This is a genomic window from Alistipes sp. An66 (genome assembly GCF_002161445.1).
Classification (GTDB): Bacteria; Bacteroidota; Bacteroidia; order Bacteroidales; family Rikenellaceae; genus Alistipes; species Alistipes cottocaccae.
This window is the reverse complement of the sequence record NZ_NFHT01000001.1, coordinates 1-57,671: the sequence shown is the minus strand read 5'-3', so window position 1 is coordinate 57,671 and position 57,671 is coordinate 1. Positions and strand designations below refer to the sequence as shown.

48 protein-coding genes and 1 tRNA gene (1 of these 49 running past the window's edge) are annotated in these 57,671 nt (G+C 60.1%); 27 read left to right on the top strand and 22 right to left on the bottom strand.

The features are described from left to right. From B5G16_RS00240 to B5G16_RS00230, 3 genes are all read right to left on the bottom strand, one after another. Window positions 1-2,136: the 5' portion of a SusC/RagA family TonB-linked outer membrane protein gene (locus tag B5G16_RS00240; protein ID WP_087259919.1), read on the bottom strand. It extends 1,158 nt beyond the left edge of the window; 2,136 of the gene's 3,294 nt are visible here — the first part of the coding sequence; its start codon is at window positions 2,134-2,136; its stop codon lies off the left edge, out of view. 98 nt (window positions 2,137-2,234) lie between these two features. Next, complete coding sequence (locus B5G16_RS00235) at window positions 2,235-3,101, bottom strand: endonuclease/exonuclease/phosphatase family protein (protein ID WP_087259915.1); 867 nt, start codon at window positions 3,099-3,101, stop codon at window positions 2,235-2,237. Continuing rightward, a complete protein-coding gene (locus B5G16_RS00230; protein WP_204227966.1) occupies window positions 3,098-4,288 on the bottom strand; it encodes a glycoside hydrolase family 130 protein in 1,191 nt (396 codons plus the stop codon). The genes B5G16_RS00235 and B5G16_RS00230 overlap by 4 nt, the downstream gene beginning before the upstream one ends. 179 nt (window positions 4,289-4,467) lie before the next feature. Here B5G16_RS00230 and B5G16_RS00225 point away from each other — a divergent pair, with 179 nt between their 5' ends. Together B5G16_RS00225 and B5G16_RS00220 are read left to right on the top strand one after the other, a co-directional pair. Further along, window positions 4,468-8,442 (top strand): hybrid sensor histidine kinase/response regulator transcription factor, encoded by a 3,975-nt coding sequence (locus B5G16_RS00225; RefSeq protein ID WP_087259913.1) that lies wholly within the window; start codon window positions 4,468-4,470, stop codon window positions 8,440-8,442. A gap of 287 nt (window positions 8,443-8,729) precedes the next feature. After that, complete coding sequence (locus tag B5G16_RS00220; protein WP_087260490.1) at window positions 8,730-9,059, top strand: DUF5131 family protein; 330 nt, start codon at window positions 8,730-8,732, stop codon at window positions 9,057-9,059. Between the two features lie 146 nt (window positions 9,060-9,205). On the opposite strand, the gene B5G16_RS00215 is transcribed toward B5G16_RS00220, so the two are convergent. The 8 genes from B5G16_RS00215 to B5G16_RS00180 form a co-directional block, all read right to left on the bottom strand. Beyond that, window positions 9,206-9,291, bottom strand: a tRNA-Leu gene (locus tag B5G16_RS00215). A gap of 282 nt (window positions 9,292-9,573) precedes the next feature. Then, the gene (locus B5G16_RS00210; protein ID WP_087259912.1) at window positions 9,574-11,547 is read right to left on the bottom strand and encodes a S46 family peptidase; all 1,974 of its coding nucleotides are present in this window, start codon (window positions 11,545-11,547) and stop codon (window positions 9,574-9,576) included. Beyond that, window positions 11,544-12,140, bottom strand: coding sequence for a Maf family nucleotide pyrophosphatase (locus tag B5G16_RS00205; protein ID WP_087259909.1), 597 nt, complete (start codon window positions 12,138-12,140; stop codon window positions 11,544-11,546). Before B5G16_RS00205 ends, B5G16_RS00210 begins: the two co-directional genes overlap by 4 nt. Window positions 12,141-12,152: 12 nt before the next feature. Further along, a complete protein-coding gene (locus tag B5G16_RS00200) occupies window positions 12,153-12,785 on the bottom strand; it encodes a fumarylacetoacetate hydrolase family protein (protein WP_087259907.1) in 633 nt (210 codons plus the stop codon). Then, on the bottom strand, window positions 12,782-13,918 hold the full coding sequence (lpxB, locus tag B5G16_RS00195; protein WP_087259905.1) for a lipid-A-disaccharide synthase: 1,137 nt from the start codon (window positions 13,916-13,918) through the stop codon (window positions 12,782-12,784). Before lpxB ends, B5G16_RS00200 begins: the two co-directional genes overlap by 4 nt. An 11-nt stretch (window positions 13,919-13,929) precedes the next feature. Next, window positions 13,930-14,607 carry a tRNA (guanosine(37)-N1)-methyltransferase TrmD gene (gene trmD / locus B5G16_RS00190; protein ID WP_087259903.1) on the bottom strand — a complete coding sequence of 226 codons (678 nt, stop codon included), beginning with the start codon at window positions 14,605-14,607 and terminating at the stop codon, window positions 13,930-13,932. After that, on the bottom strand, window positions 14,597-15,328 hold the full coding sequence (locus B5G16_RS00185) for an FkbM family methyltransferase (RefSeq protein ID WP_087259901.1): 732 nt from the start codon (window positions 15,326-15,328) through the stop codon (window positions 14,597-14,599). Before B5G16_RS00185 ends, trmD begins: the two co-directional genes overlap by 11 nt. Then, entirely contained in the window at window positions 15,325-15,996 is a 672-nt protein-coding gene (locus B5G16_RS00180; protein ID WP_087259899.1) for an MBL fold metallo-hydrolase, read from the bottom strand. The genes B5G16_RS00185 and B5G16_RS00180 overlap by 4 nt, the downstream gene beginning before the upstream one ends. Window positions 15,997-16,237: 241 nt before the next feature. On the opposite strand from B5G16_RS00180, the gene B5G16_RS00175 reads away from it, so the two are divergent. The 23 genes from B5G16_RS00175 to B5G16_RS00070 all read left to right on the top strand — a co-directional run bounded on the left by B5G16_RS00175 (window position 16,238) and on the right by B5G16_RS00070 (window position 41,742). After that, window positions 16,238-17,371: a hypothetical protein gene (locus B5G16_RS00175; RefSeq protein ID WP_087259897.1), complete on the top strand. Its 1,134-nt coding sequence runs from the start codon at window positions 16,238-16,240 to the stop codon at window positions 17,369-17,371. A 37-nt stretch (window positions 17,372-17,408) separates the two neighbouring features. Then, the gene (gene rlmD, locus B5G16_RS00170) at window positions 17,409-18,818 is read left to right on the top strand and encodes a 23S rRNA (uracil(1939)-C(5))-methyltransferase RlmD (RefSeq protein WP_087260488.1); all 1,410 of its coding nucleotides are present in this window, start codon (window positions 17,409-17,411) and stop codon (window positions 18,816-18,818) included. 194 nt (window positions 18,819-19,012) lie between these two features. Next, window positions 19,013-19,702: an SIMPL domain-containing protein gene (locus tag B5G16_RS00165; protein ID WP_087260486.1), complete on the top strand. Its 690-nt coding sequence runs from the start codon at window positions 19,013-19,015 to the stop codon at window positions 19,700-19,702. 237 nt (window positions 19,703-19,939) lie between these two features. After that, complete coding sequence (locus B5G16_RS00160) at window positions 19,940-20,395, top strand: cytidine deaminase (RefSeq protein ID WP_087259895.1); 456 nt, start codon at window positions 19,940-19,942, stop codon at window positions 20,393-20,395. Window positions 20,396-20,412: 17 nt separating this feature from the next. Continuing rightward, on the top strand, window positions 20,413-21,099 hold the full coding sequence (locus tag B5G16_RS00155) for an RluA family pseudouridine synthase (RefSeq protein WP_087259893.1): 687 nt from the start codon (window positions 20,413-20,415) through the stop codon (window positions 21,097-21,099). Window positions 21,100-21,206: 107 nt separating this feature from the next. After that, window positions 21,207-21,659: a D-aminoacyl-tRNA deacylase gene (gene dtd / locus B5G16_RS00150; RefSeq protein ID WP_087259891.1), complete on the top strand. Its 453-nt coding sequence runs from the start codon at window positions 21,207-21,209 to the stop codon at window positions 21,657-21,659. A gap of 8 nt (window positions 21,660-21,667) precedes the next feature. Beyond that, window positions 21,668-22,564 (top strand): DNA/RNA non-specific endonuclease, encoded by an 897-nt coding sequence (locus B5G16_RS00145; protein WP_087259889.1) that lies wholly within the window; start codon window positions 21,668-21,670, stop codon window positions 22,562-22,564. 71 nt (window positions 22,565-22,635) lie between these two features. Then, window positions 22,636-24,195 carry a DNA/RNA non-specific endonuclease gene (locus B5G16_RS00140; protein ID WP_087259887.1) on the top strand — a complete coding sequence of 520 codons (1,560 nt, stop codon included), beginning with the start codon at window positions 22,636-22,638 and terminating at the stop codon, window positions 24,193-24,195. 10 nt (window positions 24,196-24,205) lie between these two features. Further along, window positions 24,206-25,162, top strand: a complete 957-nt coding sequence (locus B5G16_RS00135; RefSeq protein ID WP_087259885.1) for a TIGR01212 family radical SAM protein — start codon at window positions 24,206-24,208, stop codon at window positions 25,160-25,162. 109 nt (window positions 25,163-25,271) lie between these two features. Next, entirely contained in the window at window positions 25,272-26,168 is an 897-nt protein-coding gene (locus tag B5G16_RS00130) for a YitT family protein (protein WP_087259883.1), read from the top strand. Further along, window positions 26,168-28,426: a replication restart helicase PriA gene (gene priA, locus B5G16_RS00125; protein WP_087259881.1), complete on the top strand. Its 2,259-nt coding sequence runs from the start codon at window positions 26,168-26,170 to the stop codon at window positions 28,424-28,426. Before B5G16_RS00130 ends, priA begins: the two co-directional genes overlap by 1 nt. After that, window positions 28,410-29,132: a ComF family protein gene (locus tag B5G16_RS00120; RefSeq protein ID WP_087259878.1), complete on the top strand. Its 723-nt coding sequence runs from the start codon at window positions 28,410-28,412 to the stop codon at window positions 29,130-29,132. The genes priA and B5G16_RS00120 overlap by 17 nt, the downstream gene beginning before the upstream one ends. Before the next feature lie 130 nt (window positions 29,133-29,262). Next, window positions 29,263-30,843, top strand: a complete 1,581-nt coding sequence (gene dnaB, locus B5G16_RS00115; protein WP_087259876.1) for a replicative DNA helicase — start codon at window positions 29,263-29,265, stop codon at window positions 30,841-30,843. A 43-nt stretch (window positions 30,844-30,886) separates the two neighbouring features. Continuing rightward, window positions 30,887-32,428, top strand: coding sequence for a YifB family Mg chelatase-like AAA ATPase (locus B5G16_RS00110; protein ID WP_087259874.1), 1,542 nt, complete (start codon window positions 30,887-30,889; stop codon window positions 32,426-32,428). 72 nt (window positions 32,429-32,500) lie between these two features. Beyond that, a complete protein-coding gene (gene murG, locus B5G16_RS00105) occupies window positions 32,501-33,601 on the top strand; it encodes an undecaprenyldiphospho-muramoylpentapeptide beta-N-acetylglucosaminyltransferase (RefSeq protein WP_087259871.1) in 1,101 nt (366 codons plus the stop codon). Then, window positions 33,601-34,983 (top strand): UDP-N-acetylmuramate--L-alanine ligase, encoded by a 1,383-nt coding sequence (murC, locus tag B5G16_RS00100; RefSeq protein WP_087259869.1) that lies wholly within the window; start codon window positions 33,601-33,603, stop codon window positions 34,981-34,983. Before murG ends, murC begins: the two co-directional genes overlap by 1 nt. A gap of 24 nt (window positions 34,984-35,007) precedes the next feature. Continuing rightward, entirely contained in the window at window positions 35,008-36,105 is a 1,098-nt protein-coding gene (locus tag B5G16_RS00095; protein WP_087259867.1) for a cell division protein FtsQ/DivIB, read from the top strand. Between the two features lie 11 nt (window positions 36,106-36,116). Continuing rightward, the gene (gene ftsA / locus B5G16_RS00090; protein WP_087259865.1) at window positions 36,117-37,619 is read left to right on the top strand and encodes a cell division protein FtsA; all 1,503 of its coding nucleotides are present in this window, start codon (window positions 36,117-36,119) and stop codon (window positions 37,617-37,619) included. Between the two features lie 11 nt (window positions 37,620-37,630). Then, window positions 37,631-37,846: a hypothetical protein gene (locus tag B5G16_RS12460; RefSeq protein ID WP_143260793.1), complete on the top strand. Its 216-nt coding sequence runs from the start codon at window positions 37,631-37,633 to the stop codon at window positions 37,844-37,846. Then, the gene (gene ftsZ / locus B5G16_RS00085) at window positions 37,843-39,168 is read left to right on the top strand and encodes a cell division protein FtsZ (protein WP_087259863.1); all 1,326 of its coding nucleotides are present in this window, start codon (window positions 37,843-37,845) and stop codon (window positions 39,166-39,168) included. The genes B5G16_RS12460 and ftsZ overlap by 4 nt, the downstream gene beginning before the upstream one ends. A gap of 15 nt (window positions 39,169-39,183) precedes the next feature. Then, complete coding sequence (gene gldE, locus B5G16_RS00080) at window positions 39,184-40,464, top strand: gliding motility-associated protein GldE (protein ID WP_087259861.1); 1,281 nt, start codon at window positions 39,184-39,186, stop codon at window positions 40,462-40,464. Continuing rightward, entirely contained in the window at window positions 40,461-41,048 is a 588-nt protein-coding gene (locus B5G16_RS00075; RefSeq protein ID WP_087259859.1) for a 4'-phosphopantetheinyl transferase family protein, read from the top strand. Before gldE ends, B5G16_RS00075 begins: the two co-directional genes overlap by 4 nt. Window positions 41,049-41,100: 52 nt before the next feature. After that, the gene (locus B5G16_RS00070) at window positions 41,101-41,742 is read left to right on the top strand and encodes a pentapeptide repeat-containing protein (protein ID WP_087260483.1); all 642 of its coding nucleotides are present in this window, start codon (window positions 41,101-41,103) and stop codon (window positions 41,740-41,742) included. 302 nt (window positions 41,743-42,044) lie between these two features. Here the strand turns inward: B5G16_RS00070 and B5G16_RS00065 are convergent, their stop codons facing one another. From B5G16_RS00065 to B5G16_RS00020, 10 genes are all read right to left on the bottom strand, one after another. Beyond that, a complete protein-coding gene (locus tag B5G16_RS00065; RefSeq protein WP_087259857.1) occupies window positions 42,045-43,241 on the bottom strand; it encodes an aminopeptidase C in 1,197 nt (398 codons plus the stop codon). A gap of 38 nt (window positions 43,242-43,279) precedes the next feature. Then, window positions 43,280-45,577 (bottom strand): type I DNA topoisomerase, encoded by a 2,298-nt coding sequence (topA, locus tag B5G16_RS00060; protein ID WP_087259855.1) that lies wholly within the window; start codon window positions 45,575-45,577, stop codon window positions 43,280-43,282. A 74-nt stretch (window positions 45,578-45,651) separates the two neighbouring features. Continuing rightward, on the bottom strand, window positions 45,652-47,352 hold the full coding sequence (locus B5G16_RS00055; protein WP_087259853.1) for a DUF4270 family protein: 1,701 nt from the start codon (window positions 47,350-47,352) through the stop codon (window positions 45,652-45,654). Then, entirely contained in the window at window positions 47,336-48,142 is an 807-nt protein-coding gene (locus B5G16_RS00050) for a glycogen/starch synthase (RefSeq protein WP_087259851.1), read from the bottom strand. The genes B5G16_RS00055 and B5G16_RS00050 overlap by 17 nt, the downstream gene beginning before the upstream one ends. A gap of 39 nt (window positions 48,143-48,181) precedes the next feature. Further along, on the bottom strand, window positions 48,182-49,231 hold the full coding sequence (queA, locus tag B5G16_RS00045; protein WP_087259849.1) for a tRNA preQ1(34) S-adenosylmethionine ribosyltransferase-isomerase QueA: 1,050 nt from the start codon (window positions 49,229-49,231) through the stop codon (window positions 48,182-48,184). A gap of 59 nt (window positions 49,232-49,290) precedes the next feature. Next, window positions 49,291-49,980: a tRNA pseudouridine(55) synthase TruB gene (gene truB / locus B5G16_RS00040; RefSeq protein WP_204227975.1), complete on the bottom strand. Its 690-nt coding sequence runs from the start codon at window positions 49,978-49,980 to the stop codon at window positions 49,291-49,293. 26 nt (window positions 49,981-50,006) lie between these two features. Beyond that, window positions 50,007-50,798 (bottom strand): undecaprenyl-diphosphate phosphatase, encoded by a 792-nt coding sequence (locus tag B5G16_RS00035; protein WP_087259844.1) that lies wholly within the window; start codon window positions 50,796-50,798, stop codon window positions 50,007-50,009. Window positions 50,799-50,816: 18 nt separating this feature from the next. Next, entirely contained in the window at window positions 50,817-51,077 is a 261-nt protein-coding gene (locus tag B5G16_RS00030) for a DUF3098 domain-containing protein (RefSeq protein ID WP_087259841.1), read from the bottom strand. Window positions 51,078-51,081: 4 nt separating this feature from the next. Continuing rightward, the gene (locus B5G16_RS00025) at window positions 51,082-51,963 is read right to left on the bottom strand and encodes a cell division protein FtsX (RefSeq protein WP_087259839.1); all 882 of its coding nucleotides are present in this window, start codon (window positions 51,961-51,963) and stop codon (window positions 51,082-51,084) included. Beyond that, entirely contained in the window at window positions 51,953-54,472 is a 2,520-nt protein-coding gene (locus B5G16_RS00020) for a YfhO family protein (RefSeq protein WP_087259837.1), read from the bottom strand. The genes B5G16_RS00025 and B5G16_RS00020 overlap by 11 nt, the downstream gene beginning before the upstream one ends. A gap of 87 nt (window positions 54,473-54,559) precedes the next feature. On the opposite strand from B5G16_RS00020, the gene B5G16_RS00015 reads away from it, so the two are divergent. Beyond that, window positions 54,560-55,549, top strand: a complete 990-nt coding sequence (locus B5G16_RS00015) for a polyprenyl synthetase family protein (protein WP_087260481.1) — start codon at window positions 54,560-54,562, stop codon at window positions 55,547-55,549. Between the two features lie 51 nt (window positions 55,550-55,600). Then, the gene (locus B5G16_RS00010; RefSeq protein WP_087259835.1) at window positions 55,601-56,905 is read left to right on the top strand and encodes an MFS transporter; all 1,305 of its coding nucleotides are present in this window, start codon (window positions 55,601-55,603) and stop codon (window positions 56,903-56,905) included. Window positions 56,906-57,090: 185 nt separating this feature from the next. Here B5G16_RS00010 and rplS read toward each other — a convergent pair whose 3' ends face one another. Then, entirely contained in the window at window positions 57,091-57,471 is a 381-nt protein-coding gene (gene rplS / locus B5G16_RS00005; protein ID WP_087259833.1) for a 50S ribosomal protein L19, read from the bottom strand. Window positions 57,472-57,671: the final 200 nt, after the last annotated feature.

Below are 57,671 nucleotides of genomic sequence, written 5' to 3'. Positions count from 1 at the left end.
GTCGAACGTGTAGTTGCCCATTACTTTTTGCGTGTTAATGCTCTGTATGTAATCGTACGATCCTACATCCTGATTCCCCAGCGTACCGTAAGAGGCCCGAATTTTAAGGTTGTCGATTACGCTGCGGACAGGCTCGAAAAATTTCTCTTCGCTGATCCTGTACCCCAGCGAAAACGAAGGAAAGAATCCGAAGCGATCCCCGCGAGGGAACTTCGACGATCCGTCATAACGACCGTCTATCTCGAATAAATAGCGTCCTTTATAGTTGTAGGCTGCTCGATAGAAGATGCCTACGGTTGCACGTTCGTCGCGGCCTCCGGTAAGTTCGGGAATTTCACCCACAGCGAGATTAAAATCCGAGAGTTCCTTAGTCAGCAGATCTTCACGTGTAACTTTCAGATCTCGATGGCGGCGTGTCTCGTAGTTGAAACCTCCGATCACCTCCAAGTTGTGTCCGTTCCAATCGTTTTTGTAGGTGGCGAAAGCATTCGCCGTATAGAAATTCTGATCGTAGACTACCTCCCGATAGGAGTCGGAGTAATTGGTTGTCATCGTCTCCACCTCACCCGGGTATTTCGAATACTGTACATCCATCTCCCGGTAGTCATTGCGCAGGTACCCTTTCTTATAACCGAAATCGGCCTGTGCCGTCAGATTTTTATGAATTTTGAAGATGAAATCGAATTTGGTGGCCATTTCCTGAGTCAGATTGTGGCCTCCGGTACCTCCCTGTTGCATCATAGCGACCCATCCGTCCGACGGGAAGTGCGTCGAAGAGTAAGTCAGAGAAGTATAAGCCACAGACGTTCCGTCGGGATTCATCGGGACGAAACTGGCCAGACAGTGCATTCCCGGACGGCGCCAGTTGGTCGATTCGCTCTCCACTCCCGAATAAGTATAGCGACCGCTAAACATACGTGTGGAATTCTTAATTTCAAGCCACGGGCGAACCTCGAATGAAAGGTTCGAACGGATATTGTACGATTTATAGCCGTCGTCTCCGAGTTTCTGTACTCCTTCCTGCGAATAATATCGTCCGCTGACGAGATAAGACATCTTGTCACTGCCTCCCGAAATGCTGATATTGTGATCGGTCGTGGGACGGCTCATGTCGTAGAGGTAGTTGTACCAGTCGAAGTTGGCTAAGTAGACGTAGTTTTCGCGTCCAAAGCGGTTGTCGATGATGACCCACGGACGATCGGGATGTTCTGTCTTGTCGTTACGCCGTTCCCACATGGCCTGATAGTCGGCCGGGGTGTAATTGGTATAACGTACGCCGCGACCCGATTCCATGAAAAAATCGGCGATGCCGGCCGAATAATAGCCGCGAGTCTCGTAATCGGTAGAGGTCGTCGGCGCCGAGAAAGCGAAATAGCCATCGTAGGATACCGTTGCTTTCTGATTCCGGCTGCCGCTCTTCGTGGTGATCAGAATCACGCCGAAAGCGGCTTTTGCACCGTAGATGGCAGCCGAGGCCGCATCTTTCAGCACAGAGATCGTTTCGATGTCGTTGGCGTTGATGCGGTCGGGATAACTCTCCACGCCATCGACAAGAATCAGCGGACTGCCGCCGTTGGGCGAACCCGTGCCGCGAATCTGGAAACTGGCTCCTGCACCGGGTTTGCCCGAAGAAACCGTCACGTTGAGATTGGGAACCATACCCTGCAAAGCCTGTCCGAGATTGGCGACCGGGCGATTTTCCAACTCTTTCGACGTCACCTGTGCTACTGCGCCGGTCAGATTCGCTTTTTTCTGGGTGCCGTAACCTACGACGACCACATCGTCGATTAGGGTATCATCCTCGGCTAATACGACATCGTAAACGTCTTTCGAGGCAAGTACGCTGAACTCTTGGTCGGCATAACCTATGAACGAAACAACGACCGTGGCCCCTGTCGCAACATTGTGCAGGGAAAACGAACCGTTGTCCGTTGTAGTAACGCCGATGGTCGTGCCTTTCACAATGACACTGGCACCGGGGATCGGCTGTCCCGAAGTGTCGGTTACTCGACCGGAGACCGATACAACAGACTGTGAGGTCTGTGCGGCGACCGGACTAACCGAAAAGAACGATATCAAGAGCAGTATCGCTCCGACGAGCGGCCGGAACAGCCGATAGTTTTGAAAATGTTTCATAATTTATTCAGTTAGTAGATTTACGAATTGATCCGAAATGGCGTACCGAGCAAAAGATAAGTCCCGCCACGACATTTCGAGGCCATTTCTGCCAATACTCAATAGTCCAGTTCCACGACGACAGGAAAATGATCCGAAGGCGTGTGTGCCCGGTATTTTCCCGCCGTGTCAGTAGGAACTCGATAAGTATCGGTCAGAATGCCGTAGCGCAACGGCCGGAAACCGGGTGTTATGAAAACGTGATCGATACGCCGGAAAGTCTTCACATCGGGATCGAACCAATTTTCCGTGCCAGTGGTTGCCAGCCTGATCGGCGCCGCATCGTAAGCGTCGCCAAGTATTCCGGATTCACACAGCAGAGCATGGCAGTCACTCGTTTCGCCCACGTTGAAATCTCCCGTGAGAACGACACGTTCACCGCGGCACATCTCCCGGATCTTGTCCAATACCAACCGACAGCTTTCTATCTGTGAACGCTGACCTTTGTGATCGGTGTGCAACGTGAAAAACCAGAACCGTTTGCGGCTTTTCCTGTCGAGAAACCGGCCCCAAGTGCAAATGCGTACGTAAGCAGCGTCCCAGCCTTTGACAGGCCGGGTGGAATCTTCAGCCAGCCAAAAGTGTCCCGAGTCAAGGAGCCGGAACCGGTCGCGCTTGTAGAGGATCGGAGCGTATTCGCCTTTTTCAACGCCGTCGTCACGTCCCACACCGATATAATCATAATCGGGCAAAACCGCAAGCAGGTCCAGCAGTTGGCCATGAAGCACCTCCTGCGCACCGAAAATGTCGAAATCGTGGAAACGGACGAGATCGGCGATTACGGGGCAGCGTTGCGCCCATCCGTTTCCCTGAGCCGCATCTTTCGGGTTGGCGTTTCGGAGGTTGTAACTGGCTACGGTGAGAGTTTGTGCTCCGGCGAACATTCCCGATGCCAATAACAGAAATAGTCCAAGTATCCGTTTCATACCTCGGTCGTTTCTGGGACGGAATCTCCGGGCGTCTCGACCTCCGGATCGTAGACGGCAACCCCGACGTATGAGTCGGCACAGCCGTAGTAAAGATACCATTTGGATTTGTAATAAACCAATCCTTCAATGAAGACCGTACCGTCTTTATACTGCCCGCTCTTCTCGAAATCATCCACCGGACGGAAGAACGGCACGTCAAGACGCCCGAGTACCTTTCCCGGATCCTCCGAGTCGAACAAAAGCTGTCCTGCGGAATAAGTCCCTGCCGGATAACGCATGTCGCGGTGGGCGTCAACCCGGTTCTTACCGTTATAAAGCAAAAGGATGCCTTTATCGGTCAGCACAGCCGGAGGACCGCATTCGGTCAGCGCACTATCGAAATAGCCATTCCGCGGATAGACCACGCCTTTCAGTTCTCCGTTTTCATCCAATTCCGGAGTCCAGTTGATCAAGTCATCCGACGTGGCAATATTGATCATCCGTTCACCCCAATACATCAGATATTTACCGTTTACGCGCGAGATGACGAGTTTATCGCCGTCGAGTTTGGTTACGATCGATCCCGATTTGCTCTTCAAGTCGCGGAAACGCCCTGAGTAAGCTTTCTGAAAAGCGTAGCCGTGTTTCGTCCAATTCACCAAATCTCGCGACGTAGCCACACAGAGCCGCGGAATCCGGCGGTTCCACGATGTGTAAAGCATTACATAGGTGCCATCTTCGGTTACGGCAATGCGCGGATCTTCACATCCGCCCGGCCAATCGTACGACTTCAAGGCATCCTCTGTCGGGAAAAGTACCGGATCATGCCGGAGTTCCATCGTCACGCCGTCCTCGCTTTGCGCCAAACCTATGCGCGAAGTGCGTTTGCCGATACCCGTCGCCGAATTATCCTCGGCACGGAAAAGTACGCAGATCTTTCCGTCCTTGACGGTCGCCGCCGGATTGAAAGTATCGCTTTCCATCCATCCGACAGAATCCCTGCGCATCGGACAGAAAAATTTGACTCGCGGATCAGGCTGGATAACGGGATTAACCTCTGCGGGACGTACGAATCCGCCCAAGGCCCATTCCGGCAACCTATTTCCGCCTGCGGCGCTTTCCGTTCCGGAACGCCCCGCACCTCCGCAGCCGGAAACCATGATCCCGGCCATTAGGAGCAAAATGACATTGAATGATTTCCTCATAATGGTTAATTTAGGTTTTGCAAAAATAGACAACCGTCGGGACAACATAGTTCTCTATTCTTCAGGAAACGTATTCTACGCTTTTGAAAAAGGTCCTCTCTGTTCCGAAAAAAGTTCTGTCTCGATTTTCCCGGGAGGCAAAATTTTGTTTTCCCGGTCCGGCTTGTTATTTTAGCAATATGAAACAGCTGAAATATCCGTTACTCATTCTGACATTCTGCCTGACGGGCTTGGCCTCTCATGCGGGGGAACAATATATGCTCGAACGATTGTCCAATGAGAACGGATTGTCGAACAATTCCGTAAACTGTTTCTGCGAAGATTCACGCCACCGGCTTTGGGTAGGAACCTGGGATGGGCTGAATGTCTACGACGGACGGACGTTCCGGATCTACCGACATAAGCGGAATTCCCCAGGAAGCATCGGCAACAATGTTGTCCGGCAAATTATTGAACAGGATTCGCTTACGATATGGGTAGTGACGAACGATTGTGTGAGCCGCTGGGATGAACGAACGCAACTTTTCACCAACTATCGCCCCGGGTACGAAAACATTTCGCCGAAAGGGACATTATCATGCCTGATGGGAAGAACCTCCCGGCAGGAGATGCTGGTCTGTGTGAAACAGCAGGGATTCTATCTTTATCGGGCAGAAGAAAAAGAATCACAGTTCGTTCCGGTCCGCGGAGGCGATTCTGCGGTGCTATCCATGCTGCTCGACGATACCGATCGCATCTATCTGCTAACCGAATCGCGGGAGATCCGGTGCTACCGATTGCTGTTCGACGAGAGCGGTAAGATTCCCATTCTCACAGAGGAGTCCCCCTTGGAAACGGAACGTCCGGTGTCGGACATGGCCTTGGCCGGGAATATGCTGGTAATAAATTACGGAAAGACATTGGAAGCGGTAGATCTTCGTACGCGAGAGCGGCTGTCGATCGAAACCGGATTGCCGCAGGTCGGGCGAATCGCTTATCGAAACGGATCGCTTTTTCTCACGGATCGAAACGGAGACCGACTCGTCCGTTACAATCTGCATACGAGGCGTACCGAGTCCATCGATGCGTTTCCTTCCCGAACGGCAGTGTTTTCGCTCTATGCCGGATCTCAGGAGATCGTTTGGGTAGGAACCGACGGGCGGGGGCTGTTGAAGATTTTCGAATATACCTCACCTTTCCGAACGGTTCATACCGCCTATCCGGTCCGTTGTTTTGCCCGACGGGACGATGGTACGATACTGGTAGGAACGAAAGGCGAAGGGATCAAATTGTTCGACAAACGCACACGAATGATTACAGGAGAGATTACCACGGCACAGGGACTGATCTCCAATACCGTTTACAGTATGCGCAAGAACAGCCGCGGAGATATCTTCATCGGGACAGAAGGCAAGGGCATCAACTATTTGCTGCGCGGGAAAGATATTCCGAGCCGATTGTACCTTCCGGCGGACGATTTTTCTGTCAAGTCGATATACAGCCTCGCTTTCAGTCATGGCGACTCGCTCCTGTGGGCCGGGACCTCGGGTTCGGGCTTAATCCGCATTCGCGTGGAATACCACCCAGGGAAAGGATACGTCGCCCGCGACATCCGGCAGTACAAAGCTTCGGGAGCCCATGCAGCTCTGGGCAGCAACATTATTTATTCCATCGTCCGCGGCACCGATCCCAATATACTTTGGCTCGGGACCCGCGGTGGCGGTGTCGTGCGGTTTGACACCCGTTGGGAGCGATTCGGAAATACCGATGACCCGGCAGAGAGCGCAGGAGAAAAAAATAGAGACATTCTTTCGCTGATCCAAGGAGCAGACGACGGGTTGTGGGCCGGAACCAGTTACGGATTGAATCGGTTGACGGAAAAAGATGGACAGATGCGGATCACGGGATTCCCGGGTGAAAATGAACTGGGAGATCCGGCGGTTCACGGTATCGTGGAAGATTTGGCCGGTAATTTATGGATTAGTACAGGCAACGGCATAATTTGCATTGACCGGCTTTCCGGGAAGGCAATTCAGTACACATCTCGCAATGGTTTGCAAAACGATGAGTTTTCGGATGGAGCCTATTTCCGAGATAATGAAATGGATGTCTTTTTCGGGGGTGTGGCAGGTTTCAGCTACTTCAATCCGGAAGAGATGCGCCTGCGTAATTTTGAGCCTGAAATCAGGCTTGCCGGCTTGCGGATCAACAACAAGGAGTTGAATGTTTATGATCGGGTGAAAACGAACGTGCTGAACTTAACCTACAACGAAGCCCATGTATCGTTAACATTTTGTGTCGGTGATTTGATCAACAATGAAAACTGCGTATTCGCATATCGAATCGCCGATTTTTCAGATGCATGGATCTACAATGGAAGCAACCCCACCGTTTCCATCACCCGACTGCCGCCGGGGCGTTACCAGCTCGAGGTGCGCTATACAAACGGAGACCGTGTGTGGAGTAAGTCAACGTCCATGTTCGAACTGCATGTGGGGCATCCATGGTGGTTCAGTGGGTGGGCTATTTTCGCTTATTTCGTTTTGTCGGCACTTATCACAGCTATCGTCTATTCAGTCATTCGCAACAGAATCCGGCTGAACCGGCAACTTTTGTTGGAGCATATCGAAAAACGGCAGCAACAAAAGATGCACGAATCACAACTCAACTTCTTCGAGAACATTGCTCACGAGTTCTTCACGCCGTTGACCCTGATTTACGGTCCCGCACAGCAGTTACTCGAACGAGTGGAACTGGATAACTATGCAAAACGGTACGTGCACCTCATCAAAAATAATGCTGATCGAATGCAGCAGTTGCTCAATGAATTGATGGAGTTCCGTAAGGCAGATTCAGGACATACGATTCTCCGTGCAGAATCTATCAATTTGAGTTCCATGCTCAATTCTATCGTAGACAATTATACGGAGATAGCAGGTGAAAGCAGAATCGAACTATCGGTGCATATCGGTCGGATAGAGCCTTTTACAACGGACCGGAATGCACTGGAAAAGATCATTTTCAATCTTCTTTCCAATGCATTCAAATATACGCCGGAAAAAGGATATATCCGAATCTGGCTCAATATGCAACCGGACGGCTCCATTCGGTTCCGTGTACGTAATTCCGGACGGGGCCTTACAGAAAAGCAGTGTGCCGAGGTATTCAACAGGTTCCGGATTTTCGAACATACCCAACAACGCTATGCCATAAGTACGGGAATCGGGCTAAATCTTACCAAGGGGCTTACCGAACTGCTCGGCGGACGGATTTCAGTGGAGAGCCGGTTAAATGAATATGTTGAGTTCCAAGTCATCGTTCCTCCCATGCCGCTTTCCGATGTAACGTCTGTACAACCGACACAGGAAGCAGTCGTCCTCCATGTGCCGAAAATGCAGATCGAACAAACGCGGTTTACGGTATTGGTCGTAGAGGACGATTATAATGTTCGTGAACTATTCCGCGATATTCTGGCTCCACATTACACCGTGCTGACGGCCAATGACGGTAACAACGGACTCGAAATGCTACGGCAAAACCTGCCCGACTTAGTCTTGTGCGACATTGTCATGCCCAGACTCGACGGAATTGGGTTGATTGACCGCATCCGTTCTGATGAACGTACGGCTCATATCCCGATCGTAAGCGTTTCAGCAAAACTGTCCATTGAAGATCGCATAGTAGCAGTAGAACACGGCGCCGACGCTTACATCACCAAACCGTTCCATCCCCGTCATATTTTAGCGACAGTCGAACAATTATTACACAAACGCACAGTATTGAAAGAGTATTTCAATTCGGCACGTTCGGACGTGACCGTGCGCGAAGGAATTACGCTTCACCATGAAGATGAACGGATGTTGCACGAAATCGTCGTTTTCATCGAGAATAACATCGATGACGAATCACTCAATCCGACGGCCATTTCCGATTTCATCGGCATCGGAAAAACTTCGCTTTATGAAAAATTGAAAGAACTCACGGGGAAAACGCCTGGAGAATATATCCGGATGGTCCGTTTGGATCGCGCTTCTAAACTTCTCCGTACAACACAGTTGACCGTACAGGAAATCATGTACAAATCGGGGTTCAGCAGCAAATCTTATTTTTATAAGGAGTTTGCAGCTCGATTCGGGTTATCCCCCAAAGAATATAGGAAAGCTAATTGCAAATAAATCTATAGTTTTTTGTTTTTCAATAACTCGATAGGAACTTTTAGAATCAAAAGGTCGCTTAATTTGTTATCATTAACAAAATTAAGCGATTTACCTTGTATCCGAAACCGAATTGCAAAAAACAGTAAAATTTATACAGAATAGTAACGTGACAAAGTCTACAATAAAAATATCCCTTGCTTTTTTGACAATTTATTACTTTTTGCTCCAGTTGTTTGAGGTTAGAGGTTCTTTGCAATCTGCCGAAAATAGCACAGTTGCTTTTCGTTCCTTCATCCCATCTAAAAATGAAACCGCCTAATCTTTTGGATTATATACGACATTTGAAAGCTCCAATTCGATTCATTTCATGTGAGCCGTTTCTCGAAGATTTGGGTGAATTGGATCTTAAGGGAATAAATTGGGTTATTGTCGGAGGTGAAAGTGGGGTTCAGGCCCGTCCTATGAAAGAAGAATGGGTCTTAAACATTAAGCGACAGACCGAAACTAATCATATTCCATTTTTCTTTAAGCAATGGGGAACATGGAGTGCAGATGGGGTTAAAAGCAATAAAAAGGTTAATGGAAAATTATTGCAAGGAGTCGTTATTCAGAATATGCCGACAATAAAAAAATAAATATTAGACGAATTCCCCATCGAGGGAACTCGTCTATTTTCTCATACGATTTTATGTGTGAGCCGGATGTTGTTAGAAAATGCGGACACAGTGCGGACGCGAAAAAATTAAAACCGCGTTAGAAATGACTCTAACGCGGTTTCCAGTGCCCAGGACAAGACTCGAACTTGCACGAACGCAATTGTTCACTACCCCCTCAAAGTAGCGTGTCTACCAATTTCACCACCTGGGCATCACACACCCCGAATATCTTCCGGGCGTGCAAATATAGACACTATTTTACGATTTGCAAAATTTTTCCCCGAAAAACTCCGATTTTTCCCGGATTCGGAGCTCCCGGGCCGGGAGAGACCCCGAAGAGATCCGGGGCGGAATCGGAAGAACCGCCCTTTTCGTGAAATTCGCGGACCCCCCCCCGACCCTCGGCGTTTCCGGGCCTTTTGCCGAAACGGGGCGCATCTCCGCCGTCGGAAATACGCCCCGTTCTTCCGCTCCGGTCGGCGGCTGCGGAGCCCTATTTGATCCGCATCTCTTTGAGCAGATACCCGGCCCCGCCGATACGATCCACCACGAAGAGCACGTAGCGGATATCCACGGCGATGTTGCGGCAGATCGCGGGGTCGAAGGCGATGTCGCTCATCGTCGAACGCCACGTGCGGTCGAAGTTGATGCCGATCAACTCGCCGTCGGCATTCAGCACCGGCGATCCGGAGTTCCCGCCCGTGGTGTGGTTCGACGCGAGGAAGCAGACCGGCACCGTCCGACGCCCGTCGACCTCCACGCCCCAGCGCCCGTACTCCTTCGAGGCGTAGAGGTCGCGCAGCGACTGCGGGATGTCGTAGTCGTAAATCTCGGGATTGTCCTTGGCGATGATGCCGTCGAGGGTCGTCTGCGGCTTGTGGTACTCGCCGTCGGCATATTCGTAGCCGGCGATGGCGCCGTAGGCCACGCGCAGCGTCAGGTTGGCATCGGGATAGAAGGGGCGTTCGGGCCAGGTCTCCCGCAGCTCGTGGACATACTCCCGGTAGAGCGTGTTGAGCCGGTTGCTGATGAGGTTGCGCAGCCGGTCTGTCCCCAGCAGCCACGAGATGTGGTCGAGCATCCGCTTCGAACCGCTTCGCAGCGAGTCGGCGAGGGGTGTTTCGCCTCCGGCCCATACCTCCTCGAAGACCTTTTCGGCGAAGGCTTCGGGCGAGCCGTTTGCGGCCGCGCCGTCGAGGAATGCCGGAACCTGATATTGCACCGGACAACGGCGTGCATATTCGCCGAAGAGCCAGCGGAACAGCGCGCGTTCGGTCTCCCGGCGGGCCGGGAATACGGTTTCGGCGCGCTCCTCGGCCGAGTATTTCGCGGGCAGCGCACGGAGGGTTTCGAGCGTTATTTCGCGGGCGAAATAGGGGGTCGTGATGCGTGCATACTCCGCCTTCATTTCGCGCAGCAGCTCTTCGCCGCGGGGATTTTCGCGTGCGAAGGCCTGCTCCTGTTCCTGCTTGGCGGCGACGGTCTTCATCCGGTTCAGCCCCAGCACTTCGCCCTGCCACTTTTTCCAGGCATTGGCGATGGCGGCATGCTTGGCGGCGTAGTGGATGCGCAGCGCGGGGTCGCTCTCCTGGGCGCGGGCGATGATGTCGAGACGACCGTCGCGGATGGCGATCTTGGCCGGGTCGGACTGCGTGGCGATGTACTCCGCGGCATCCGAAAGGATGTACTCCTGGGTGTTGCCCGGGAATCCGTAGATCATCGTGAAGTCGCCCTCGCGGAATCCCCGGGTCGAGATCGTGAAGTGCTTTTTCGGACGGTAGGGGACGTTGTCGGGCGAGTAGGCGGCGGGTTTGTTCTCCTTCGAGGCGTAGATGCGGAAGATGGAGAAGTCGCCCGTATGGCGGGGCCAGATCCAGTTGTCGGTGTCGCCTCCGAACTTGCCGATCGACGAGGGCGGTGCGGCCACGAGGCGCACGTCGTCGAACTGCTCGTAGATGAAGAGGAACTGCTGGTCGCCGTAGTACATCTGCTCGACGGAGGCCTTGTATCCGGCGCCTTCGGCTTCGGCGCGGGCGATGATCTCCTCGGGCGTCTCGCCGGCGGCGATGCGGTCGGTGACCTCCTCCATGCGGACCAGGAAGCGCACGTTGAGACCCTTGTTCGGGAGCTCTTCGGCGCGGGAGCGGGCCCAGAAACCGTGGGTGAGGTAGTCGTGCTCGACGGTCGAATGGCGCTGGATGGCGTCGTAACCGCAGTGGTGGTTTGTCAGCAGCAACCCCTCCGCGGAGACGAGTTCTCCGGTGCAGCCGCCGTCGAAGAGCACCACGGCATCCTTCATCGAGGCGCGGTTGATCGAATAGATCTCTTCGGCCGTGAGGCGGAAACCTTTGGCGCGCATGTCGTCGATGCGGGCGGAGATGAGGCTCGGGAGCCACATGCCCTCGTCCGCGGCGGCGGGCCAGAGGCAGAGGAGGGCGAAAAGGGTCAGCAGGGTCTGTTTTTTCATCGTGTAAGGAATTTGTCCAGTTCGGTGTACAGTTTCTGAATGGGGAGCCCCATGACATTGTAGAAGGATCCCTCGATGCGTTCGATGGCGGCGTATCCGATCCACTCCTGGATGCCGTATGCCCCGGCCTTGTCGAAGGGTCGGAAGGTGTCGACGTAGTAGGCGGTCTCCTCGTCGGTCAGCGTGCGGAACCAGACGCTCGTCCGGGCCTCGAAGGTGTGCATGCGCTGCGGCGTGCGGAACGTGACGCCGGAGACCACCGTATGGCGGCGTCCGGAGAGGCGGCGGAGCATCCGCAGGGCATCCTCCCGGTCGCGGGGTTTTCCAAGCACCTCGCCGTCGAGCACCACCACGGTGTCGGCCGTCAGCAGGATGTCGTTTGCGGCGAGCGGGGTCGGGAAGGCCCTGCTTTTGAGTTGCGAGAGGAAGAGCGGGACCTCCTCGGCGGCGAGGTCTTCGGGGTAGATCTCCTCGCAGTCGTATTTCGGGGCGAGTTCGCAGGGCAGCCCGCATCCGGCGATGAGTTCCCGGCGGCGGGGCGACTGCGAGGCCAGCAGCAGCCGGTAGTCTTTGAGTTTGTCGTGCAGCAGCATGGTGTGTCGTGTTTATCGGATGTCGAAGTTGAGCAGTTCGCGGCCTTCGAGCGTGGCGCGGAGGTTGTCGCCCGGAGTGACGGGCCCGACACCGGCCGGAGTCCCGGTGAAGAGCAGGTCGCCCATGCGGAGGGTGACGTACTGCGAGACGGCGGCGATCAGGCGATCGACGCCGAAGATCATCTCGGCGGCATCGCCCGTCTGGCGGCGCTCGCCGTTGATGTCGAGGGCGAACCGGAGTTTCTGGACGTCGCCGCCCAGTTCGGCCAGCGGGAGGAACTGCGGCGAGAGGGCCGCCGAGTGGTCGAAGGCTTTGCAGCGTTCCCAGGGGAGTCCTTCGGCAATGGCCTGCCGTTGGAGGTCGCGGGCCGTGAAGTCGATGCCGAGCCCCACCTCGTCGTAGTAGCGATGGGCAAAACGCTCGTCGATGGCCCGTCCGACGCGGTTGATGCGCACGACCAGCTCGCATTCGTAATGGATCTCCTGCGAGAAGTGCGGGATGTAGAAGGGGTCGTTGTTACGCAGCAGCGCCGTATCGGGCTTCATGAACCAGACGGGTTCCGAGCCGCTTTCGGCCAGACCCGTATCGTGGTGGAGTTCGGCGGCGTGGGCGCGGTAGTTGCGTCCGATGCAGATGATCTTCATGATTCGCGGTTTTTGAGCAGTTCGACCATGCGTACGGCGAAGCGGTCGCTGGCCCCGGGGCCTCCGATGACGGAGCGCAGCTCCTTGAAGTCCTCGAGCATGCGTTCGCGGCGTTCGCCGCCGGGGAGGATGGCGCGCAGTTCGCGCTCGGCGCGCGTGATGTCGAGGTTCGATTGGAGCACTTCGGCGACGGCCTCGCGGCGGAGGTTGAGGTTGACGAGCGAGACCCACGGACAGCGCACGACGAGCGGCATTCCGTAGTATTCGAGGGGAGCGAGCCGATATACGACCACCTCGGGAATCCCTAACAGGGCTGTTTCGAGCGTGGCGGTTCCCGACGCCACGACGGCGGCTTCGGCCGCGGCGAGGGTTTCGTAGGTCTGGTCGCAGACGTAGCGGATCGGGCTTCCGGCGATGTGCTCCTCGTAGAGCGCGGGGTCGAGCCAGGGGACTCCGGCGACGACGAACTGATGCCCGGGGAACCGCTCCGCGAGCCGCGCCATGAGGGGCATGTTCTTGCGGATCTCCGAGCGGCGGCTGCCGGCCAGCAGGGCGATGATCGGACGGCTGTCAAGCCCGTTCCGGCGTCGGAACTCCTCCGGTGCGGGGAGCGAACCCCGCCGCGCTTCGAGGGCGTCGACCAGCGGATTCCCCTCGAACACGGGTTCGATGCCGTGCTTCGGGAAGTAGTCGCACTCGAAGGGGAAGATCACGAAGAGCCGGTCGACATAGCGCTGAATGCCCTTGATGCGGCCTTCTCGCGAGGCCCAGACCTTCGGGGCGATATAATAGAAGGTGCGCAGGCCGTGTTCGTGGGCCCAGCGTGCGATCTTCATGTTGAATCCGGGGTAGTCGACGAGGATCACGACGTCGGGGGCGAAAGCCGCGATGTCGTCCTGACACTCGCGCATCTGGCGGCGGATGGTCCCCAGGTTGCGGAGGACCTGCACGACGCCGAAGAACGACGTTTCGCGGTAGTGTTTTCGTAAATTGGTTTTACCGCCGGCGTCGGCCATCAGGTCTCCGCCCCAGAAGCGGAACTGCGCGTCGGGGTCGGCCTTTCGCAGGCCGCGGATAAGGTTTGCGCCGTGGAGGTCGCCCGAAGGCTCCCCGGCAATGAGGTAGTATTTCATAGTGTCGACGGTTATTTTTCGAGCAGGTCGGGGCGCAGGCGGCGGGTGCGTTCGAAGGCCTGTTCGTCCTGCCACTTCTCGATCTCGGCGAAGTTGCCCGACAGCAGCACGTCGGGGACCCGCCACCCGCGGAACTCCGCCGGGCGGGTGTAGACCGGGGGTGCGAGCAGGTTGTCCTGGAACGAGTCGGTGAGGGCCGAGGCCTCGTCGCCGATCGCTCCCGGGATGAGCCGCACGACCGAGTCGGCGATGATGCAGGCGGCCAGTTCGCCGCCCGTGAGGACGTAGTCGCCGATTGAGATCTCGCGCGTAATGAGATGCTCGCGGATGCGGTGGTCGATTCCCTTGTAGTGTCCGCAGAGGATGATGATGTTTTCGAGCGTCGAGAGTCGGTTTGCCTCGTGCTGGTCGTAGCGTACGCCGTCGGGCGAGGTGTAGATGATCTCGTCGTAGGAGCGTTCGCTTTGGAGCTTCTCGACGAGCTCGAAGACCGGTTCGCACTTCATGACCATTCCGGCCTCGCCGCCGAACGGATAGTCGTCGGTGGTCTTGCGGCGGTCGTGCGCGTAGTCGTGGAGATTATGGATGACAATTTCTACAAAACCCTTCTCCTGGGCGCGGCGGAGGATCGACTCGTTCAGGGGCGAGGTCATCAGTTCGGGGACCGAGGATATGATGTCAATGCGCATGTCTGAAAATGATGTCTTTGGTTGCTGCGGGGGCGAGGGGAACCTCCTGCCCGTGTTCGAGGGTGAAGCCCTCGTACCCCAGTTCGGTGAAGAGGCGGATGATTTCGGGGCGGTTTTCGCCGCCGGTTTCGATCAGGACCGTGGGGCGGAACCGTTCGAGCAGGGGACGCATCTCGCGCATGACGACGAGTTCGTACCCCTCGATGTCGCACTTGATGAAATCCAGCCTCCGGAGGTTGCCGAAGAGTTCGCTGCCGCGCCGCATCCGGGCGGAGAACGCCACGTCCACGGCAGTTCCGGCGTCGTTGACGAAGTTCTGCCCGGTTCCGAGGTATCCGGTCTTGCGGGCGGAGTCGTTTCCCATGACGATGTCGCGCTCTTCGGCGCCGAGGGCGTAGGGAAGGATCTCGACGTTGGAGCAGCGGCGGAGGTTGCGGGCGAGGACCTTGCGGACCGGTGCGACGGGCTCCACGGCGAAGAGGCGGCCTTCGGACCTGGCCAGGCGGGCGATCGTGCGGGCATAGTACCCGAGGTTTGCGCCGATGTCGATGCACGTGTCTCCGGGCCGCACAAGCTGCGGGAGGTGGTATACATACTCGGTTGCGGGGTTGTAGCGTCCGATTCCGAGCCGCTGCCAGAGGAAGAACATGCGGCTCACGGCGCGGAGGTAACCTTCGAGCGACAGCGTGCGGTAGAGGATTCGGTGGATCAGGGCCTTCATCGGTCGCGGTAGTTGACCTCCCCGTTGAGGACCTCGACGATGAAGGGGTTGTAGAGGAGTTCGTGGCCGATGGTCGACTCGGGCCCGTGGCCGGGATAGACGTGGACCTCCTCGCCGAGGGGGACGATCACGTCGAGGATCGAGCGCATGATCCACGAATAGTCGCCGCCGGGCAGGTCCGTGCGTCCGATCGACTCGCGGAAGAGCGTGTCGCCGGTGAACAGGGCCTTCGATTCGGGTTCGTAGAAGGCCACGTGGCCGGGGGTGTGGCCCGGCGTGCGGAGGATCCGCAGCACGGAATTTCCGAAACGGATTTCGGTTTCGGCGTCGAGGTCGCGGTCGATCGCGGGCATCGGTCCGGTCTTGACGCCGAAGAGCGAGCCGCTGACGGCGGCGTTGTCGAGCAGGAACCGGTCCTTTTCCGAGAGGGCGAAGGGGATGCCGTAACGCTGTTTGAGGTGCCCGACGCCGAGCGTATGGTCGAAGTGCCCGTGGGTGTTCGCGGCCAGCACGGGTTTCAGCCCCTGACGGCCGATGAAGTCGTCCAGGGCGGCATCCTCGCGGGGCGAGCAGTTTCCGGCATCGATGACGACGCACTCTTTCGTGTCGTCCCAGACGACATAGGTGTTTTCCTGTATGGGGTTGAAGGGCAGACAGGCGATTTTCATGATTCCAATGTTTTTTACCGTGGTTGCAGTGTCGCGGTCCGGGCAAAGATAACGTTTTTTGCGGGATTTTGCCTACCTTTAACCGGCAAAAGCATCCGAATCGGAGAAACGTGCGGGGGTTTCCGCCGGGGCGTCCCGGCATCTCCGCACGGGGATCCGGCCGGACGATCCGCGACCCGGACGGGTTGTCGGCGGATTCCGGAGCGGTAATTGCGTGTGAAAACGGATAAACAGGATGATTATGAACCGATGGATGAAGGGGGCGGCGGCGCTGTTGGTCGTCGGATTGCTGGCGGGGTGCTCGCTGTTGAAGGTCTCCGTGTCGACGGGCGACCCGCTGCCGAAGGAGCAGATGGACGTGCGGACGATGACGCGCGGTTTTTATTACGACATGGCGGGCGAGGTGGCGCGTGCGGCGGATTCGATCGTGTCGCTGTCGCCGGACCTCGGCGTGCGGGTGGCTGCCGTGCGGTGGAAGATCCGCGCCACGCAGGCCGGGCTTTCGGCCGCCATGCAGGGCATCCCGGATGTGGCGCTGGCCGACCTGTGGATCCTCTGCCGGCGGATGGATGCGGCCTTTTCCGCGGCGCCCGATTCGCTGCTCTTCGGGGCGCAGAGCCCCCTGGCCCGGGAGACGGCGGCGCGGCTCGACCGGCGGATCGGGCGTCTGGCCCGGCTGGTGCTGCCGTCGGATCGCTGTGCGCTGATGGAGCGCTTCGTGGAGGAGTACCTGCGGGAGAACCCCGTGTCGGAGGGTGCCGAAACGGACAATACGACCCTCGCGTGGTTGGAGTTCCTGCGGGAGAACGGCGTGGAGCACGCCTATGCGACGGGTTCGATTGCCGAGGTGCTGTCCGACGTGAACGACCGCGTAAGCGGACAGGCGCAGCAGCTGTCGAACAGCGTGAGCTGGTCGAAGGATCTCTTCGAGATGCGTTTCGAGCAGGACAGCCTGCGCGTGCAGCTCGGCATGCAGCTCGACTCGCTGGAACGCAACTTCGCGCGGATCGTGGCGGTGGCCGAGCACCTTCCGCAGATTTCGGACCGGCTGCTGACGGAGTTGAACGGGCAGATCACGCAGCTGATCCGGACGATGGACGCCTCGGTGGACCGGGCCTTCACGGATTTCGACCGCCAGCGCATGGCGATGCAGGACTATGTCACGCAGGAGCGCGAGGCGCTGGTCGGGCAGTTGCGGCAGGCGGGCGACGAACTGGTGCGCACGACGCTCGACGCCGTGCCGGATCTTGTGGGCAAGGTGCTGCTCTGGTTCGTGCTGGCCGTGGCGGTGCTGGTCGGGGGTCCCTTTGCGGTGGGCTTCTGGCTGGGCGGCGTGCGGGCGCGGTCGCGGATGAAAAAGCAGGCGGGTGAATGAATTTTTGTTACCTTTGCAACCCGAATCAGAGAAACCGATGGCAAGAAAGAAAGCGAACTACCCCCTGATCGAGGGGCTTGAAATCACGACCCTGGCGGCCGAGGGCAAGGCCATGGGGCGTTGGAACGACGTGGTGGTCTTCGTCCCGATGACGGTTCCGGGCGATGTGGTGGACGTGCAGATCCGCGTCAAGCGCCGCCGCTTCATGGAGGGCTACGTCGTGAACTATGTGAAACGCTCGCCGCTGCGCGAGGAGCCCTTCTGCGAACACTTCGGCGTGTGCGGAGGCTGCAAATGGCAGAACCTGCCCTATGAGGAGCAGCTGCGCTTCAAAACGGCGCAGGTGCGTGACCAGCTGACCCGGATCGGGAAGATCGAGCTCCCGGAGATCGCCCCCTGCCTGGGCTCGGCGGCGACGCGCTTCTACCGCAACAAACTGGAATTCACCTTTGCCGACCGCCGCTGGCTGACACGCGAGGAGGTGGAGAGCGGTGCGGCGCTCGACGCTGCGCCGGCCGTGGGGTTCCATATCCCGAACATGTTCGACAAGGTGCTCGACATCCGCACCTGCTGGCTGCAACCCGATCCGTCGAACGCCATCCGGCTCGAAACCAAGCGCTTCTGCCTCGAACACGGCTATACGTTCCACAATGCCCGCGCGCATACGGGGCTGATGCGCAACCTGATCGTCCGCACGGCCTCGACGGGCGAGGTGATGGTGATCGTGGTCTTCGGTGCGGAGGACCGCCCGCGCATCACGGCGCTGCTCGACCACCTCGCGGAGCGTTTCCCGCAGATCACGTCGCTCTTCTACGTCGTCAATACGAAGCTCAACGACTCGGTCGGGGACCTTGATGCGGTGTGCTACCGCGGCAAGGACCACATCATCGAGCAGATGGAGGGGCTCCGCTTCAAGGTGGGCCCGAAGTCCTTCTACCAGACCAACTCGGCGCAGGCCTACGAGCTCTACAAGGTGGCGCGTCAGTTTGCCGACCTGCACCCGGGCGACACGCTCTATGATCTCTATACCGGCACGGGAACGATCGCCAACTTCTGTGCGGCGCGCTGTGCGCGGGTCGTGGGCATCGAGTACGTCCCGGAGGCGATTGCCGATGCGAAGGTCAACTCGGAGCTGAACGGCATCCGCAACACGACGTTCTATGCCGGGGACATGAAGGCGGTGCTGGACGACGCCTTCGTGGCGGCGAACGGTCATCCGGACGTCATCATCCTCGACCCGCCGCGCGCCGGCGTGGACGAGCCGGTGATCGACGTGATCCTGCGCGCGGCGCCGGAGCGGATCGTCTACGTGAGCTGCAATCCGGCGACGCAGGCGCGCGACCTGGCATTGATGGACGGCGCCTACCGCGTGGAGGCGGTGCAGCCGGTGGACATGTTCCCGCACACGCACCACGTGGAGAATGTCGTGAAACTGGTGCGTCGCTGACCCGGCGTCGGGGCAGCAGCAGGGAACATGGCGGCGCTGATCCGGCGTCGGGGCGTGGTGGCCGGAAGGAGCGTCCCGCCGGTCGCCGGGGCGGTGATTTTTCGGTGCTGACGCAGTATTTTCGGGAATTCACCGTTTCTTATACAAAACCGTTTCTCAAACGGGAGTTTTGTTTACGGAAAAATTGGAACATGATGAAACGACTGATTTTGATGGCCGTCGTGGCGCTGGCAGCGCTTCCGGCCGCAGCGCAGATCCAGGAGGCATTCCCGAGCTACGTGCAGGTCAACGGCCGGGCCGAGAAGGAGATCACGCCCGACGAGTTCTACTTGCAGATTATCATCAACGAACGCGATTCGAAGGGGAAGATTTCGGTCGAGAGCCAGCAGCGCGACATGATCGCGGCGTTGAAGAAGCTGGGCGTCGACGTGGAGAAGCAGCTCAAAGTGGCGAACCTGTCGAGCGAGTTCTTCAAGAAGAAGACCTCGGTGGCGACGGCGAAGTACCAGTTGCAGCTGGGGACGTCGGCCGAGGTGGCGCGGGCGTGGCAGGCGCTGGACAACCTGGGGATCTCGGACGTCTCGATCCTGAAGGTCTCGCACTCGAAGCTCGACGAATACAAGGAGCAGGTGCGCGTGGAGGCGATCCGCAATGCGCGGGCGAACGCCGCGACGCTGGCCGGGGCAATCGGCCAGACGGTGGGCAAGTGCTTCTACATCTACGATTCGAACAGCAACGTCATGCCGGTGATGTACGACAATGCGGTGCTGATGCGCAGCGCAAAGGCGGCGGGCATGGCCGAATCGACGGCCGAAGAGGAACCGTTGGAGTTCAAGACCATCCGCCTGGAATACAGCGTGCAGGCGAAGTTCGTGCTGGAATAGGGCGGTAGCGGTCGGGCCGGCAGTTTTTACGCGATGATTTTTGGAAACAGGGGAATCCCGGATCGGGGCGTGCCGCGGCGCGTTGCGACCCGGGATTTTCACGGATGGCGGTTCTTGCCGGGGTCGGGATGAAGTTGCGGGGCGGAATTGTTGCGGGAATCGGAAATATTTACTAATTTTGTCGTTCACCTCTTATTTTTTTATTTATAAGGGGTGTTTTCTGAAAAAGGAGGAGTTATGGAAAAGCAGTTCCGTTTCGATTACGAACATTATGCGGCGCTGTCGGCCCTTCCCGAAGCGGACCGACGGCTGGTTTCCGAGGCCGAACAAGCCACGGCCCGGGCCTATGCACCCTATTCGAAATTCCGGGTGGGGGCTGCGGCGCGGCTGCGCAGCGGCCGGATTCTCCACGGAGGCAACATCGAGAGCGAGGTCTTCCCGGCGGGACTGTGCGCCGAGCGTACGCTGCTCTTCCATGCCGCGGCCAATTGCGCCGACGACCCGATCGAATCGCTGGCCATCGCCTCCGAGCCTTCGGAACGGGAGTGCTACCCCTGCGGACAGTGCCGCCAGGTGCTGGTGGACACGGAACGCCGCCAGGGGAGCCCGATCCGGGTGATCATGAGCGGCGGCGGCACGGCGTCGGTCGTCGATACGGCGGAAAAACTCCTGCCCTTCACCTTCATTCTGTAAACGGCGATTAAACGGCGATGTTCACTCCGGACGATATTCTCTACGAGGACAACCATCTGCTCGTCGTGAACAAGCACGGCGGGGATCTCGTGCAGCCGGATCCTTCGGGCGAGAGCGCTCTGGAAGATCAGATCAAGGCCTTCATCAAGGTGCGGGACGGCAAGCCGGGGGCGGTTTTCCTCGGCGTGGTGCACCGCATCGACCGCCCGGTGAGCGGCGCGGTGCTCTTTGCCAAGACCTCGAAGGCGCTGACGCGGCTGAACGAGATGCTGCGCGAGGGGCGGATCCGCAAGGTCTACTGGGCGCTGACCGAATCGACGCCCGATCCCGAGCAGGGCGAACTGCGGCACTACATCCTGCGGGACGGCCGCACGAACCGCTCGCGGGCCTGCGACGCCCCGAAGGGGGATGCCAAGGAGGCGCGGCTGCGCTACGAGACGCGGGGCCGTGGAAAGAACTATACGCTCGTGGAGGTCGAACTGCTGACGGGGCGCCACCACCAGATCCGGGCGCAGCTCTCGAAGATCGGCTGCCCGATCCGCGGGGACCTGAAATACGGGGCGCGGCGTTCGCAGCCCGGGGGCGGGATTTCGCTCCACTCGCGGCGGGTGGAGTTCGACCATCCGGTGCGTCACGAACGGATCTCGGTCACGGCGCCCGTTCCGGCGGGGGACAACCTGTGGGCGGCCTTCGAAAACCTGTGAGCCCCCGGCGCAGAGACGGGAGACCGAATGACGGAAGACGGTCCGGATCCCGGAGAGAGAGGGGGGGGGAGACGGAGAGTGGCAATTTTTGAAATGACTGAACGACGATGCGACTGCTTGTACAACGTGTGAAAGAGGCTTCGGTGACGATCGGCGGCACGCTCCGCTCGCGGATCGGCGCGGGACTGCTGGTGCTGGTCGGCGTGGGACACGACGACGGCGTGGAGGATCTGGAATACCTGGCCGGGAAGCTGGTGCGGCTGCGGATCTTCGACGACGAAAACGGGGTGATGAACCTCGATGTCATGCAGACCGGGGGCGAGGTGCTGGTCGTGAGCCAGTTCACGCTGCTGGCCTCGACGCGCAAGGGGAACCGTCCGAGCTATATTCATGCGGCCCCGGAGGCTGTTTCGCGCCCCCTGTACGAGCGTTTTGCGGCCCGTGTCGGCGAACTGACGGGGCATCCCGTGGCGACGGGCGAATTCGGCGCCGACATGCAGGTAGCTTTGATCAATGACGGTCCGGTAACGATCTGGATCGACTCCAAAAATAAAGAGTAAAAGTGCGTATGAAGACGAAGACGATCGTATGGATGACAGGGTGCCTGGTCGCCTGTCTGGTCGCCTGCGGAGGCGACGGTTCGGATGATATCGGGATTCCGGGGATTCCGGATGTCGAATCCTTTGATCTTTCGGTGTGTACGGGCTGGGCGGAACTCCCGGCCGTGGAGCAGGATTCGGAGGATCTCTGTTATGTGGCGCACTTCTGCAACGGTCTGCCCGGCGGACGGAACTATTCGGTCTGTTACAGCATCGGGAAGCGCTCGGGGATGTGGTCGGCCTTTCCGTTGCACGAATGCTATAAGGGGAGTCAGAACCGTTCGGATGCCTGGGCCTACGACCCGGAACTGCCGCAGTCGATCCAGCCGAATCTGGTAAAGGGCTCCTATAAGCCGCAGCCCGGCTATTCGAAAGGTCATCTGCTGGCGTCGGGCGACCGTACGGTGAACGCCACGGCGAACATCCAGACGTTTTACGTGACGAATGCGGCCCCGCAGTGGCAGAACAGCTTCAACAGCGGGGTGTGGTCGTCGCTCGAAGCGGACTGCTGGAACAACATCTGCGCCGACACGCTCTATGTGGTTTCGGGGGTGTGGGGCGAACTCACGACAGCCTCGGTGACGGACAAGTCCGGGGTCCCCTGCACGGTTCCGAGCCACTTCTACCGGGTGCTGCTGCGTTCGAAGTCGGGCAATACGGGCAAAAAGGTGCAGGATCTTTCGTCCGATGAGCTGCAATGCATGGGTTTCTGGTTCGAGAACCGGGCCTATCCGAGCGGGAAGCCCTCGGCGAATATGACTTCGGTGGCCGAGATCGAGCGGCAGACCGGGATGACCTTCTTCGTGCATGTGCCGAATGCGCCGAAGGAGACGTTCGACGCCGGAGATTGGAATTTTAGAAAATAGGAAATGGAACAGGGGGTCCGGTTGCGGAACCCCTGTATTTTAAGGATCATAAAAAATCGTTATCGGGTTTTATGAAAAGATTTTTTACCTGTTTGCTGGCAGGAGTGGCAGCCTGCCTTGTTTCGTGTGACAAGACGGAGGAGGGAAGCAAGTGGTTCTCGACTCCGGAGTGTACGGTCAACGGCACGACAGCGGAGGTGAGCTGCGCCACGAATTTCGGCCCGGGGGTTTTGAGTGCCTCGAATGCGGGGTTCTCCTATGCTCCGGTGACGGAGAGCGGGGTCATCGACTTCACGACGACGTCGGACATCACGGTCGACGGCACGACGCTGCGCGCGACGTTGAGCGGTCTGGCTTCGGAGACCCTCTATGTCGTTTATGCCTATGCGGATCTGGGAACGGGCCGGATGCAGAGCCCCGGCATTTCGTTCCGGACGGGCGAGGGCAGTTCGCTCCCGGAGCCCGATCCGGAGAAGCCGGCCTTCGGGACCCCTTCGGCCTCGAACATCACGGCCACGGGTGCGACGCTGAACTGCGGCTTCACGTTCGAGGAGCCGACGGCGGATTATACCCTCCGGTTCGAGTACCGTCCGGTTTCGGGCGGCAGCTATACGCAGAAGTCGGTGACGGCGGGCTCGGGGACGAAGAGCGTGACGCTGACGAATCTGTCTGCGTCGACGACGTATGAGTTCCGGCTCTGCGCCGAGTGGGCGGGTGAGACCTACACGAGTGCGACGACGCGCTTCACGACGCTGGCCTCGCAGGGGGGCGGTGACGGTGGCGGCGACACGCCTTCGGGCCCGACGAAATATTCGGGCTGGCCGGAACTGCCCGTCGAACACGACGCCGATGGCAACGGCATCGACGACAACGATGCCACGCTTTACTATGCTCACCACATCTGCCCGGACTTCCGGGTGGACGGCCATCTGGCTCGCAACTATACGGTATGTTACAGCGCCGAGCACCACTGCCCGGTGTGGGTGGCGGCGCCGCGTCATGACTGCTACGAACACGGTGCCAACCGGACGAATGCCTATCGTCAGGATCCGGACATCCCTTCCAGTATCCAGTATTACAGCAAGGATACGGGCGGCGGATGCAACAAGGGGCACATGCTCGGATCGGCCGAGCGGCTGGTGACGAGCGCCGTCAACCGGCAGGTTTTCTACTATACGAATATCGCGCCGCAGTATTCCTCGAATTTCAACAATGGAGGCGGAGCCTGGAACAACCTGGAATCCTTTGTCGACGCACAGGTTTGCAAAGATACGACCTATGTGGTGATCGGCACCTATTTCGAGACCTTTACCGACGCCTACGGCAAAAGCTGCTCGCCGGCGACGATCGAGTTCGGCGGACGCAGCGACGTTACGCGCCCCTCGATGTTCTACTACCTGATTCTGCGAAGCAAGAGCGGTACAACCGGCAAGTCGGTTTATGACCTTTCGGCCAGCGAATTGAAGTGTGCCGCCTTCGTGCTGCGACACAATATGGAGAAAGGCCATGAACCGCAGTCCAAGGACATGATGAGCGTCTCGGATATCGAGGAGCTGACGGGCTTCACCTTCTTTGCGAACGTCCCGAACGCCCCGAAGGATACCTATAATCCTTCGGACTGGGGCCTGTAAGCGCACGGCAATGGCCTATCCGTGGGGCGACGAACGGCGGTTCAACTCCTATGCGGGTTACTTCCGCCGGCTGTTCGGGGATCGGGTGCAGAAGCTCTCGGTGGATGCGGGCTTCACCTGCCCGAACCGTGACGGAAGGGTCGGCACCGGCGGGTGTACGTTCTGCATCAACGGGGCCTTCACGCCGTCGTACTGTACCCCGGCGAAGAGCATCACGCAGCAGATCGACGAGGGAATCGAGTTCCACCGCAACCGCTACCGCACGGCGCGGCACTACCTGGTCTACTTCCAGTCCTATTCGAACACCTACGCGCCGCTGGAACGGCTGAAAGCGGTCTACGGCGAGGCCCTTCGGCATCCGGATGTCGTGGGGATCGTCGTCGGCACGCGCCCGGACTGCGTCGACGAAGTGACGCTCGACTACCTGGCCGAGGTGGCGCGCGACCGGTATGTGGCCGTGGAGTACGGCATCGAGTCGACCCGGGATGCGACGCTGCGCGCCGTGAACCGGGGTCATGACTTCGCCGCGGCGGAGCGGGCCGTGCGGATGACCGCCGGGCGGGGCCTTGCCGTGGGCGGGCACTTCATCCTCGGGCTCCCGGGCGAGACGGACGCGATGCTGCTCGATCAGACGGCACGGATCAGCGCCCTGCCGCTCACGACGGTGAAGTTCCACCAGTTGCAGGTTTTCCGCGGGACGGCGATGGCCGCGGAGTACGACGCGCACCCGGAGCGCTTCCGCTTCTGGACGCTCGACGAATACCTCGACCTCTTCGTGGAGATTCTGCGCCGCCTGCGCCCGGATCTGGTCGTCGAACGCTTCGCCTCGGAGGCGCCGCCGCGCTACCACTACGGCCGCAACTGGGGCCTGGTGCGCAACGAGCAGCTGCTGTCGATGCTGGAAAAAAGATTGGAGCGGCGGAATGCGTATCAAGGCGAAATTTTTACTACATTTGTAGACGGATAAAACCTCGGCAGGCAACAACATTCCATCCCGTGAGCAAATGGCCCGAGAATTGAGCTTCACGCCGACGGCTTGTCGTTCTGTCGTGCATATTGAATAGAACAGTTCCCTTATGAAACACGCTATTACTCCGAATTCCGTGTGGAAGATCGTCAAGGAGTATTTCCTGATGTTCTTCGGCATGATGATGTACTCGTTCGGGTGGATCGGCTGCGTGTTGCCGGCCAACGGTATGGGCGGCGGAGCAGCGGGTCTTTCGCTGGTGCTGTGCACGGCGCTGGAAAACCTCGGGATGCACGTGCAGATCGGTACGATGGTTTTCTTCATCAATGCCGTGCTGCTGCTCGTTGCGGGGTTCATTGTGGGGTGGAACTTCGGGGTCAAGACGATCTTTTGCGTGCTGGTGATCTCCGTGGGGATGAACTTCTGGCAGGGTGTGCTTCCGGAAGGGAACTTCCTCGGCGTGGACAACCTGCTTTCGATCGTCATGGGCGGTATCCTGGCCGGAACGGGTATTGCGTTGTGCTTCACGCAGGGCGGCTCGACGGGCGGTACGGATATCGTGGCGATGATCATCAACAAGTACCGGACGATCAGCTACGGCAAGATCCTGATCTATTCGGATTTCGTCATCATCGCCTCGTCGCTGCTCGTGGGCAAGGGCATCAGTGCGGTGATCTACGGCTACGTGCTGACGGCCGTCGTGGGCTACACGGTGGACATGATCATGGCCGGGAACCAGCAGTCGAGCCAGGTGCTGATCGTGACGCACGACTACGAGAAGATGGCGGATGCCATTGCGCGGAACATCCACCGGGGCGTGACGCTCATCGACTCGCAGGGATGGTACTCGAAGGAGCAGACGAAGATGGTGATGGTGGTGTGCCGGAAGCGTGAGACGGCGATGATCCTGAAATTCGTCAAGACGATCGACCCGGATGCCTTCATGACGGTGGGTTCGGTGATGGGCGTCTACGGCAAGGGCTTCCAGGCGATCAACAAGGGCTGATGCCGCGTTATGCCGACATAGTCCTGCCGCTGGCGCAGCCGGCCTATACGTTCGCGGTTCCCGAGGGGATGGCGGTCACGGAGGGTCAGGCCGTGGCGGTACAGTTCGGGGCGCACAAATTCTATACGGGTATTGTCTGGCGGGTGCATGACCGGCGCCCCGACTTCCCGCGGATCAAATCCATACAACGTATTCTCTATGATACACCGCTCCTGTCGGCGGCGCAACGCGCGCTGTGGGAGTGGATGGCGTCGTATTACCTGTGCAGTCCGGGGGAGGTGATGCGCGTGGCGCTTCCCGCGCTGATGAAGCCTTCGGGCGATACGGAGGAGGAGTTCTCGGAGGAGGAGTTCCGCCCCCGGACGGAACCGTATGTCTCGCTGGCACGGGCGTTGTGCGACGAGACGGCGTTCCACGAGGCGTGCGAACGCCTCGAACGGCGGGCCCCGAAGCAGTACGCGGCGCTGTTGGAGATCGCCTCGGCGGGCGACGGGACACGCATTGCGACGGGCGAGATCGCGCAGCGGCTGCTGCGGGCGGAGAGCGCCGTGCTGCGTACGCTGGAACGCAAGGGCCTGATCCTTCGTGCGGAACACGAACGCACGGTCGAGCGGGGCGGCTCCGCATTCCGGCTTCCGGAGCTGACCCCGATGCAGCGCCGGGCGCTCGACTCCCTGCGCGGACAGTTCGCCGCAGGGAAGGAGACGGCGCTGTTGCAGGGTATCACGGGCTCGGGGAAGACGGAGATCTACATCCACCTGATCGGCGAGGTGCTGTCGCGGGGCGGGGACGTGCTGCTGCTGGTTCCGGAGATCGCCCTGACGGCGCAGTTGATCGAACGCATGGAGCGGATCTTCGGGAGCCGTGTCACGGCCTACCACTCGAAGCTCACGAACCGTCGGCGCACGGAAACGTACCTCCGTTTGAGCCGTTCGGAGGGGGGCGAGTTCGTGGTCGGGGCGCGGTCGTCGCTCTTCCTGCCGCTGAAACACCTGCAACTGATCGTGGTCGACGAGGAGCACGATGCGAGCTATAAGCAGACGGACCCGGCGCCGCGCTACAACGCACGGGACTGCGCCGTGGTGATGGCGCGGCTGACGGGCGGGCATACGCTGCTGGGGAGCGCCACGCCGTCGGTGGAGACGTGGTCGAATGCCGCGTCGGGGAAGTACGGGCGTGCGGAGCTGACCGAGCGCTACGGCACGGCGCGGCCTCCGGTGATTTACGTGTCGGATACGCTGCGTGCGGCGCGCCGTGGCGAGCGGCACGGCCACTTCAACAAACTGCTGCTGGACAAGATCGACGAGACGCTCCGGCGGGGCGGACAGGTGATGCTGTTCCAGAACCGGCGTGGCTTTTCGCCCTATGTCGAGTGTACGGAGTGCGGATGGACGGCGCGGTGCCCGAACTGCAACGTGACGCTGACCTACCACAAGGGCGGGCGGAGACTCGTCTGCCACTACTGCGGCCATACGGAGGAGGTTCCGGCGAAGTGTCCGTCGTGCCGCGTGACGGATGTCGTGCCGAGGGGCTTCGGAACGGAGAAGATCGAGGAGGAGATTTCTCGGATTTTCCCCGAAGCGCAGGTTGCACGACTGGATCGGGACAGCGTCACCTCCGAGAAGGCCTTCAATGCCATCATTGCGGATTTCGCGGCGCGCCGGACCGACATCCTGGTCGGCACGCAGATGATCACCAAGGGTTTCGATTTCGAGGGGGTTTCGCTGGTGGGGATCCTCAATGCGGACAACCTGCTGAACAATCCCGATTTCCGGGCTGCGGAGCGGGCTTTCCAGCTGATGACGCAGGTGTCCGGGCGCGCCGGGCGGCGCGACGACGGGGGCGAGGTGGTGATCCAGACGGGCGATCCGGGGAATCCGGTGATCCGTCAGGTCGCTGCGGGCGACTACGAAGGGATGGTCCGCATGCAGCTGGCCGAACGCCGGGCCTTTTTTTACCCGCCGTATGCGCGGCTGACGTCGCTCCTGCTGCGGCACCGCGACCCGACGACGCTGCGTGACGGCATCACGGCGCTGGCCGCGCGGCTGCGCGAACGCTTCGGACGGCGCGTGCTGGGTCCGATGACGCCGCCCGTGGACCGCATCCGGGGCGAATACCTTGCGGGGCTGTTGTTGAAGATCGAGAGCGGAGCCTCGTCGGCCCGGGCGCGGGAGCTGCTCCTCGCCGAACTGAAAACCTTTTCCGAAAATCCGGCTTACAGGGCCATAACCGTCGTGGTGGATGTCGATCCTCAATGAGTTGCTGCGCGACGTGGTGTCGCTGTTCTTCCCGGCACGCTGTGCGGTGTGCGGGGAGCCGCTGTCGGCGGGCGAGCGTTGCGTCTGCACGCTCTGCCGGGCCACGGCGCCCCTGACGGGCTACTGGCGCGAGGCGGACAACCCCGTGGTGCGCAAATGCTGGGGCCTGCTCCCCGTCGTGCAGGCCTCGGGTTTTCTCTTCTTCGTTCACGGCAGCGGCTGGCGACAGCTGATCCACGGCTTCAAGTACCGCGGATCGTGGCGTACGGCGCGCGAAATGGGCGAGTGGTATGGCCGCTACCTGCGTGAAAGCGGGCTCTACGACGACGTGGAGTGTGTCGTACCGCTTCCGCTGCACCCGTTCAAACGGTGCCGCAGGGGCTATAACCAGTCGGAATACATCGCCGAGGGGATTGCGCACCAGCTGGGCGTCCCGGTCGACCGGCGGAGCGTCTTCCGGCGCCGCAACACGGCGAGCCAGGCCCGGAAATCGCACCGCGAACGGGCCGGGAATGTCGAAGGGGCCTTTGCGGTGCGGCACCCCGAACGGCTGGCGGGCCGTCACGTGCTGCTGGTCGACGACGTGATGACGACGGGTTCGACCTTGTTGTCGTGTGCCGGGGAGATCCTGCGTGCGGTCCCCGACTGCCGGATCAGCCTGGCAGCGCTGGCCGTCTCGCGCCGCGAACTGGGTGTGAAACCCTGATTCGGGGCTCCGGGGACTCCGGGGGCCGCTCCCGGCCGGGGGCGGGGAAAATCTTTCACATTTCGGGCCGCTCTTTTTGATATGTCGGACCGAATCCGTATTTTTGAGGTCCGAACCGAGGGAAACATTCATGGCAAAGGAATACAACAATACGACCCCGCGCGGCAGCGCCTATTCGCGCAACCGCGAGGCTTACGATGCGCTGACGGAGAATGCCGGGAACGTGCCGCCGCAGGCCGTCGAGCTGGAGGAGGCGGTACTGGGCGCGCTGATGCTCGAAAAGGACAGCATCATCGCCGTACAGGAGTTCGTCACTCCGGAGGCGTTCTACACGGAGGAGCACCGGCTGATCTACAAGGCGATCAACGAGTTGTCGATGGAGCTGAAACCCATCGACCTCTATACGGTGACCGAACGCCTGAAAGCCCGGAAGGAGCTCAAAAAGGTGGGCGGGGCGTCGTACCTGGCGCAGCTGACCCAGAAGGTGGGCTCGGCGGCGAACGTGGAGTTCCATGCCAAGATCATCGCGCAGAAATACGTCCAGCGGGAGCTGATCCGCTCGGCGACGGAGATTCAGAAACGCTCGTACGACGAGTCGACCGACGTGACGGAGCTGATCGGTTTCGCCGAGGGGGAGATCTTCAAGGTGGCCGAGGGGCATGTGAAGCGGTCGGTGCAGTCGTCGAAGGAGATTCTGGCGCGGGCGCTGATGCAGATCGAGGAGGCGTCGAAGAACACGAGCGCGTTCAGCGGCGTGCCGTCGGGCTTCATGGCGCTGGACCGCGTGACGCTGGGCTGGCAGTTGTCGGACCTGATCATCGTGGCGGCGCGTCCTTCGATGGGAAAGACGGCCTTCGTGCTCTCGATGGCGCGCAACATGGCCGTGGACCACGAACAGGGCGTTGCGTTCTTCTCGCTCGAAATGTCGGCCGTTCAGCTGATGATGCGTCTGATCATCGCCGAGACGGGCCTTTCGGGCAACGACGTCAAGTCGGGACGTCTGACGCCCGAACAGTGGCGCCATCTGGAATCGGCGACCAAGCCGCTGGGGGCGGCGCCGCTCTACATCGACGACACGCCGGCGCTGTCGGTCTTCGAATTCCGCTCGAAGGCGCGACGTTTGAAGATCCACAACGACATCAAGATCATCATCATCGACTACTTGCAGCTGATGACCGGCAATCAGGATACGAAGGGCAACCGCGAGCAGGAGGTGGCCTTCATCTCGCGGACCTTGAAGGCGATCGCCAAGGAGCTGAACGTTCCGGTGATCGCGCTGTCGCAGTTGAGCCGCGCGACGGAGATGCGCGGCGGTTCGAAGCGGCCGCAGCTGTCGGACCTCCGCGAGTCGGGGGCCATCGAGCAGGACGCCGACATCGTGGCCTTCATCCACCGCCCGGAGTACTACGGCATCAATCAGGACGAGAACGGTATGCCCACGGCGGGCATGGCCGAAATCATTCTGGCGAAGCACCGTAACGGTGCGGTGTGCGACGTGAACCTGCGCTTCCTGAAAGAGCAGGCCCGTTTTACGGACATGGACGACTCGATGCTGCCTCCGGCGCAGGCGTCGGAGAGCCAGCAGGCCTACGACGACTATGCGAGCGGCTCGAACGGCGCCCCGATGGGGGGCGGCGCTCTGGGCGGCGCCCAGGGCGGGGAGTTCGACCTGAACCGCTCGGCGCATCTCGACGAGGAGGCTCCGTTCTGATTGCCGCATCATCCCGTTGTCGTTCGCATAATCCGATACAGCCATGTTCGTTCGCACGTTTGCCGGAGCCCTTCTGGGGATCGACGCCGTGAAGGTGACCGTCGAGGTCGACATCACGGGCGGCGGTCTGGGTTTGTATCTGGTGGGTCTCCCCGACAATGCCGTGAAGGAGAGCGAACAGCGGATCCGTGCGGCGTTCGGGAATTCGGGCGAACGGATGTCGGGACGCAAGGTGGTGGTGAATCTGGCGCCTGCGGATCTCCGCAAGGAGGGTGCGGGCTTCGACCTGCCGATCGCCGTGGGGATCCTTGCGGCGATGGGGCGGATCGACGCTGGGGCGGTCGGCGATACGATGTTCGTCGGGGAGCTGTCGCTCGACGGGTCGCTCCGTGCGGTCCGGGGGATGCTGCCGCTGGCCCTTGCCGCACGGCGGGAGGGGCTTCGGCGGGTGGTGCTTCCGGCGGAGAACGCCGCCGAGGCGGCCGTCGTCACGGGCATCGAGATCGTGGGGGCAGGGACGCTGCGCGAGGTCGTGGAGTACCTGAACGGCGAGCGGACGATCGCGCCGACGCTTCCCTCCGATGCGGATCCGTTCGATCCCTCGCGGCTGCACTATGCGGAGGATTTCGCCGACGTGAAGGGGCAGACACACGTGAAGCGGGCGCTGGAAATCGCGGCGGCGGGCGGACACAACGTGCTGATGATCGGCGCCCCGGGCTCGGGGAAGACGATGCTGGCGCGGCGCCTGCCGACGATCCTTCCGCCGCTGACGCGCGAGGAGGCGCTCGAAACGACCAAGATCCACTCCGTGGCGGGGAAGACGGAGTTTGCCGGGGGATTGATGAGCCTGCGCCCGTTCCGGGCTCCGCACCACCTCACGTCGCAGGTGGCGCTGATCGGCGGCGGACAGTCGCCGCGCCCGGGCGAAGTCTCGCTGGCCCACAACGGCGTTCTGTTCCTCGACGAACTGCCCGAATTCGGGCGGAGCGTGCTGGAAGTGCTCCGGCAGCCGCTGGAAGAGAAACGGATCGTGGTTTCGCGGGCGAAGTACAGCGTCGAGTATCCGGCGAACTTCACGCTGGTGGCGGCGATGAACCCCTGCCCGTGCGGCTATTACAACCACCCGACGAAGGAGTGTACCTGCTCGCCGGGGAGCGTGCATCGCTACATGGGCCGGATCTCGGGTCCGCTGCTGGATCGGATCGACTTGCAGGTAGAGGTGATTCCGGTCGAACCTGCGGAGCTGACATCGGCGGCTCCGGGCGAGCCGAGTTCGGCGATCCGCGAACGGGTGATCCGGGCCCGGGAGGTGCAGGCCGAGCGGTTCCGCGGCGTGGAGGGGGTGCATACCAACTCGATGATGGGGAGTTCGCTGCTGCGGAGTTGCTGTCGGCTGGATGCGGACTCTTCGACGTTGCTTACCCGGGCGATGGAGCGGCTGTCGCTCTCGGCGCGGGCCTACGACCGGATCCTGAAAGTGGCTCGGACGATCGCCGATCTGGCCGGACGTGCGGAGATCGCGGCGGCGGATGTTGCCGAGGCGATCGGCTACCGTTCGCTGGACCGCGGCACGTGGGGCCGTTGATCCGGGGAGCGGAGGAGCCGGAGGGTATGGAGGCCCCGGCCGTATAAAGAAGAGGTTGAAAATAAAAACGATATGAAAAAGATCATTCTTTCGGGCGGCGGCACGGGGGGCCATATCTACCCGGCCGTGGCGGTTGCCGAGGCGCTGAAACGTCGCTTCGGCGATGACGTCGACCTGCTTTTCGTCGGCGCCGAGGGCAAGATGGAGATGGAGAAGGTCCCGGCGCTGGGCTACCGGATCGTGGGTCTCCCGATCGCGGGGCTGCAACGGCGGCTCGACTGGCACAACCTGCTGGTGCCGTTCAAGGTGCTGAAAAGCATCCGGATGGCCAAACGGGTCATCCGCGATTTCGGGGCCGATGCGGTGGTTGGGTTCGGCGGCTATGCGAGCGCTCCGGTGCTGTGGGCGGCCCAGCGTATGGGCGTGCCGACCGTCATCCAGGAGCAGAACTCCTATGCCGGGGTGACGAACAAGATCCTGGGCAAACGCGCCAAACGCATCTGTACGGCCTACGAGGGGATGGAACGCTTCTTCCCGGCCGATCGTATCGTGCTGACGGGCAATCCGCTGCGGGGCCGCTTCTCGAAGGAGGGCGCCGACCGGGCCGAAGCGCTGGAATACTACGGACTGATGTCGTCGCTGCCGACGATTCTGGTGGTCGGGGGTTCGCTCGGCACGCGGTCGCTGAACGAGATGATGAAGCAGTGGATCCTCGATACGGGGGGCACGGCCCCGGTGCAGGTGATCTGGCAGACGGGCAAGTACTATGAACGCGAGATGCGGGCCTTCCTGGCCGAACACCCCGCGGCGCACGTCTGGCAGGGAGCCTTCATCGACCGCATGGACTATGCCTATGCGGCGGCCGATGTGGTTGTTTCGCGCAGCGGGGCCGGTACGGTCTCGGAACTGTGCCTGGTGGCCAAACCGGTGGTGTTCGTGCCGTCGCCGAACGTGGCGGAGGACCACCAGACGAAGAATGCCCGGGCGCTGGAAGCCCGGGGCGCCGCGGTGGTGATCCCGGATGCGGAGAGCCGGACGGAGGCCATGAAGCGGGCGACGGAGTTGTTGAAGGATCCCGCAGGGCTGGCCGCGATGAGCCGCAACCTGGAATCGCTGGCCAAGCCCCATGCGGCGGAAGATATTGTCAATGAACTTGTAAACGTGATGGAGTGATGGAACGGAAGAGCGTCTATTTTCTGGGCATCGGGGGCATTGGCATGAGCGCCCTGGCCCGCTATTTTCTGCATGAAGGATACCGGGTTGCCGGTTACGACCGCACGCGCACGGCGCTGACCGACGCGCTGACGGCCGAGGGTGCCGCAATCCACTACGAGGACGACGTGCAGTCGATTCCCGCGGAGTTCCTCGATCCGGCCCGCACGGTTGTGGTCTATACGCCGGCCGTTCCGCAGGATCACGGCGAATATGCCTACTTCCGCGAACACGGCTTCCGCATCGAGAAACGCTCGCAGATGCTGGGGCTGCTGGCCGAGGGGAAATACGTGATGGCGGTGGCGGGCACGCACGGCAAGACGACGACCTCGACCCTCGTAGCATGGCTCAACCGCGTGCTGACGGGCGGCGGTTCGGCCTTTCTGGGGGGCCTTTCGAAGAACTTCGACGGGAATCTCGTGCTGGGTGACGGGAAACGGCTGGCGGTCGAGGCCGACGAGTTCGACCGTTCGTTCCTGCGGCTCTACCCGGATGTGGCGGTGGTGACTTCGGCCGATGCCGACCACCTCGACATCTACGGGACGCACGAAGCCGTCAGGGAGGCCTTCGCGCAGTTCATCCGCCAGATCCGCCCCGACGGTTTCCTCATTATCAAGCAGGGGCTCGACCTGACGATCGACAACGCGGAGATCACGGTCTACCGCTACGCCTACGATACGCCGTGCGACTTCTACGCGCGGAACATCGAACTGATCGGCGGCGGACACTACCGCTACGATGTGGTGACCCCTTCGGGGGTGATCGAGGGGTGTACGCTCGGCATTCCGGGATGGGTGAACATCGAGAATTCGGTGGCGGCGGTGGCTTCGGTCTGGTGCGCGGCGCAGAGCCGGGGCGAGGAGCCCGATGCGGAGCGGATCCGGGAGGGGTTGTCGACCTTCTCGGGGGTGAAGCGCCGCTTCGAGTTCTACGTCAATACGCCGAAGCAGGTCTACATGGACGACTATGCCCACCACCCGCGCGAACTGGCCGCGACGCTGACCTCCGTGCGGCAGATGTTCCCCGGGCGCCGGATCACGGCATTGTTCCAGCCGCACCTCTATACCCGCACGCGGGATCTCCATACGGAGTTCGCCGAGGCACTGTCGCATGCCGACGAGGTGGTGCTGCTGCCGATCTACCCGGCGCGCGAGGAGCCGATCGAGGGGGTGACGTCGGATCTGATCGCCCGTCAGGTGACGGTTCCGTGCCGGATCGTCGACCGCGACCGGCTGGCCGAAACGGTTGCGGCGATGGATACGGACGTGGTCATCAGCTTCGGGGCGGGGAACATCGACGCCTGCTGCGAGGCGCTGGCCGAGGTGCTGAAACGCAAGAGCTGACCTTTTCCCCGATCCGGAACGACGATGCGGTATCTGCGCCATACGATTCTGACACTCCTGTGGCTGGGGGTCTTCGTCTACATGCTGTGGGCGGGGGCTTCGGTGCGTCGCGGGCGCTCGGCGCTGCGGGTCCGGAGTCTGGATATCGAAGTGGTCGACAGCACGTCGCAGGGCTATCTGGTGACGGGGCCCCAGGTGCGGCAGTGGATTTCGCAGAGCGGCATCGGCACGATCGGCACGGCCGTTGCGGATGTCGATCTGACGGCCATCGAACGGCTGATCGCGCGCAACGGCTTCGTGAGCGACGTGGCGTCGTACATCTCGGGCCGGGGGGAGCTGCACGTGCGGATCACGCCCCGGGAGCCGCTTCTGCGGCTGCTGACCGACGGGCGCAACGCCTATGTGACTTCCGGAGGGTATGTCTTTGCGGCGCCGCGGGCCTCGTCGCTTTACGTTCCGGTAGTCACGGGTTCCTACCGGCCTCCGTTCCCGGCCGATTATGTGGGGGATGTCCGGGCCTGCATCGATCTGCGGAAGCAGGAGATCGAAGCGCGGATCGAGGAGCTGGAACGTTCGAAATACCCGGTCTACCGCCGCGAACAGGCGAACGACCGCTCCTATCGGGAATTCCGCCGGAAGCGGATCAAGCGCCGCTGGTGGCGCGGGGAGAGTGCCGAGGCGTTCGACCGCCGGGTCGAGGAGCTGTTGGCGCAGAAGGCCGAACAGCGGCGGGTTTACCGCTATCGGTCGCGCCTGCTCGCGGCGGAGCTTGCGCGGATCGAGGAGCAGCAGGAGGCGGAGCGTCGGAAGCAAAAAAAGTTGGAGAAAAGCTACGAAGATTTCATGAAACTCCTTACCTTTGTGGAAACGGTCGAAGATGATGATTTCTGGAGGTCGGAGGTGGTGCAGATCGCCGCTCATACGACCTCCAGCGGAGCATTGGAAGTGGAGTTGGTTCCTCGGAGCGGTCGCCATACGATCCTGTTCGGGCGCCTGGAGGATGTGGACCGGAAGTTCGACAAGCTGATGCGTTTCTATCGCAACGGACTGTCGACGATCGGTTGGGATGAGTATCGCACCATTGACATCAGATATAAGGACCGGGTCATCTGCAAGAAGTAAAAGATAGTATCGTGGAAAGGAAGAATTATACCGTAGCGGTCGATTTGGGTTGCTCGTCGGTCGTCGTAGCCGTCGGGGAGAAGACTCCCGAGGGTTTGCTTGACGTGGTTTGCATCGTCTCGAAACCCGTCGAGGAGGGGGTTCATGCGGGCCGGATCGAGAATATCGAACTGGTCAGCCAGGCGATCCGTGCGGCCGTGTCGGCTGCCGAGGAGGAGTCGGGCATCCGGATTACGGAGGCCTATGCGGGCATTTCGGGCGACTTCGTGCGCTGCGCCCGCCATACGGACCATGTTTTCGTCTACGACCCCCAGAACGGCGTGAACCAGAAGGACGTCGATGCGCTCTTCGACCGGATGCGGAACGTGCAGGCCCCGGACGACGAGACGATCATGGAGCGGGTTCCGCAGAACTATATGGTCGACGACGATCAGGAGGTGCGCAACCCGGTGGGGTCGTTCGGCAAGAAACTTTCGTCGACGTTCAACTTCATCCTGTGCCAGAAGACGCCGATGCAGCGTCTCGACATGGCGTTGAAACGCCTGGGCATCCGGATGCTGGGCGTCGTATCGGACGCGATGGCGACCCCCGAGTCGGTACTTCTGCCCGACGAGAAGGAGGAGGGCGTAGCGGTGGTGAACGTCGGCGCCGGACTGACCGACGTGACGGTCTATTACCGGAACGTGGTGCGCTACATCGCCTCGATTCCGATGGGCGCCTCGGCGATCAACCGCGATATCCGGACGATGAGCGTTCCGGAGAAACACGTCGAGAGCCTGAAACAGAAATACGGTTCGGCGGTGGCCGAACTGGCGCCCGATGACAAACTGATCCGCGTGAACGGACGCACGGCGCGCGAGGCGAAGGACATCCTGCTGCGGAACCTGGCGACGGTGATCGAAGCCCGGGCCACGGACATCGTGGAGTTCGTGCAGCAGGAGATCAAGGATTCGGGCTTCGCGGGGAAACTCGCCTACGGCATCGTGCTCACGGGCGGCTCCGCGAAACTGAAAGACCTCGACGAACTGTTCCGCCGCCTGACGGGACTGGACGTGCGTGTTGCGCTTCCGGAGTCGGGCATCACCGAATCGTCGAAGGAGAAGGTCTCCGATCCGGCCTTCTCGACGGTCGTGGGACTGCTGATCCGCGGCTCGAAACTCGGCGGTTGTGCGGTGCTTGAACGCCCGGTGACGGCCGCTGCGCCGCAGCCGGCTGCCACGCCGGTCCCGGAGCCGCGTCAGCCCTATGTTCCGACGCCTCCGGCCGCCAATACGTTCCGACATGTGCCGCCGCGCACTTCGCAGCCGGCCCAGCCGGGTCAGCCGGTCCAGCCGCAGACGCCGCAACCTTCGGCCGCGGAGCCTGTACAGCCGTCGCCGGCTTCGGTTTCCGAACCCGAGGAACCGCGCCAGCAGCCGGAACCCCGTCGCAAACGCGATTGGGGCTCGATCTTCCAGAAGACCTTCGACAAGATCAACAAGAGCTTCTCGGCCGCCGAGGACGAGGAGATCTGACCCGGGGGCGAGTGAAGGGGCCGGGAAGAGAGAGGGACGAAGAGGGAAGAGGCGAAGAGAAAAGGGGCGAAGAGAGGATGGATGCAAGAAGGGGAAGAGAATGGAGGAGAGAGGAAGAGAGGAAGAGAGGAAGAGAGGAAGAGAGAGGGGGAGTAGATTTTCGGAGCCGGGATGCGATTCCCGGCGCCGGATTTGACAACAGAGATAAAAAGAGAATTCAGATATGACAGACGAATTGATGTCGGAAATCAAGGTTCCGCGCACGGATGGCTCGATCATCATGGTGGTGGGCGTGGGCGGAGCCGGCGGAAATGCCGTGAACCACATGTGGAACCTCGGAATCCGGGGCGTGACGTTCATGGTGTGCAATACCGACCAGCAGGCGCTGGACAAGAGTCCCGTGGAGAAGAAGATCCGCCTCGGCGCGGAGGGTCTCGGTGCGGGGAATGATCCCGAGAACGGTCGCCGTGCGGCGGTGGAGACGCAGCCCGAGATCCGCCAGGCGCTGGAAGAGTCGGGGACGAAGATGCTCTTCATCACGGCGGGCATGGGCGGCGGCACCGGTACGGGAGCCTCGCCCGTGATTGCGAAACTCGCCAGGGAGATGGGCCTTCTGACGGTTGCGATCGTGACCTCGCCGCTGGCCGTCGAGGGCAAGATCCGCTACGAACAGGCCTTCCGCGGTATCGAGGAGCTGCGCCAGAACACCGATTCGCTGCTGATCATCAACAACGAGAACATCCTCGAAATCTACGGACGACTCTCGTTGAAACAGGCCTTCGGCAAGGCCGACGACATTCTGGCCTCGGCGGCCAAAGGCATTGCGGAGATCATCACGGTGGAGAGCGATCTGGTGAACGTGGACTTCGCGGATGTCTCGAAGGTGATGCGCGACAGCGGCCGGGCGCACATGGCCGTCGCCACGGCCGAGGGCGACAACCGTGCCGAAGCGGTTGCCGAAGCATCGCTGCGTTCGCCGCTGCTGGACCACAACCTGATTTCGGGTGCGAAGAACATCCTGCTGAACATTTCGGTGTCGAATGCCGACGGTCTGATGTACGAGGAGGTGGTTCGGATTCTGGAATATATCCAGGCCCACGCGAGCGTACAGGACGAACGGGGCGTGATCCACAATGCGAACATCATCTGGGGTACGAGCGAGAAGCCGCAGTTGGGCAATGCGATCGAACTGGTCGTGGTGGCTACGGGTTTCGAAGGCGACGCCCAGCCGGTGGGCATGAAGACGATCATCCCGCCGCGGATCGTGGAGCCTGCGGCCGTGCGGGATACGGCTCCGGCGGCCCCGGTTCTGGAACCGATCAAGCCGGTGACCCAGAAACCGGCCCAGCGCCAACCGGAACAGGTGATGCTGGGCGTGAAACCGACGCGGTACAGCAATATCGAGGCGCTGCTTGCCAAGCCGGCCTACCAGTCGCGCAATTCGAAATTCGTAGTGCAGAGTTCCGGAGGCCGGAAGGAGGTACTCAAAGACGATGCGGCGGCGACTCCGCAGCGCGAGGAGCCGAAGGGCGGATCGCTGTTCGACTAACCAATACTTTTCGATTTGGAAGAGACTTATTCCTGGATTGCATTCCACGGCTTTACGCCTCATATCATCGTGCTGTGCGCGGTGACGCTCTGCATGTTGTGCATTTCGGCGCTGGTATCGGGCGCGGAGACTTCGTTTTTTTCGCTGTCGCACAATGACATCCGGCATTTGCAGGAGAGTCGCGGCGGACGTGCCGCAGCGGTTTTGCGGCTGTTGACGGATGTCGATCTGCTGCTGGCGACGATTCTGGTGATCAACAATCTGGTGAACATCTGCATCGTGATCCTCACGGCGGGGATCATCGATTCGCTGTTTACGTTCCTGCGTTTCGAGTTTCTGTTCAAGACGGTGCTGGTGACGTTCCTGCTGCTGCTCTTCGGGGAGATCATGCCGAAGGTGCTGGCACAGACGATTCCGGTCCGTTTTGCGCTGCTGGTGGCGCGTCCGCTGCTGATCCTGCGGTGGATTTTCTACCCGTTGTCGTACATTCTGGTGCGGACGAGCAGCCGCATCAGCGAGAAGGCGGCGCACAAGAGCGAGATCTCGCTCGACGACCTGGCCGATGCGGTCGACATGACGCAGAATACGAGTCCGGAGGAGCACGTGATGCTTTCGGGGATTGTAAATTTCGTGAATACGGAGGTTCAGGAGATCATGAAGCCGCGCGTGGACATGACGGCGCTCGACATCACGGCGGATTACGACCACGTGAAGCGGACGATCATCGACTCGGGTTTTTCGCGAATTCCGGTCTACGAGGAGGACATGGACAATATCCGGGGGACGCTCTACGTGAAGGACCTGCTTCCCTATATCAACAACGGTCCGGATTTCGGCTGGCAGCAGCTGATGCGCAAGCCCTACTTTGTCCCGGAGCACAAGAAGATCAACGACCTGCTGGCGGATTTCCAGACGAACAAGGTGCACATGGCGATCGTGGTCGATGAATACGGCTCGACGTTGGGGCTGGTGTCGTTGGAGGACATCATCGAGGAGATCGTGGGCGAAATTTCGGACGAGAGCGACAACGAGGAGCAGTTCTATACGCGGGTCGACGCGAAACGGTATATCTTCGAGGGGAAGACGCACCTCGGGGATTTCGAACGGATCCTGAATCTGGACGAGGGAACCTTTTCGGACGTGAAGGGCGAAGCCGAGACGCTTGCGGGCCTGATGCTGGAACTCAAACGGGACTTTCCGCGCAAGGGCGATACGTTTACGGCGCACGATCTGCGCTTCACGGTACAGGAGATGGAGGGGCACCGGATCGACAAAATCCGGGTCGACCTGCCATGATTTCGCCGCGGCTGTGCATCGAGTCCCCGAAGCCGGAGGATGAGACTTCGTTCTGGACGACGGACGAAGAAGTTGCGCAGGCTGCGGCGTTCCGGAGCGAGCGGCGCCGCCGTGAGTTCCTGACGTGGCGGGCGATCGTCCGCCGGGAGTTGGGACGCGATACCCGGATCGCATACAACGGACTGGGAGCTCCGATTCTTCCCGACGGGGAGGCCTTTGTCTCCGTATCGCATTGTCCGGGGTGTCTGGCGGTCTGTCTCTCGCCGAATCGTTGCGCCGTGGATATCGAGCGTGCCGACCGGGATTTCAGCCGGGTTGCCGCGCGGTTTCTGACCCCGGACGAGGCGTCGCTCTGCTCCGATCCGCGATGGCCGGGGCTGGTCTGGTGCGCCAAGGAGACGCTCTACAAATACGCCGGGCGGCGGAATCTGGACCTGCTCCGCGATTTGCGGATCGTATCTGTTCGCCCGAGTTCCGACCCCTCTCCGTGCACGTGGACGATCGGGGGGCGGATCGGGGATGAAGCGCCTCTCCGCCTTTCGGCCTGCTGCGACGGAGATTTTCTGGTGGTGTATATCCTTTGATCCGCAGCAAGCCATGATCCCGGCCTCCCCGAAGAACCGAAACTCCCGTCCCGTGGAGATTGCAGCCCCGCAGCTGCCTCCGGAACCTGTACAACCGAGCGATCCTGCGCTGCTGTTTCGCTCCGGGGAGGTGGACGATGCCGCATTCCGGGCTGCCGACTTCTCGGGCCTCTGCTGCGAACACCTCTCGATCCGCTCCTCCCGCTTTTCGGGGTGTTCTCTGGCCGGTGCGCAGCTTTCTCACGTGCAATGCTCGGACGTGCTCTTCCGGAACTGCGACCTTTCGAATGCCGACTTTTCGGGATGCAGTCTCCATCGGGTCCGGTTTGTGGATTGTCGGCTCTCCGGGGCCAATTTTGCCGAAACGACCGCCCGCCACCTGACGGTCGAACGCTGCAAGGGCGAGTATCTCAACCTCTCCTTTTCGCGCTTTCGAGCGGCGCGTTTTGCCGCCTCCCGGCTGAACGGCGCCTCGTTCAGCGACTGCCGCTTCGAACAGACGGAATTCACGTCGTGTGACCTTTCGCAGTCCGAATTCTTCGGAACCCGCCTGTGCGGACTCTCTTTGGCCGACTCCGAAATTCACGGCCTCCGGGTCCGCGAGATCGGGTCGTTTGAATTGAAGGGATTGAAAATAAGCGCTTTGCAGGTGGTTGAGTTGGCTCGTCTGTTGGGCGTCGAGATCGAGCCATGAGGCATTTCTCAAAAATTTTATATATTTTATAAAAAATATTAATAAAATGTTTGGAAGATTGCTCCCGGACGATTACCTTTGCTTCGTCTTAAATGGTAAAATATTTTAATAATTAGTTGCTATGAAGGCGAAGATTGGAGAGTGGCTCCGTACCGCTCTGATTATGTTGGGAGAGAGCATCAAGTATCGTGAGATGTAAATCTCCCATTTAAAACGACTTAAAACAGAAACTTCAATAAAACGGGAAGCAGCCCGGCTCGCAAGAGTCGGGCTGTTTTCGTATGGGTTTTTCGCACGCCGTTCTATTTCCAACCGAACTTTTTACGGATCTCCTTGGGTATGGCGTTGCGGTTGACCATAATGGACATGGTCTTGTACTCGACGAACGGACGGGAGAAGTAGCAGAATCCGTCGTAGGGCGGCATGACGTCCCAGGAGTTCTGGACCTTGTAGTAACGGTTTCCGATCTGGTCGGTGGCCGTACCGACGATGACCATTCCGTGGTCGTCCGTGGTCTCGTAGTTGTCGAAGGCCGTCTGACGCATCTGCTGGTCGATTTTGCGCTCCTTTCCGGGTTTGTCGAACTTGTAGAGGGCAGCTTCCTTTTCGCGCGCGGTGAGTTTTCCCCACTTTTCGGCTTCGGTTCCGCTCATGCTTTCGAGATCGGCCTCGGGGATGATGCCGATGGCTTTCGTGCGGCTGAATCCCTTTTCGCTGACGTCCGTACCCCAGGCGACGGTGTATCCGTTTTCGAGGGCGTAGTCGATGGTCTGCATCATTTCGTCCAGTGGGAGGTTCCAGACCGAAGCCCACATCCAGTTGTCGGGGACCTCGATGATGAAGGGAGCGTAGAAGGGGTGGTGCGAGAAGGAGGAGAGGTCGACGTAGTCGTCCATGTCGATGGGCAGCGATTCGGCGAAGCTCTTGGGGGTGTACTCCCGGCCTTCATAGGTGAAGGTTTCGGGACAGGGTCCGAAATAGGTGTCGAGGATGGCGTCGAATCCGCGTTTCCAGGCGGTCGAAAGGGGTCTGTTTCCCTTCGAGGCGTCGATTACGGCGTCGAGGTAGGCTTTCAGCACGGCGGACAGTTCGTGGAAATCGGGCTTGTCGGTTCCGTAGTTGAGTCCGGGATATACCTCGAACGGCACGATTCCGTATTGTTTGATCCCTTCGGTGACGTCGTGCGAGGCGCCTCCCTCGGCGAAATTGAGTTCGCCGTGCAGGCGGACGTACTTCACGGCCTTGTCCATGAAGGAATGGCGGACGATCCACATTTCGGAGAGGTGCATTTCGGGGCCTCCGGCTCGGAGGATCTCGCTTTCGAGCATCGTCATCGTGGAGTAGCACCAGCAGGTGCCGCTGCGGTTCTGGTTCTTGACCGGAGTCGTGCGGATGATCTTGCCGTCGGTGAAGCGATACCCCTGTGTGGAGTCGGGATTCTGTGCCGCGGCTCCGAGGGCGATCCAGAGAGCCAGTGCGGAGAGGATCAGGTTTTTCATCGTGTGCGTGGGTATTGGGTTGGTTTTCGGTATGAGGCTTACTTTTTGGCTCCTGCGACGATTTTCAGACACGCTTCGAGGGTCAGCTCTTCGGGCTTCGATCCTTTGGGGATGCGGTAGTTCTTGCCCTTGTAGGCGATGTATGCGCCGTATCGTCCGTTCTTCACGAGCATGTCGGGATCCTCCGGGAAACTTTTCAGCGGGGTGTTGGCCGCGGCGGCCGCAGCCTGGTGCTCGCGGATGATCTCCACGGCGCGGTCATGCGTCAGCGTGTAGGGGTCGTCGCCCTTGGGCAGCGAGGCGAACGACTTTCCGTAGCGGACATAGGGACCGTACTTTCCGAGTCCGACGACGAGTTTCTCGCCGTCCAGCTCCCCGACCTCGCGGGGCAGGGCGAAGAGTTCGAGGGCCTCCTCGAGGGTGATCGACTCGATGAGCTGGCCCTTTTTGAGCGACGCGAAGCGGCTCTTCTCGCCTTCGGGGGCCTCGATCTCGACCATCGGGCCGTAACGGCCGATTCGGGCCTTGACCGTGCGGCCCGTTCTGGGGTCATTGCCCAGGATGCGCACCTCGCGGGGTTTCGAGCTCTGGGTCGTGATGGCGGCGTTGACCATCTCGTGGAAGGGTCCGTAGAAGGATTCGATCATCTTCTCCCAGGTGATTTCGCCCTCGGCGATGCGGTCGAACTCCTTCTCGACGTTGGCCGTGAAGTTGTAGTCGATGATCGGTCCGAACTGCGCTTCGAGGTAGTCGTTGACGACCATGCCGATGTCGGTCGGCGAGAGACGGCTCTTCTCCTTGCCGTAGCTCTCCGAGAGGTTTTCGCGGGCGATTTTTCCGTTTTTGAGGGTCAGCTGGGCGTATGCGCGCTTCTGCCCGTCGCGATTCTGCTTGACGACATAGCCGCGGTTGATGATCGTGGAGATCGTGGGGGCGTAGGTCGACGGGCGTCCGATGCCGAGCTCTTCGAGCCGTTTGACCAGCGAGGCCTCGTTGTAGCGGGCCGGCGCCGAGGTGAAGCGCTCCGTGGCGGCGATCTGCACCGGCGTCAGACGGTCTCCGGCCGCAAGCTTCGGAAGCCGGCCTTCGCCGCTTTCGGCGGCCTGGTCGTCGTCCGTGGATTCGGAGTAGAGACGCAGGAACCCGTCGAAGCGGATCACCTCGCCCTGTGCGACGAACTGGTGGGCGGATCCGGACATGTCGATGGTGATGGTCGTGCGGTCGAGTTCGGCGCAGACCATCTGCGATGCGACGGTACGCTTCCAGATCAGGTCATAGAGCCGCTTCTCCTCGGGTGTTCCGTCGATCTCCTGCCGCTCGATGTACGACGGGCGGATGGCTTCGTGCGCCTCCTGTGCCCCTTTGGTTTTGGTCTTGTAGTTGTACCACCGGGAGTACTTCTCGCCGTAGAGCTTGATGATCTCCTCCTTGCACTGGGCCAGGGCCTGCTGCGAGAGGTTCACCGAGTCGGTACGCATGTAGGTGATCAAACCCTGTTCGTAAAGGTGCTGGGCGACGGACATGGTCCGCGATACGGACATGCCGAGTTTTCGACCGGCCTCCTGTTGGAGCGTGGAGGTGGTGAACGGCGGTGCGGGATAGCGCTGTGCGGGCTTCTCCTCGGCTTTGGCGACGGTGAACGTCGCGCCGATGCAGGCGTTGAGGAAGGCCTCGGCCTCCCCGGCGGTGTCGAAGCGGGTCGGGAGCTCGGCCTTGAAGAGCGTCTTCTCGGGGTCTCCGGCGGGATGGAACTGCGCCACGACGCGGAAGTAGGGGGTCGAACGGAAGGCGATGATTTCGCGTTCGCGCTCGACGATCAGCCGTACGGCGACCGACTGCACGCGGCCTGCGGAGAGCGCGGGTTTGACCTTTTTCCAGAGCACGGGCGAGAGTTCGAATCCGACCAGGCGGTCGAGGATGCGCCGGGCCTGCTGGGCATTGACGAGGTCCATGTTGACGGTCCGGGGTTTCTCGATGGCCTCGAGGATGGCGCGTTTGGTGATTTCGTGGAATACGATCCGCTTGGTCCGGTCGACGGGGAGCCCCAACACTTCGGTGAGGTGCCATGCGATGGCTTCTCCTTCGCGGTCTTCATCGGAGGCGAGCCATACGGTTTTGGATTTGGCGAGTTTGGCGAGTTCGTCGACGACCTTTTTCTTGTCGGCGGGGATTTCGTAGACGGGTTTGAACCCCTGTTCGATATTGATGCCGAGATCCTTCTTGGCGAGGTCGCGGATGTGTCCGAAGCTCGATTTGACGACGTAGTCCTTGCCGAGGAACTTTTCGATGGTCTTGGCCTTGGCCGGGGACTCGACGATAACTAAATTGTCCTGCATGTCCGGAGTCTTTTCGGAAAAGCGAAAACCCAAGTGCAAGACTCAGGTTTCGCAGGGTTGGGTTTTTCGGGTTTTTACTTGATGAGGTTGTATGCCAGGTCGAACCGGATCGGACAGTCGAGTGCGCTGTCGTCGGTCGAAGCGCCCTGGAACACGCCGAACGAGTTCGTGTAGAGACTGTATGCCTCGGGTCCGATGTATACGGTCCTGTATTTGACGTCGTCCCAGTTGATACCCTCCTCCCAGGCGGCATACTTTGCATCGAAGTCGGCGTCTTCGGGATCCGGATAGGTGACCCCCGCAGCGTTCTTGGCCTTGATGTAGTAGTTCCAGATCTGTTGGAGGTATCCCGTGATGTTGAGGACGTAGCATCCGCGGCTCCGGTTGACATACCCGCCGTAGGCGAGCGTCGTGCTGTACGTCTGTTCGTAGGAGTATGCGTAGTCGGAGATCGGCGTGAGGGTCTTGTAGTTGGTGTAGACCCCCAGGCGGCTGGGCGCGGCGTTCATCTCCTCGATGAGCTGCACGATCGAGGGGCCCGTGGGGTCGAGATTCTCCCAGTCGTAGCTGCTTCCCGTGAAGTAGACCGACATGCGGGCCTGGCTGAACGCGAGGGTCTGGAAATTCTTTCCATCCTTGGCGTTTTCCTTGGCGATGACCTCTTCGAGCGAGGCGAAGAATCCGGGGGTGAAGGTCATTTCGGTGACGACACCGCCGAGTCCTTCGACGCGGAGTTGCGAGACGGGCGTGCGGGTGTCTTCCGCACCTTGTTTCGGCTCCTGTGCATTGCTGATGTCGAAAGCGACGTCCGGATCGGTGATCTGCGTGTAGTCGTGGCTGACGGAGTTCACCGAGACGTTTCCGTGTGCGGCGTAGGAGTCGTAGAAATAGAACACCATGCCGATGGTATCCTTGATGAGCGAGGGGTCGCTCTCGACGCGGTTCCGGCCGTAGATCGACAGTCCGGAAGCGTCGAGTTTCGTGGCGTAGATCGTTCCGACGTTGTGTTTGTCCGCTTTGTCGAGCTGGAAGCCGGGATCGGGTGCGATGTACAGGCCGGGGAACTCTTCGAGGAAGTACTTGAGGCTGTCGACGGTGTAGATCGTGTAGTTGTCCTTGTACTTGCCCTCCTGGAGCATCAGGCGCTTGATGTAGCTCTTGCCGGACTCGGTGGGAGTCAGGGTGACGCTCGTGGTGGAGGAAGGGTATTTTCCCTCTCCGCCGAGCGTAAAGCGGAAAAGCGGTTCCTTTTCCGTATCGACGGTGGTCTTGTCGGGGGAGAATCCGAGGTAGAAGGTCGTATCGTTCTTCTCCTTCTGGGTGATGTAGTCGTTGTTGAGGATCTCGTATACGGCGAAATGCTGCTCGGTGAGGGTGTCGGTTCCGAACGCGGAGATGGAGAGCATGATCTGTGCGGAGTCGAAGATGGGCATGTATCCGAAGTAGTCTTCGGGCACGGCGTAGTAGCTGACCATCTGGGAGAGGAATCCGGCCTTCCGCTCGCCGAGTGTATCGTTCATCTGGGCTCCGAAATAGCCGTAGGAGATGTTGGAGCTGACGATCGAGTCGGTCTTGAAGAGCCGTGTTTCGACGTATTTTTTAGGATTCAGTCCGTCGATGGTGACGAATCCGGCCCGCATCTGCTGGTTGTCGGGGATGAGGTTTCCGCCGAGCGTGTCGTCGACCTTCGTGCAGCTTCCGAGCGTCAGCGCGCCGACGAACGCCAGCGCGAGGGCGCGGATCGACAGGCGGCGGGGATTATTGAATCGCTTCATAGAATCGGTTGTAATTATCGAAAAAGTCCTCGGCCTCGGGGTTCTGGTATTCGAGCAGGGGTTTTCCGCATTTGCGGATCTCGTCGAGTACGCGTTCGTCGATGTCGGGAGATGCCGCGACCATACCGTCGGCATAGTTCATAACGAAACGGCAGAGATTTTCGTATGACGGGGCGTTGAGAAGGTCGAGATTTTTGTCTTTGATTCCTTCGCCCTCGATTTTGGCCCGGAATTCCGGGTCGAGTTCTCCGGGGAAAGCGTCGCCGTATAGGGAGACGACGATCTTGACGTCGCGGAAGATGGGGTCGTCGGCGAAGACGTGTTTCAGATAGACGGGGACGATGGCGGAGAACCAGCCGTGGCAGTGGACGACGGAGGGGGTCCACCGGAGTTTCCGGACGGTTTCGAGGACGCCGCGGGCGAAGAAGATGGCGCGTTCGTCGTTATCGGGGAAGAAGTTACCGTCGGGATCGGCGAGTACGGCCTTTCTGGAAAAGTAGTCGTCGTTGTCGATGAAATAGATCTGTACGCGGGCTGCGGGGATCGAGGCGACCTTGATGATGAGCTGATGGTCGTTGTCGTCGATAATGAGGTTCATGCCCGAGAGTCGGATGACCTCGTGGAGCTGATGCCTTCGTTCGTTGATGCAGCCGTAACGGGGCATGAAGGTGCGGATTTCGTTTCCCCGTTCCTGCATTGCCTGTGTCAGGGCGCGACAGAGTCGGGCGCTCTCCGTTTCCGGGAGGTAGGGGCTTATTTCCTGACAGACGTACAGAATCTTGTTAGCCATGTTTCTGGGGGTTTATCTCTGCAAAGATACGAAAAAAAATTAAAGGATAAGCATGGCGTCGCCGTAGGTTCCGAAGCGGTATCCCTCCTCGCGCGCGGTTTTGTAGGCGTTCATGACGGTTTCGTACCCGCCGAATGCGGCGACCATCATCAGTTGGGTGGAATAGGGGAGGTGGAAATTGGTGACCATGGCGTTTGCGACGGTGAAGTCGTAGGGCGCGAAGATGAACTTGTTGGTCCACCCCTCCATGGGTTTGATCATGCCGTTGGTGGAGACGGCGGTTTCGAGCGTCCGCATGACGGTCGTACCGATGGCGACGACCTTGTGTCCGGATCGTTTGGCGTTGTTGACGGTTTCTGCGGCCTCTTCGGTGACGAAGAACTGTTCGGAGTCCATCTTGTGCTTGGAGAGGTCTTCGACGTCGACGGTCCGGAAGTTTCCGAGTCCGACGTGGAGGGTGATGAAGGCGCTGTCGATACCCTTGATCTCCATGCGTTTCATGAGGTGCTTGGAGAAGTGCATTCCGGCTGTGGGGGCTGCGACGGCACCCTCGTGGCGGGCGAAGATGGTCTGATAGCGTTCGGCGTCTTCGGGTTCGACCTTTTCGCGGACCCACTTGGGCAGGGGGGTCTCTCCGAGGGAGAAGAGTGTCTGCTTGAATTCGTCGTAGGATCCGTCGAAGAGGAACCGGAGGGTGCGTCCCCGGGAGGTGGTGTTGTCGATGACTTCGGCGACGAGCAGGTCGTCGTCTCCGAAGTAGAGTTTGTTTCCGATGCGGATTTTGCGGGCAGGGTCGACGAGGACGTCCCAGAGGCGGAGTTCGCGGTTGAGTTCGCGGAGGAGGAATATTTCGATTTCGGCTCCGGTTTTCTCCTTGTTCCCGTAGAGACGTGCGGGGAATACCCTGGTGTCGTTGAATACGAAGAGGTCCTTTTCGTCGAAATATTCGATGATGTCCTTGAAGATCCGGTGTTCGACGGTTCCTTTGGCTCGGTTGATGACCATGAGCCGGGATTCGTCGCGGTTTTCGGCCGGGTATTTGGCCAGCATTTCGGGGGAAAACTCGTACCCGTATTGCGATAATTTCATAGACAACGTTTTTTACGTTCAGAAAAAAGAGACAGATTATTTCTTATACGCAAAAAAGGTCATTTTGTTTCAAGGTTTTGCAGATTTTCGAGAAAATCGTCGAGCGAGTGGGCGTTTTCGAGGGTGAAACCGCCGCTTCGGGTTCTGCGCAGCGCGGTGAGATGGGCTCCGCTGTGGAGTGCGATGCCGATTTCGTGAGCGAGCGATCGGATGTAGGTTCCCTTGCTGCACCGCACACGGATGACCACCTTCGGGAGGTTGCATTCGAGGATCTCCATCTCGTAGATGTGGATCAGCGCCTGCCGGACGGCGACCTCTTCGCCCGCGCGTGCGAGTTCGTAGGCGCGTGTACCCTCGATCTTCTTGGCCGAATAGACGGGCGGGGTCTGCAAGCGTTCTCCGGTCAGTTCCGCGAGCGCCTTTTCGACGGCATCGCGGGTGATGTGCTCCCAGGGATAGGTCCGGTCGATTTCGTGTTCGAGGTCGTAGCTGGGGGTCGTGGCGCCGAGCATGACGTCGGCGATGTACTCCTTCTCTTCGGCTTGCAGGGCGTCGACCATCTTGGTGGCGCGACCGATGCAGACGAGGAGGATTCCCGTGGCGAGGGGGTCGAGGGTTCCGGCATGGCCGACCTTGATGCGCCGGTATCCGAGCTTGCGGAGCGAGAACTTGATCTTGCGGACCACGTCGGTGGAGGTCCAGCGCAGGGGTTTGTCCAGCACGGCGATGTACCCCTCTTCGAAGTTGATGCCGCGCAGTTCGAGCGAATCTTTCATCAGCAGATGTAGCTTACGATGGATACGATGCCGGCCAGTGCGCAGTAGAGGACGAACCAGATGAGGCGGCCCCGTTTGACGATTTCGAGCATGAAGCGGCAGGCCAGGCATCCGGTTATGAACGAGGCGAGGAATCCGGCGATCAGGGGCACGGTTCCGACGCCGGCGGTGAGTTCGCCCTTTGCGGCTTCGAGGAGGGTTTCGCCGAGGATCGGGGCGAGGACCATGAGGAACGAAAACTGTGCGACGACGGTCTTTTTGTTTCCGAGGAGGAGTCCCGTGGCGATGGTGGACCCGGACCGGGAGAGCCCGGGCATGGCGGCGCAGGCCTGTGCGATTCCGATGATGAGGGCGTCGCGGTAGGAGATCGTCTCTTTCTGGCGGGGTTTTGCGTAGTAGGCGAAGGCGAGCAGCGCGGCGGTGAGCAGGAGCATGGCACCGACGACGGCGAGGATGCAGGGAGCGTTGAGCAGGCGGTCGATCTGGTCTTTGAGGAGGAATCCGACGATTCCGATGGGGATCATCGAGACGACGATTTTGAGCACATAGGCCTGTTCGTCGTTGAACCGGCGGGAGAAGAGTCCGCGGATCAGCCGCACGACTTCGCTCCACAGGACGACGATCGTACTCAACGCCGTGGCGGCGTGGAGTGCGACGTCGAAGGTGAGGTTTTCTTCGAGTTGTACGCCGAGGATCTCCTTGGCGATTTGGAGGTGTCCGCTGCTCGACACGGGGAGGAATTCGGTGATTCCCTGTATGATGCCGAGCAGGATGGCTTGAAGGGTGTCCATTTCGTTTCGCTTTGGGTTTTATTCGTACCGTTTCAGGATGGCGTATATCTCGAAAGCGAAGCCTCCGATGACGAGGATCGGGGCGAGGGTTATTCTGCGCCAGGAGAACATGGCGTAGTTGAATTCGTCGGGGTTTTCGCTGCCGCCTCCGGTCATGAGGACGAATCCGAGGAGGATGACGGCGAATCCGATGACCAGCAGGATATAGTTTCGTCGGGTGAGGGGCATCCGGTTGTTTTCGTTGTTCTGTTCCGGCATTTTCGGCTGATTCTTTTTCATCTTATTAATAGAGGTATATCTTGTTGGACTTCATGTTGACGAACTTGTTGAGCGCGGCGAAGGTGAAGAGTCCGGAGATGACGACACCACCGGCAATCATCGCGCCGAGGATGATGGCGATTTTGCGGATTTCGGCGAAGGTGGCCAGTTCGGGCACGGCCTCGTTGAGTCCGTATACGGCGAGGGCGAAGAGTCCGGCGGCGGCGATTCCGGCGATCACGCCCTGTGTGAAGCTGCTTCCGAGGAAGGGGCGCATGATGAACCACTTGGTGGCGCCGACGAGCTTCATGGTGTTGATGATGTACCGTTTCGAGAAGATGGCCAGCCGGATGGTGTTTCCGAGGAGGATGAGCGAGATGACGAGCAGTGCGCCGCCGAAGAGGATGAGCACGAGGCGGATCTTGTTCACCGTGGCATGGAGGCGTTCGGCCACCTGTGCGGGATAGGAGACGCGGTCGACGCCGGGGATCCGTTCGACGGCGGCGATGAAGTCGTCGAGGAGTTCCTTGTCTTCGGATGCGGCCGAGAGGGTGAGTTCGAAGGAGTCGAGCAGGGGGTTTTCCTGGAGGATCTCCTCGAATTCGGCGCCGAACATCTTGCGGAATTCGGCATCTTCGGCCTTTTCCTGTTTGGAGGAGAAGGCGATCGTGGCGACGAGATCTTCGGCGTTCAGCCGGTTTTCGATCGTGGTCCGCTGTTCGTCGGAGATTCCGTTTTGGAGTTCGACGGTCACGGAGATGCTTTCCCGGAGGGTGTCGGCGACCTTCATGGCGGCGATCATCAGATACCCGACCGATCCGAGGAGGAAGAGGACGAGGGCGATGCTGACCGTCGAGACGATGTATGAGTTGCGGACTTTCCGTTTGAGTCTTTTGTCATCCTTCATGGCAGGGAGTTTTTTTCTTTCGGAATGCGTAAATGAGGGCTGCGACGGCGCCGAGGAGGATCAGTCCCGAGCAGAGGCCCGTGACGGCTTCGACGGCGCTCCACCCGGGGGCCCGGAAACGCCATTCGACGACGTGCTCGCCGGCCGGGAGCTCCATGGCCCGCAGCACGTAGTCGGCGCGGAAATAGGGGGCCTCTTGGCCGTCGACATAGGCCGTCCAGCCCTTGTCGTAGTAGATTTCGGAGAAGACCGCAACGGCCTTTTCGGGAGCGGAGTATTCGTACCGGAGGTAGTTGGGGCGATACTCCGTGAGGCCGATCCGCGCCGATGCGAGGGTCTCGGGGGTGGGGGCCTGCGGTTCGATCTTTTCCGCCAGCCGGTCGTCGACGACGGCCGTCGTGCGGAGGTTCGCCTTTTCCAGCAGGTCGATCTCCTCTTGGGCGGAGGCGGCACCGGCGAGCGAATCGACGAACCAGGCGGTTCCGAAGGCCGACGTGCGGCGCTGGGCCCGGGGTTGTCCGTCCTCTCCGGGGACGATCAGGTAGCGGGTGTTGAGCATGTCGAGCACCGCGGGGTTCAGGTCGTTCAGATAGCGGTCGATGAGGTCCTGATAGCGGGCCAGCTTGGCGCCGTGGTAGCCTCCCACGGATCGGTGAAAGTAGGAGGTTGTGGCGTCGTTGAAGGGGCTGACGGTGAGGTTCAGCACGCGGTATCCGGGTTCGGTGTCCTGCATGATGGCGCGGTCGGCGGCCGAGGGGGTGACCTGCGTGCGGCGCGGGGATACGAAGTTCTCGTCGGAGAGGAACCGCCGGTCGACGGGCACGAGGTCGAGCAGCATCACGGCGGCAAGGAGTGCGACCGCCGTGCCGCGTCCGATCCTGCGGGCGGCCCACAGCGCGACGCACCCGGCGGCGAGGAGGATCATCCCGAGCGAGCGCCACGCATCGGCCTGCATCATGCCGGCGCGGTCGGCGGCGATGGCCTGTGCCACGGCGTCGCCCCATTCGGCATCCATGCCGCGGTCGATGTAGGATTGGAGGCCGTTTGCGGCGAATACCTGGCGGAACGTATCGGACATCTGGTCGGCGCTGGCGGCGCGCCCGAAGTCGAAGAGAGACCCGCCGGCGAGGGCGAAGAGCAGACAGAGCCCTCCGGTGATTCCGGCGGCCCAGGCGATGCCCTTGCGGATGCGTTCGCGGGGCATCCCGCCTTTCCAGAGCTGCATGAGGGCGAATGCCCCGAGCAGGGGCACGGCCCACTGCACGACGACCAGCGTCATCGAGACGGTCCGGAACTTGTTGTATCCGGGGAGGCATTTGAATGCCAGTTCGGTGAATCCCATGAAGTTGCGTCCCCAGGCGAGGAGGATCATCAGCAGCGATACGGCGATGATCCACCACTTGTTGCGGCCCTGCGACCAGAACGCCCCGAGCAGGGCGAGGAACAGGGCTGCGGCGCCGAGGTAGGTCGGGCCGCCCGTGTAGGGCTGCGTGCCCCAGTATGCGGGCAGCTGCCGGGCCCAGCTTCCGAGCGAGGGGGCTCCGAGACTGCGTCCTATGTCGGAGAGTTCGGCGGCCGTCTGTCCGTCGGCGGGGAGCGTCGTCGCGGAGTCGCGGCCCATGAAGTCGGGGATCAGCAGGTTGAAGGTTTCGGTCTTCCCGTAGCTCCATGCGGTGGCGTAGTCGAGGTCGAGGCCGCGGGTGTCGGTTTCGACGGTTTCGGCGAGTTCCGAGCCTCCGCGGATGGTCTCCGGGGAGTGCTGTGCGGTGTACCAGAGGGGTGCGAAGTTCGCCCCGAGGGCGAGGATTCCGGCGGCGGCGAGGGCGGCGGTGCGGCGCACGAAATCCCCCGTCCGTTTTTCGCGGAAGGCGAAAACGGCCTCGCTGATCCAGAGCGCGGCCATGGCCACGAGGAAGTAGTAGGTGATCTGGGGGTGGTTCGCGCCGATTTCGAGGGCCGTGGCGAGCGCGGTGACGGCGGCTCCGATCCGGACGTCCTTCCGGAGCGTCATCCAGGCCCCGCCCATCATCAGCGGAGCATAGACCAGCGCCCACATCTTGGTGACGTGTCCGGCGGCGATGATCAGCAGGAAGTAGGTCGAGAATCCGTATGCGAGGGCCGGGATGATGCCGACCCAGGGGTTGACGCCGCCGATCAGGAGCATGATCCAGAAGGCGGTCATGGCGAAGAAGAGGAATGCGGCGGGGGTGTCGAGCCACCGGACGACCTTCCCGACGTAGTTTTTGACGAGCTGTGCGGGGTATTCGACGTTGATCAGATAGGCGGGCATGCCGCCGAACATGCCACCGGTCCACTGGGGGTCTTCGCCGGTCCGATCTCTCATGTCGTTGATGTCCCTGGTCATTCCCTCGTACTGGATGACGTCGTGCTGGGGGAGCACCTCGCCGCGGAACTGGGGTATGAAATAGAGGGCCGCGGCCACGAAGAAGATGACGATGGCCGCCGCCAGGGGGAATGTCTTCGACAGGTTTTCTTTGCTAAAATCCATTTCACCGAGACTTTATCGACTGCCAAAGGTACGAAAAAAGCGCGAGAGTCCGTATTTCGATAGGGAAAAATGACTATCTTTGCCAATATGATTACGCTCGAAGATATACGCAGGCCCATCATGGCGGAGCTTGCGGCGTTCGATGAGTTCGTCGATCGTCAGTTTACGGCCGAGGGAGAGTTGTTGTCGGAGATGTTGCGCTATGCCCTTTCGTCGCGCGGCAAGGGGATTCGTCCGATGCTTGTGATGTTGTCAGCCGCGCTGAATGCGCCGGTCAAGGGTGCGGCGACGGGACGCCGGGCGTGCCTGGCAGCGATGCTCGTGGAGATGATCCACGTGGCGTCGCTGATCCACGACGACGTGATCGACGAAGCCGATACGCGTCGGGGGCGGGCTTCGGTCAACGCGCGGTGGCAGTCGCACAAGGCGGTGATTCTCGGGGACTACATCCTGGCGCGGAACATGAGCATCGGTCTTCAAAGCGGGCAGTTCGATCTGGTGACGCATATCTGCGGGTCGATGTCTGCGCTGTGCGAAGGCGAGGTTTTGCAGGACGAGTGTGCCGCGAACCGGACGATGACGATGCGCTCGTATCTGGACATCATCTACAAGAAGACGGCGTGCCTGCTGGGGGTAAGCGCTTCGGCGGGGGCTCTGGCCGTCGGTGCGACGCGCGACAAGGTTTCGTCGATGCGGCGTTTCGGCGAAGCGGTGGGGATGGCGTTCCAGATCCAGGACGACATTCTGGACTACACGCCGACGGCCCAGACGGGGAAACCGGCGTGCAACGACCTCCGCGAGGGAAAGATCACGCTTCCGCTGCTGATTGTTCTGGAACGCTCGGACGAGGCGCGTCAGAACGAGCTTCTGGCGGATCTGTCGCGCTGCCATGAGGATGCCGCGGCTGTGGAGCGGATCCGTTCGGCGGTGGAGTCGGAGGGCGGTCTTTCGGCAGCGGGGACGGTGATGCAGGGCTATATCCGCCGGGCGACGGAGATGCTTGCGGACTACGCGGATTCGGAGTACCGGTCCGCGTTGGTGAACCTTTGCGCCTATATTGCCGAACGCGACCGATGAGTTGAACCCGAAATCCGAACCTGAAACATATTAACCTAATTTTTATATTTCATGGAGACAAAAAAACAGAATTTTGTACTGCCGATTGTCGTGATGATCTTCCTTTTCGGAATGATTTCGTTCGTGACGAACCTGGCATCGCCGATGGGTGACATCTTGAAGTATCAGTTCAACGTTCCGAACTGGATGGGGACACTGGGCGTGTTTGCCAACTTCATCGCGTATGCGATCATGGGCTATCCCGCCGGCAACATGCTCCAACGTTACGGATACAAGAAGACGGCGCTGATCGCTGTGGGCGTCGGATTCGTCGGCGTCGGTATCCAGACCCTGTCGGGCACGGTTGAGAGTTTCGGTGTTTACCTGCTGGGTGCGTTCATCGCAGGTTTCTCGATGTGTATGCTGAACACGGTCGTGAACCCGATGCTGAACAAGCTCGGCGGCGGCGGCAAGAAGGGCAACCAGTTGATCCAGACCGGCGGATCCTTCAACTCGCTGTGCGGTACGGCGGTGATCATCCTGACGGGTCTTCTGATTCCGGAGGGGATCAAGAATGCGCAGATCAGCAATGTTTTCCCGTTGATGTATGCGGCGCTGGCCATTTTTGCCTTTGCGTTCATCGTGTTGAGCCTGACGAAGATTCCGGAGAACAAGCCGGAGGTTTCGAAGGACGCCGCATCGGCTTCGAAATACGGGCCGTTGTCGTTCCGCCACTTCGTGCTGGGCTCCGTGGCGATCTTCATTTATGTCGGTATTGAGGTCGGCATTCCGAACGTTTTGCAGAAATGGTTGCAGAATCCGGAACTGAACGTACTGGGCAGCGGTGTCAATGTTGAGGCCGTAGCGGGCTCCGTAGCAGCCACCTATTGGTTCCTGATGTTGGTCGGCCGACTGCTGGGAGCGGTGATCGGGAGCAAGGTTTCGGCCCGCGGCATGCTGATCGTGGTGTCGGGCGTGGGTCTTCTGCTCACGCTGGGAGCGATCGTTCTTTCGCCCTCGGTATTGGTGAATCTTCCGGTGTTCAACGGAACGGGCGGATTCGGACTGGTGAATGTTCCGATCAATGCGGCCCTGCTTGTGTTCGTGGGTCTCTGCACGTCGGTGATGTGGGGCGGCATCTTCAACCTGGCCGTCGAGGGTCTCGGCAAGTACACGGAGAAGGCTGCCGGCATCTTCATGGCACTGGTTTGCGGCGGCGGTATTCTCCCGCTGCTCCAAAACGCCATTGTCGACTATACGAATGCCGGCATGGGTTACCTGACGAGCTATTGGGTGATCGTCATCTGCCTGATTTACCTGCTGTACTACGCGCTGATCGGTTCGAAGAACGTGAACAAGGATATTCCGGTGGATTAATTTTCCGGATCGGTTTCCGAAACGCGGGGGCGGGGCCACAGAGGGGCTCCGCCCCCTTTTTTCTGACCGGAAGCACGTTTCCTATTTGTCATCTTTGCGCCGCACCGTCCGGCACAACTTGCTCATCCGACAAAAAAAAGATGCCCCGGAAAACGGGACATCCTTTTTCTGCGACGGGTCGCAGCCTACTTCTTTTCGGCGCTGACCATACGCTTCTCCTTGATGCGGGCCTTCTTGCCGGTCAGATCGCGGAGGTAGTAGATGCGGGCGCGACGCACGACACCGATCTTGTTGACCTCGATCTTGTCGATGTGGGGCGAGTAGAGCGGGAAGATACGCTCGACGCCTACGCCGTTGGAGACCTTGCGGATGGTGAACATCTTGGTCTTGCCCGACCCCTTGATCTGGATCACCACACCGCGGAAGCTCTGTATGCGCTCCTTGTTACCCTCGATGATTCGGTACGATACGGTGATCGTGTCTCCGGCCTTGAACGACGGCACATCGGCGTCCGTCTTGGGCCACATCTGCTCGTTTACGAGCTTGATGATTGCATCTTTGTTCATTGTTGCAACAAATTTTTGAGTTTCGCACTCGACATTCCCGCTGCGGACGACTACCATACCGGACTTTTTCCGATAATCCTGCGGATCGGGGGATCCGCAGGTCGGGATTCGGGGTTTTTGCCGGCATGTTTCGGGCAAAGGTACGAATAATTCGTGCTTTTTTCATCCTTTATTTGCATCATATCGTTTTTTCTCTTTAT

What these genes read in the sequence shown, in the direction of transcription:
- trmD (WP_087259903.1), bottom strand. Translation starts at nt 14,607, where the DNA reads ATGCGCATTGACATCATATCCTCGGTCCCCGAACTGATGACCTCGCCC.
- rlmD (WP_087260488.1), top strand. Translation starts at nt 17,409, where the DNA reads ATGGCAAGAAAGAAAGCGAACTACCCCCTGATCGAGGGGCTTGAAATC.
- B5G16_RS00130 (WP_087259883.1), top strand. Translation starts at nt 25,272, where the DNA reads ATGAAACACGCTATTACTCCGAATTCCGTGTGGAAGATCGTCAAGGAG.
- B5G16_RS00225 (WP_087259913.1), top strand. Translation starts at nt 4,468, where the DNA reads ATGAAACAGCTGAAATATCCGTTACTCATTCTGACATTCTGCCTGACG.
- B5G16_RS00160 (WP_087259895.1), top strand. Translation starts at nt 19,940, where the DNA reads ATGGAAAAGCAGTTCCGTTTCGATTACGAACATTATGCGGCGCTGTCG.
- B5G16_RS00020 (WP_087259837.1), bottom strand. Translation starts at nt 54,472, where the DNA reads ATGGATTTTAGCAAAGAAAACCTGTCGAAGACATTCCCCCTGGCGGCG.
- lpxB (WP_087259905.1), bottom strand. Translation starts at nt 13,918, where the DNA reads ATGAAATACTACCTCATTGCCGGGGAGCCTTCGGGCGACCTCCACGGC.
- B5G16_RS00010 (WP_087259835.1), top strand. Translation starts at nt 55,601, where the DNA reads ATGGAGACAAAAAAACAGAATTTTGTACTGCCGATTGTCGTGATGATC.
- B5G16_RS00185 (WP_087259901.1), bottom strand. Translation starts at nt 15,328, where the DNA reads ATGAAGGCCCTGATCCACCGAATCCTCTACCGCACGCTGTCGCTCGAA.
- murC (WP_087259869.1), top strand. Translation starts at nt 33,601, where the DNA reads ATGGAACGGAAGAGCGTCTATTTTCTGGGCATCGGGGGCATTGGCATG.
- B5G16_RS00135 (WP_087259885.1), top strand. Translation starts at nt 24,206, where the DNA reads ATGGCCTATCCGTGGGGCGACGAACGGCGGTTCAACTCCTATGCGGGT.
- B5G16_RS00050 (WP_087259851.1), bottom strand. Translation starts at nt 48,142, where the DNA reads ATGGCTAACAAGATTCTGTACGTCTGTCAGGAAATAAGCCCCTACCTC.
- B5G16_RS00200 (WP_087259907.1), bottom strand. Translation starts at nt 12,785, where the DNA reads ATGAAGATCATCTGCATCGGACGCAACTACCGCGCCCACGCCGCCGAA.
- B5G16_RS00110 (WP_087259874.1), top strand. Translation starts at nt 30,887, where the DNA reads ATGTTCGTTCGCACGTTTGCCGGAGCCCTTCTGGGGATCGACGCCGTG.
- B5G16_RS00030 (WP_087259841.1), bottom strand. Translation starts at nt 51,077, where the DNA reads ATGAAAAAGAATCAGCCGAAAATGCCGGAACAGAACAACGAAAACAAC.
- B5G16_RS00205 (WP_087259909.1), bottom strand. Translation starts at nt 12,140, where the DNA reads ATGCTGCTGCACGACAAACTCAAAGACTACCGGCTGCTGCTGGCCTCG.
- B5G16_RS00180 (WP_087259899.1), bottom strand. Translation starts at nt 15,996, where the DNA reads ATGAAAATCGCCTGTCTGCCCTTCAACCCCATACAGGAAAACACCTAT.
- queA (WP_087259849.1), bottom strand. Translation starts at nt 49,231, where the DNA reads ATGAAATTATCGCAATACGGGTACGAGTTTTCCCCCGAAATGCTGGCC.
- B5G16_RS00025 (WP_087259839.1), bottom strand. Translation starts at nt 51,963, where the DNA reads ATGAAGGATGACAAAAGACTCAAACGGAAAGTCCGCAACTCATACATC.
- B5G16_RS00075 (WP_087259859.1), top strand. Translation starts at nt 40,461, where the DNA reads ATGATTTCGCCGCGGCTGTGCATCGAGTCCCCGAAGCCGGAGGATGAG.
- B5G16_RS00210 (WP_087259912.1), bottom strand. Translation starts at nt 11,547, where the DNA reads ATGAAAAAACAGACCCTGCTGACCCTTTTCGCCCTCCTCTGCCTCTGG.
- B5G16_RS00230 (WP_204227966.1), bottom strand. Translation starts at nt 4,288, where the DNA reads ATGAGGAAATCATTCAATGTCATTTTGCTCCTAATGGCCGGGATCATG.
- B5G16_RS00175 (WP_087259897.1), top strand. Translation starts at nt 16,238, where the DNA reads ATGAACCGATGGATGAAGGGGGCGGCGGCGCTGTTGGTCGTCGGATTG.
- B5G16_RS00120 (WP_087259878.1), top strand. Translation starts at nt 28,410, where the DNA reads ATGTCGATCCTCAATGAGTTGCTGCGCGACGTGGTGTCGCTGTTCTTC.
- B5G16_RS00065 (WP_087259857.1), bottom strand. Translation starts at nt 43,241, where the DNA reads ATGAAAAACCTGATCCTCTCCGCACTGGCTCTCTGGATCGCCCTCGGA.
- B5G16_RS00220 (WP_087260490.1), top strand. Translation starts at nt 8,730, where the DNA reads ATGAAACCGCCTAATCTTTTGGATTATATACGACATTTGAAAGCTCCA.
- priA (WP_087259881.1), top strand. Translation starts at nt 26,168, where the DNA reads ATGCCGCGTTATGCCGACATAGTCCTGCCGCTGGCGCAGCCGGCCTAT.
- B5G16_RS00145 (WP_087259889.1), top strand. Translation starts at nt 21,668, where the DNA reads ATGAAGACGAAGACGATCGTATGGATGACAGGGTGCCTGGTCGCCTGT.
- B5G16_RS00035 (WP_087259844.1), bottom strand. Translation starts at nt 50,798, where the DNA reads ATGGACACCCTTCAAGCCATCCTGCTCGGCATCATACAGGGAATCACC.
- B5G16_RS00015 (WP_087260481.1), top strand. Translation starts at nt 54,560, where the DNA reads ATGATTACGCTCGAAGATATACGCAGGCCCATCATGGCGGAGCTTGCG.
- B5G16_RS00165 (WP_087260486.1), top strand. Translation starts at nt 19,013, where the DNA reads ATGAAACGACTGATTTTGATGGCCGTCGTGGCGCTGGCAGCGCTTCCG.
- B5G16_RS00235 (WP_087259915.1), bottom strand. Translation starts at nt 3,101, where the DNA reads ATGAAACGGATACTTGGACTATTTCTGTTATTGGCATCGGGAATGTTC.
- B5G16_RS00055 (WP_087259853.1), bottom strand. Translation starts at nt 47,352, where the DNA reads ATGAAGCGATTCAATAATCCCCGCCGCCTGTCGATCCGCGCCCTCGCG.
- B5G16_RS00155 (WP_087259893.1), top strand. Translation starts at nt 20,413, where the DNA reads ATGTTCACTCCGGACGATATTCTCTACGAGGACAACCATCTGCTCGTC.
- murG (WP_087259871.1), top strand. Translation starts at nt 32,501, where the DNA reads ATGAAAAAGATCATTCTTTCGGGCGGCGGCACGGGGGGCCATATCTAC.
- B5G16_RS00095 (WP_087259867.1), top strand. Translation starts at nt 35,008, where the DNA reads ATGCGGTATCTGCGCCATACGATTCTGACACTCCTGTGGCTGGGGGTC.
- dnaB (WP_087259876.1), top strand. Translation starts at nt 29,263, where the DNA reads ATGGCAAAGGAATACAACAATACGACCCCGCGCGGCAGCGCCTATTCG.
- dtd (WP_087259891.1), top strand. Translation starts at nt 21,207, where the DNA reads ATGCGACTGCTTGTACAACGTGTGAAAGAGGCTTCGGTGACGATCGGC.
- rplS (WP_087259833.1), bottom strand. Translation starts at nt 57,471, where the DNA reads ATGAACAAAGATGCAATCATCAAGCTCGTAAACGAGCAGATGTGGCCC.
- B5G16_RS00140 (WP_087259887.1), top strand. Translation starts at nt 22,636, where the DNA reads ATGAAAAGATTTTTTACCTGTTTGCTGGCAGGAGTGGCAGCCTGCCTT.
- ftsZ (WP_087259863.1), top strand. Translation starts at nt 37,843, where the DNA reads ATGACAGACGAATTGATGTCGGAAATCAAGGTTCCGCGCACGGATGGC.
- topA (WP_087259855.1), bottom strand. Translation starts at nt 45,577, where the DNA reads ATGCAGGACAATTTAGTTATCGTCGAGTCCCCGGCCAAGGCCAAGACC.